This is a genomic window from Candidatus Vagococcus giribetii (assembly GCF_017316185.1).
Classification (GTDB): Bacteria; Bacillota; Bacilli; order Lactobacillales; family Vagococcaceae; genus Vagococcus; species Vagococcus giribetii.
In genome coordinates, this window is record NZ_JAFLVX010000018.1 from 115,343 (window position 1) to 173,013 (window position 57,671).

The 57,671-nt window shown below is 34.7% G+C and carries 52 protein-coding genes (2 of these 52 running past the window's edge); 46 read left to right on the plus strand and 6 right to left on the minus strand.

The window, feature by feature from the left end:
• The 16 genes from DOK76_RS07200 to DOK76_RS07275 form a co-directional block, all read left to right on the plus strand.
• A protein-coding gene (locus tag DOK76_RS07200) for an SGNH/GDSL hydrolase family protein (protein ID WP_206966270.1) crosses the window boundary here: on the plus strand, nucleotides 1-561 show its 3' portion. It extends 306 nt beyond the left edge of the window; only the last 561 of its 867 coding nucleotides appear in the window; its start codon lies beyond the left edge, outside the window; its stop codon occupies nucleotides 559-561.
• Between the two features lie 21 nt (nucleotides 562-582).
• Complete coding sequence (locus tag DOK76_RS07205) at nucleotides 583-1,266, plus strand: YpmS family protein (RefSeq protein ID WP_206966272.1); 684 nt, start codon at nucleotides 583-585, stop codon at nucleotides 1,264-1,266.
• An 8-nt stretch (nucleotides 1,267-1,274) separates the two neighbouring features.
• Nucleotides 1,275-1,790: a peptide-methionine (S)-S-oxide reductase MsrA gene (msrA, locus tag DOK76_RS07210; protein ID WP_206966274.1), complete on the plus strand. Its 516-nt coding sequence runs from the start codon at nucleotides 1,275-1,277 to the stop codon at nucleotides 1,788-1,790.
• Between the two features lie 3 nt (nucleotides 1,791-1,793).
• Nucleotides 1,794-2,012, plus strand: a complete 219-nt coding sequence (locus DOK76_RS07215; RefSeq protein ID WP_206966276.1) for a YozE family protein — start codon at nucleotides 1,794-1,796, stop codon at nucleotides 2,010-2,012.
• 16 nt (nucleotides 2,013-2,028) lie between these two features.
• The gene (locus DOK76_RS07220) at nucleotides 2,029-3,468 is read left to right on the plus strand and encodes a S41 family peptidase (protein ID WP_206966278.1); all 1,440 of its coding nucleotides are present in this window, start codon (nucleotides 2,029-2,031) and stop codon (nucleotides 3,466-3,468) included.
• 152 nt (nucleotides 3,469-3,620) lie between these two features.
• Nucleotides 3,621-4,142 (plus strand): signal peptidase I, encoded by a 522-nt coding sequence (gene lepB, locus DOK76_RS07225; protein ID WP_206966507.1) that lies wholly within the window; start codon nucleotides 3,621-3,623, stop codon nucleotides 4,140-4,142.
• Nucleotides 4,143-4,158: 16 nt separating this feature from the next.
• The gene (gene ylqF, locus DOK76_RS07230) at nucleotides 4,159-5,004 is read left to right on the plus strand and encodes a ribosome biogenesis GTPase YlqF (RefSeq protein WP_206966280.1); all 846 of its coding nucleotides are present in this window, start codon (nucleotides 4,159-4,161) and stop codon (nucleotides 5,002-5,004) included.
• Nucleotides 5,001-5,768 carry a ribonuclease HII gene (gene rnhB, locus DOK76_RS07235; RefSeq protein WP_206966281.1) on the plus strand — a complete coding sequence of 256 codons (768 nt, stop codon included), beginning with the start codon at nucleotides 5,001-5,003 and terminating at the stop codon, nucleotides 5,766-5,768. The genes ylqF and rnhB overlap by 4 nt, the downstream gene beginning before the upstream one ends.
• Before the next feature lie 60 nt (nucleotides 5,769-5,828).
• The gene (dprA, locus tag DOK76_RS07240; RefSeq protein WP_206966283.1) at nucleotides 5,829-6,704 is read left to right on the plus strand and encodes a DNA-processing protein DprA; all 876 of its coding nucleotides are present in this window, start codon (nucleotides 5,829-5,831) and stop codon (nucleotides 6,702-6,704) included.
• A 112-nt stretch (nucleotides 6,705-6,816) separates the two neighbouring features.
• Nucleotides 6,817-8,898 (plus strand): type I DNA topoisomerase, encoded by a 2,082-nt coding sequence (gene topA / locus DOK76_RS07245; protein WP_206966285.1) that lies wholly within the window; start codon nucleotides 6,817-6,819, stop codon nucleotides 8,896-8,898.
• Between the two features lie 117 nt (nucleotides 8,899-9,015).
• The gene (gene trmFO / locus DOK76_RS07250) at nucleotides 9,016-10,320 is read left to right on the plus strand and encodes a methylenetetrahydrofolate--tRNA-(uracil(54)-C(5))-methyltransferase (FADH(2)-oxidizing) TrmFO (protein ID WP_206966510.1); all 1,305 of its coding nucleotides are present in this window, start codon (nucleotides 9,016-9,018) and stop codon (nucleotides 10,318-10,320) included.
• Nucleotides 10,321-10,491: 171 nt separating this feature from the next.
• Nucleotides 10,492-11,382: a tyrosine recombinase XerC gene (xerC, locus tag DOK76_RS07255; protein WP_206966286.1), complete on the plus strand. Its 891-nt coding sequence runs from the start codon at nucleotides 10,492-10,494 to the stop codon at nucleotides 11,380-11,382.
• Nucleotides 11,383-11,399: 17 nt separating this feature from the next.
• The gene (gene hslV / locus DOK76_RS07260) at nucleotides 11,400-11,948 is read left to right on the plus strand and encodes an ATP-dependent protease subunit HslV (protein WP_206966288.1); all 549 of its coding nucleotides are present in this window, start codon (nucleotides 11,400-11,402) and stop codon (nucleotides 11,946-11,948) included.
• Nucleotides 11,949-11,961: 13 nt separating this feature from the next.
• The gene (gene hslU, locus DOK76_RS07265; RefSeq protein ID WP_206966291.1) at nucleotides 11,962-13,359 is read left to right on the plus strand and encodes an ATP-dependent protease ATPase subunit HslU; all 1,398 of its coding nucleotides are present in this window, start codon (nucleotides 11,962-11,964) and stop codon (nucleotides 13,357-13,359) included.
• 29 nt (nucleotides 13,360-13,388) lie between these two features.
• Nucleotides 13,389-14,189: a GTP-sensing pleiotropic transcriptional regulator CodY gene (codY, locus tag DOK76_RS07270; RefSeq protein WP_206966293.1), complete on the plus strand. Its 801-nt coding sequence runs from the start codon at nucleotides 13,389-13,391 to the stop codon at nucleotides 14,187-14,189.
• A 17-nt stretch (nucleotides 14,190-14,206) separates the two neighbouring features.
• Complete coding sequence (locus DOK76_RS07275) at nucleotides 14,207-15,079, plus strand: aldose 1-epimerase family protein (RefSeq protein WP_206966295.1); 873 nt, start codon at nucleotides 14,207-14,209, stop codon at nucleotides 15,077-15,079.
• Between the two features lie 34 nt (nucleotides 15,080-15,113).
• On the opposite strand, the gene DOK76_RS07280 is transcribed toward DOK76_RS07275, so the two are convergent.
• Nucleotides 15,114-15,944, minus strand: a complete 831-nt coding sequence (locus tag DOK76_RS07280; protein WP_206966297.1) for a pyruvate, water dikinase regulatory protein — start codon at nucleotides 15,942-15,944, stop codon at nucleotides 15,114-15,116.
• A gap of 86 nt (nucleotides 15,945-16,030) precedes the next feature.
• Between DOK76_RS07280 and DOK76_RS07285 the strand changes: the two genes are divergently transcribed.
• The 24 genes from DOK76_RS07285 to clpB all read left to right on the plus strand — a co-directional run bounded on the left by DOK76_RS07285 (nucleotide 16,031) and on the right by clpB (nucleotide 45,075).
• Nucleotides 16,031-16,483, plus strand: coding sequence for a Fur family transcriptional regulator (locus DOK76_RS07285; protein ID WP_206966299.1), 453 nt, complete (start codon nucleotides 16,031-16,033; stop codon nucleotides 16,481-16,483).
• 94 nt (nucleotides 16,484-16,577) lie between these two features.
• On the plus strand, nucleotides 16,578-16,754 hold the full coding sequence (gene rpsU / locus DOK76_RS07290) for a 30S ribosomal protein S21 (RefSeq protein WP_086343118.1): 177 nt from the start codon (nucleotides 16,578-16,580) through the stop codon (nucleotides 16,752-16,754).
• Between the two features lie 118 nt (nucleotides 16,755-16,872).
• Nucleotides 16,873-17,832 (plus strand): PhoH family protein, encoded by a 960-nt coding sequence (locus DOK76_RS07295; protein ID WP_206966301.1) that lies wholly within the window; start codon nucleotides 16,873-16,875, stop codon nucleotides 17,830-17,832.
• Between the two features lie 32 nt (nucleotides 17,833-17,864).
• Nucleotides 17,865-20,069 (plus strand): HD family phosphohydrolase, encoded by a 2,205-nt coding sequence (locus DOK76_RS07300; protein ID WP_206966305.1) that lies wholly within the window; start codon nucleotides 17,865-17,867, stop codon nucleotides 20,067-20,069.
• A gap of 2 nt (nucleotides 20,070-20,071) precedes the next feature.
• On the plus strand, nucleotides 20,072-20,548 hold the full coding sequence (gene ybeY, locus DOK76_RS07305; protein WP_206966306.1) for an rRNA maturation RNase YbeY: 477 nt from the start codon (nucleotides 20,072-20,074) through the stop codon (nucleotides 20,546-20,548).
• A 1-nt stretch (nucleotide 20,549) separates the two neighbouring features.
• Nucleotides 20,550-20,927 carry a diacylglycerol kinase family protein gene (locus tag DOK76_RS07310; RefSeq protein WP_206966308.1) on the plus strand — a complete coding sequence of 126 codons (378 nt, stop codon included), beginning with the start codon at nucleotides 20,550-20,552 and terminating at the stop codon, nucleotides 20,925-20,927.
• Nucleotides 20,928-20,942: 15 nt separating this feature from the next.
• Entirely contained in the window at nucleotides 20,943-21,848 is a 906-nt protein-coding gene (gene era, locus DOK76_RS07315) for a GTPase Era (RefSeq protein WP_206966310.1), read from the plus strand.
• A gap of 76 nt (nucleotides 21,849-21,924) precedes the next feature.
• On the plus strand, nucleotides 21,925-22,695 hold the full coding sequence (recO, locus tag DOK76_RS07320) for a DNA repair protein RecO (RefSeq protein ID WP_206966312.1): 771 nt from the start codon (nucleotides 21,925-21,927) through the stop codon (nucleotides 22,693-22,695).
• A 285-nt stretch (nucleotides 22,696-22,980) separates the two neighbouring features.
• Nucleotides 22,981-23,877, plus strand: a complete 897-nt coding sequence (gene glyQ / locus DOK76_RS07325; protein WP_206966314.1) for a glycine--tRNA ligase subunit alpha — start codon at nucleotides 22,981-22,983, stop codon at nucleotides 23,875-23,877.
• A 1-nt stretch (nucleotide 23,878) separates the two neighbouring features.
• The gene (gene glyS / locus DOK76_RS07330) at nucleotides 23,879-25,951 is read left to right on the plus strand and encodes a glycine--tRNA ligase subunit beta (protein WP_206966316.1); all 2,073 of its coding nucleotides are present in this window, start codon (nucleotides 23,879-23,881) and stop codon (nucleotides 25,949-25,951) included.
• Between the two features lie 121 nt (nucleotides 25,952-26,072).
• Complete coding sequence (locus DOK76_RS07335) at nucleotides 26,073-27,611, plus strand: ABC transporter permease (RefSeq protein ID WP_206966318.1); 1,539 nt, start codon at nucleotides 26,073-26,075, stop codon at nucleotides 27,609-27,611.
• Between the two features lie 13 nt (nucleotides 27,612-27,624).
• The gene (locus tag DOK76_RS07340; protein ID WP_206966320.1) at nucleotides 27,625-28,299 is read left to right on the plus strand and encodes an ABC transporter ATP-binding protein; all 675 of its coding nucleotides are present in this window, start codon (nucleotides 27,625-27,627) and stop codon (nucleotides 28,297-28,299) included.
• The gene (locus tag DOK76_RS07345; RefSeq protein ID WP_206966322.1) at nucleotides 28,292-29,794 is read left to right on the plus strand and encodes a PASTA domain-containing protein; all 1,503 of its coding nucleotides are present in this window, start codon (nucleotides 28,292-28,294) and stop codon (nucleotides 29,792-29,794) included. Before DOK76_RS07340 ends, DOK76_RS07345 begins: the two co-directional genes overlap by 8 nt.
• A 137-nt stretch (nucleotides 29,795-29,931) precedes the next feature.
• Nucleotides 29,932-32,247, plus strand: a complete 2,316-nt coding sequence (locus tag DOK76_RS07350; RefSeq protein WP_206966512.1) for a cation-translocating P-type ATPase — start codon at nucleotides 29,932-29,934, stop codon at nucleotides 32,245-32,247.
• Nucleotides 32,248-32,399: 152 nt separating this feature from the next.
• The gene (gene dnaG, locus DOK76_RS07355) at nucleotides 32,400-34,244 is read left to right on the plus strand and encodes a DNA primase (RefSeq protein ID WP_206966324.1); all 1,845 of its coding nucleotides are present in this window, start codon (nucleotides 32,400-32,402) and stop codon (nucleotides 34,242-34,244) included.
• Between the two features lie 20 nt (nucleotides 34,245-34,264).
• Nucleotides 34,265-35,371, plus strand: a complete 1,107-nt coding sequence (gene rpoD / locus DOK76_RS07360; RefSeq protein ID WP_206966326.1) for an RNA polymerase sigma factor RpoD — start codon at nucleotides 34,265-34,267, stop codon at nucleotides 35,369-35,371.
• A 115-nt stretch (nucleotides 35,372-35,486) separates the two neighbouring features.
• Nucleotides 35,487-36,188 carry a tRNA (adenine(22)-N(1))-methyltransferase gene (locus DOK76_RS07365; RefSeq protein WP_206966328.1) on the plus strand — a complete coding sequence of 234 codons (702 nt, stop codon included), beginning with the start codon at nucleotides 35,487-35,489 and terminating at the stop codon, nucleotides 36,186-36,188.
• Complete coding sequence (locus tag DOK76_RS07370) at nucleotides 36,185-37,306, plus strand: Nif3-like dinuclear metal center hexameric protein (RefSeq protein ID WP_206966330.1); 1,122 nt, start codon at nucleotides 36,185-36,187, stop codon at nucleotides 37,304-37,306. The genes DOK76_RS07365 and DOK76_RS07370 overlap by 4 nt, the downstream gene beginning before the upstream one ends.
• 15 nt (nucleotides 37,307-37,321) lie before the next feature.
• Nucleotides 37,322-38,554 carry a peptidase T gene (gene pepT, locus DOK76_RS07375; RefSeq protein WP_206966332.1) on the plus strand — a complete coding sequence of 411 codons (1,233 nt, stop codon included), beginning with the start codon at nucleotides 37,322-37,324 and terminating at the stop codon, nucleotides 38,552-38,554.
• A gap of 142 nt (nucleotides 38,555-38,696) precedes the next feature.
• The gene (locus DOK76_RS07380; protein WP_206966335.1) at nucleotides 38,697-39,500 is read left to right on the plus strand and encodes an ABC transporter permease; all 804 of its coding nucleotides are present in this window, start codon (nucleotides 38,697-38,699) and stop codon (nucleotides 39,498-39,500) included.
• A 4-nt stretch (nucleotides 39,501-39,504) separates the two neighbouring features.
• Nucleotides 39,505-40,296 carry an ABC transporter permease gene (locus DOK76_RS07385; protein ID WP_206966336.1) on the plus strand — a complete coding sequence of 264 codons (792 nt, stop codon included), beginning with the start codon at nucleotides 39,505-39,507 and terminating at the stop codon, nucleotides 40,294-40,296.
• Nucleotides 40,277-41,266 carry an ABC transporter ATP-binding protein gene (locus DOK76_RS07390; RefSeq protein WP_206966338.1) on the plus strand — a complete coding sequence of 330 codons (990 nt, stop codon included), beginning with the start codon at nucleotides 40,277-40,279 and terminating at the stop codon, nucleotides 41,264-41,266. The genes DOK76_RS07385 and DOK76_RS07390 overlap by 20 nt, the downstream gene beginning before the upstream one ends.
• A gap of 101 nt (nucleotides 41,267-41,367) precedes the next feature.
• Nucleotides 41,368-42,318: a glycosyltransferase family 2 protein gene (locus tag DOK76_RS07395; protein WP_206966340.1), complete on the plus strand. Its 951-nt coding sequence runs from the start codon at nucleotides 41,368-41,370 to the stop codon at nucleotides 42,316-42,318.
• Nucleotides 42,319-42,474: 156 nt separating this feature from the next.
• A complete protein-coding gene (gene clpB / locus DOK76_RS07400) occupies nucleotides 42,475-45,075 on the plus strand; it encodes an ATP-dependent chaperone ClpB (RefSeq protein ID WP_206966342.1) in 2,601 nt (866 codons plus the stop codon).
• A 36-nt stretch (nucleotides 45,076-45,111) separates the two neighbouring features.
• On the opposite strand, the gene DOK76_RS07405 is transcribed toward clpB, so the two are convergent.
• Nucleotides 45,112-46,335 carry a GNAT family N-acetyltransferase gene (locus tag DOK76_RS07405; protein WP_206966344.1) on the minus strand — a complete coding sequence of 408 codons (1,224 nt, stop codon included), beginning with the start codon at nucleotides 46,333-46,335 and terminating at the stop codon, nucleotides 45,112-45,114.
• Between the two features lie 122 nt (nucleotides 46,336-46,457).
• On the opposite strand from DOK76_RS07405, the gene lepA reads away from it, so the two are divergent.
• The gene (lepA, locus tag DOK76_RS07410; protein ID WP_206966346.1) at nucleotides 46,458-48,293 is read left to right on the plus strand and encodes a translation elongation factor 4; all 1,836 of its coding nucleotides are present in this window, start codon (nucleotides 46,458-46,460) and stop codon (nucleotides 48,291-48,293) included.
• A gap of 287 nt (nucleotides 48,294-48,580) precedes the next feature.
• On the opposite strand, the gene DOK76_RS07415 is transcribed toward lepA, so the two are convergent.
• From DOK76_RS07415 to DOK76_RS07430, 4 genes are all read right to left on the minus strand, one after another.
• Nucleotides 48,581-49,363 carry a hypothetical protein gene (locus DOK76_RS07415; RefSeq protein ID WP_206966348.1) on the minus strand — a complete coding sequence of 261 codons (783 nt, stop codon included), beginning with the start codon at nucleotides 49,361-49,363 and terminating at the stop codon, nucleotides 48,581-48,583.
• A gap of 197 nt (nucleotides 49,364-49,560) precedes the next feature.
• Nucleotides 49,561-49,761, minus strand: coding sequence for a CsbD family protein (locus tag DOK76_RS07420; RefSeq protein ID WP_206966350.1), 201 nt, complete (start codon nucleotides 49,759-49,761; stop codon nucleotides 49,561-49,563).
• A 185-nt stretch (nucleotides 49,762-49,946) separates the two neighbouring features.
• The gene (locus DOK76_RS07425) at nucleotides 49,947-50,090 is read right to left on the minus strand and encodes a glycine zipper domain-containing protein (protein ID WP_206966528.1); all 144 of its coding nucleotides are present in this window, start codon (nucleotides 50,088-50,090) and stop codon (nucleotides 49,947-49,949) included.
• A gap of 19 nt (nucleotides 50,091-50,109) precedes the next feature.
• Nucleotides 50,110-51,282, minus strand: coding sequence for a serine hydrolase (locus tag DOK76_RS07430; protein ID WP_206966353.1), 1,173 nt, complete (start codon nucleotides 51,280-51,282; stop codon nucleotides 50,110-50,112).
• Between the two features lie 210 nt (nucleotides 51,283-51,492).
• Here DOK76_RS07430 and DOK76_RS07435 point away from each other — a divergent pair, with 210 nt between their 5' ends.
• From DOK76_RS07435 to DOK76_RS07455, 5 genes are all read left to right on the plus strand, one after another.
• Nucleotides 51,493-52,677, plus strand: coding sequence for a glycoside hydrolase family 3 N-terminal domain-containing protein (locus tag DOK76_RS07435; protein WP_206966354.1), 1,185 nt, complete (start codon nucleotides 51,493-51,495; stop codon nucleotides 52,675-52,677).
• A gap of 349 nt (nucleotides 52,678-53,026) precedes the next feature.
• Nucleotides 53,027-54,541 (plus strand): UDP-N-acetylmuramoyl-L-alanyl-D-glutamate--L-lysine ligase, encoded by a 1,515-nt coding sequence (locus DOK76_RS07440; RefSeq protein WP_206966356.1) that lies wholly within the window; start codon nucleotides 53,027-53,029, stop codon nucleotides 54,539-54,541.
• A gap of 19 nt (nucleotides 54,542-54,560) precedes the next feature.
• Nucleotides 54,561-54,998, plus strand: a complete 438-nt coding sequence (locus tag DOK76_RS07445; protein WP_242542241.1) for a GNAT family N-acetyltransferase — start codon at nucleotides 54,561-54,563, stop codon at nucleotides 54,996-54,998.
• Between the two features lie 90 nt (nucleotides 54,999-55,088).
• Complete coding sequence (gene pbp4 / locus DOK76_RS07450; RefSeq protein ID WP_206966357.1) at nucleotides 55,089-57,110, plus strand: penicillin-binding protein PBP4(5); 2,022 nt, start codon at nucleotides 55,089-55,091, stop codon at nucleotides 57,108-57,110.
• 20 nt (nucleotides 57,111-57,130) lie between these two features.
• On the plus strand, nucleotides 57,131-57,671 hold the 5' portion of the coding sequence (locus DOK76_RS07455) for a DEAD/DEAH box helicase family protein (RefSeq protein ID WP_206966359.1). It continues 44 nt past the right edge of the window; 541 of the gene's 585 nt are visible here — the first part of the coding sequence; its start codon is at nucleotides 57,131-57,133; its stop codon lies off the right edge, out of view.

A 57,671-nucleotide genomic window follows, 5' to 3' on the forward strand; every position in this document is an offset into this window, starting at 1 on the left:
GACCAAATATTAAAACGAATCAAAAAAGATGAAGAGATGCAAAACTCGATTCGCAAAGCTGATGTTATTTTAGTAACAGTCGGCGGCAATGACTTAATGAAAGTCATCCAATCAAAAATATTTAACAAACTAACGTTAAAAACTTTTGTGAAGCCAAGAGAAAAATATCAAAAAGAATTAGAAAAGATGTATCAAGAAATAAGACAACTTAATCCAGATGCACCTATCTATCAACTAGGTATTTATAATCCTTTCTATAAGAGTTTTTCAGAAATAAAAGAAATGCAAGAAATTGTTGATTATTGGAATGAAGGTAGTAAAGAATTTATTGATGGATTAGATAATGCTTATTTTGTTCCTATCAATGATGAAATCTATAATGGCTTACCAGAAGTTCCTACAACATCAAGTTCAGATGCTACAAACAATTCAAAAGATGTAACAATTAATGATTTAATATCTGAAGAAGATAGTTTCCATCCTAATAATTTAGGGTATCAAATTATTGCCAATGCTTTTAGAGCAAAAATGGATTCAACAAAAGATGCATGGTTGAAGTAAACTTTATTGAAGGTGAAGAATATGTTAAAAAATAAATCAAATGAATCAACTACTGACAAAGAAACAAGACAAAAAGAGGATAAACCCCAAAAAAATTGGTTAAAAAGTTTGCTAAGAAATCCTTGGAGATTAGCTTTTATTACCCTTCTAGCCGTGGTTGTTGGCTTTATCGGCCTTATTATGTTTCGTGTAACAACTCCTAGAATGACTTATGACACGTCTCTACCTGTTAACCAAACAAGCGACAAACCAATTTTTGACATTAATATGAAAAAAGACCAAGTGAATACCACTATTAATTATTTCTTAGAAGATGCTATGAAAGAATCTGGCGTGGATTATTCTTTTGTTTTAGAAAATGAAGCTATGATTGATGGAACTTTTTCATTATTAGGTCATGAAACGCATTTTTATCTTTACTTTGAACCTTACGTACTAAATGATGGTAATGTGCAATTAAAAGCTAAGAGTTTGTCCGTAGGAGCTTTAAATGTCCCGATCCCTGCGATGATTAATTACATTTCATCAACGACAGACTTGCCTAGTTGGATTGAACTAGATGCTGATCAACAGCTAATTAATTTACATCTAAACCAATTTAAACTAGATAATGGGATGAGTATTAAAGCTAAAAAAATCAATTTAATTGATGATGACATTAGTTTTAGCTTATACTTACCAAAAGAAAAACCTAAAAAGAAATGAGTGAGCAAATGAAAGAAACTGCCATATTTGCAGGTGGATGTTTCTGGTGCATGGTGAAACCTTTTCGTGAATACCCAGGTGTTATATCGATTGTTTCAGGTTACACTGGTGGACACACCCTTAATCCAACCTATGAAGAAGTGTGCCAAGGTATTACGGGGCATACAGAAGCTGTTAAGATTGAATTTGATCCAGAAAGTTTATCCTACACAGATTTACTGACTATTTACTGGCAACAAACTGACCCAACGGATGCATTTGGTCAATTTGAAGACCGAGGAGATAGTTACAGACCAGTTATTTTTTATTCTTCAGAAAAACAAAAAGAATTAGCTCAAAAAAGCAAACAGGATCTGATAGATTCAAATCGTTACACAGATCCAATTGTCACAAAGATTGAACCGGCTAGTGAATTTTTTGAAGCCGAAACTTATCATCAAGATTTTTACTTAAAGAATCCAAGTCGCTATGAGCAATCTAGTCAACGACGAAAAGATTTTTTAGAAAACGTATGGGGAGAATAAAAAATGAAAAGAAGTTTTTTTCACTATGTTGAAACATATAGAGGAAAGATTCATCAAACAGAAGAGTCCTTATTAGCGGAACACATTTTTTCAGATTTACAATTCCCTAAACAATCAACTGATTACGATGAAATTTCTCACTACTTAGAAACAAATGCTTACTATATTCCTAATATGGATATTTTTGATACCTTATGGGAACATTATATTGAGAATAATTAATTAAGGATGTGTGTACATGCCACAAAAAAATTCAAAAAAAATATCCATTTTTCAATACGTTGTTACGATTGTTGTCGTTGGTATTTTAGCCTCAGGTCTAACTCTATTTATTTATGAATTAAATGGCCCCCGAACAAGCTCACATATGAGTAATGCTGTTAAAGACGATCTTGAAAATATTTCTTATTTATACGAGTTAATTGATAGCCAATACATTGAAGATGTTAGTGAAACTGATTTAGTCAATGGTGCTTTGAAAGGTATGACTGAAGCCATAGGAGACCCGCATAGTGTCTTTTTCCCAGAAGAGGCTGCGAAAGACTTTGATGATAGTGTCTCAGGTAGTTTTGAAGGAATCGGTGCTTCTATGATGCTTGAAAATGAATACCCCGTGATTGCAGAGCCTCCATTTGAAGATTCACCTGCTCAAAAGGCGAAATTAAAAAAAGGTGACATTATCACTAAAGTTGATGGAAAAGAAGTTAAAGGACAACCTTTAAACGAAGTGGTATCAAAAATTAAAGGTGAAAAAGGCACAAAAGTTACCTTAGAAATCATGCGTGGAAATGAATCATTTAGTGTTGATATTATTCGCGATACCATTCCTGTTAAGTCTGTCAAATCTAATATAGACAAAACAAACAAAGACGTAGGTTACATTCAAATTACAAGCTTCAATGAAACCACATCTGATGAGTTTGATGAGGCCGTTAGCAGCTTAAGAAAAGAAGGGGCTAAACGCTTTATTGTCGACGTCAGAGGAAATCCTGGTGGTGTGTTACAAAATGTTGAAAAGATGACGAGCCGTTTCTTAAATGATGGTGATGTTATCGTTGGCTTTGAAGATAAGAACAAAGAAACATTTGAAGAAGTAGCCGGTAAAAAGTTTGACAAAGGCGAAAAAATCAATGAGCCAACTGTCTTGTTAATGGATGAAAACAGTGCAAGTGCTTCAGAAATAATGGCTGGTGCTTTAAAAGCTCATGGATTTGATGTTATCGGGACAACTTCATATGGTAAAGGAACAGTTCAAACTCTTGTACCAATCGAAGGTCATGGTGAGGTTAAATTAACTATTAGTAAATGGTTAACTCCTGACGGTAAATGGATTCATGAAAAAGGGGTTGAGCCAACGATTAAAGTGGATTATCCTGACTATTTAAAACGTGTAGTAATTGACCGCTCTATGACTTATGAGGAAGGTGTGATTAGTAATCACGTTGAAACAATCAATACCTACTTAAATGAATTAGGCTATAATGTTGGGAAAGTCAGCAGTACTTATACAGCTGATACAACAAAAGCGATTAAAGAATTCCAAACAGCTTCTGGTATAGAGGCAACTGGTAAAGCAGATAAAGCAACAGTTGAAGCTTTAGAAACTGCTATTACGCAACACTGGAAAGAAAATGATATTCAATATGAAACAGCTCTAAAAACTGTTCTATCAAAATAATAATTAAAAACGTTTTGTCTCAAGTTAGGCAAGACGTTTTTCTTTATAGTTTAGATGAAAGTTTGGTGTTATGACTAGCAATTTAAGTTTTTTTTTTATATGATATAAAGTGGAAGAAAGACGGTGATAATGTGGAGAAAAAAATTGTCGACATGATTTGGCACTGGGTGAAAATGCTAGTCATCTGTATCCCTTTTGTGGTTATTTTAAAAGCATTTATTTTTATTCCCGTTGAAGTAACTGGAAAATCCATGTCACCTACGCTTAAGGAAAATGATTTTGTTATTATGGAAAATTTTAGTGAAATCGATCGTTTTGATATCATTGTTTTTACCGCACCTGACGGAAATACTTACATCAAGCGGGTAATTGGTTTACCTGGTGATCGTATTGAGTATGAGAAAGATCAGCTCTATGTTAACGGTAAGCCCGTTGAAGAGCCTTTTTTAAAAGATGTCAAAAAGAAAAAGAATGAATATGTTTTTACAACGGATTTAGATACAAAAGAGTTAATCGGACAGGAAAAAATTCCGAAAGACCAATATTTTGTATTGGGAGACAATCGCAGATTAAGTAAAGATAGTCGCTCCTTTGGTACTGTTAAAAGTACAGCTATTCAAGGCAAAGCGCAAATCGTTTATTATCCTATCTTTCATAGTAAGATTGTTAAATAATTAGGAGTGAGTATAAGTGACAATTCAATGGTTCCCAGGGCATATGGCAAAAGCCCGAAGAGAAGTAGCTGAAAAATTAAAATTAGTAGATGTGGTATTAGAAATCGTAGACGCAAGATTGCCTATGTCTAGTAGAAACCCCATGTTAGATCAATTGATTCAACAAAAGCCAAGAATTATTTTATTAAATAAAGCAGATTTAGCTGACCCAATTGAGACAGCTAGATGGCAACAATTTTTTGAAAGCCAAGGACATGCTTGTCTGACAATCAATGCCAATGAAGGCAAAGGCATCAAAAAAATCGTCCCAGCTGCTAATGAGTTATTAAAAGAAAAGATGGACCGTCAAAGAGAACGAGGAATTAAACCAAGAGCGATTCGTGCAATGTGTATTGGTATTCCTAACGTGGGTAAATCCACTCTCTTAAACCGTTTATCAAAAAGAAACATGGCTAAAACAGGAAATATGCCTGGCGTGACTAAAGGACAACAATGGTTAAAAACAGGTAAAGATTTAGAATTACTAGATACGCCAGGGATTTTGTGGCCAAAATTTGAAGACCAAGAAATTGGTAAAAAATTAGCCTTAACAGGTGCTATTAAAGATACCTTACTTCATATGGACGACTTAGTCTTATTTGGACTGGGCTACTTTAAAGAGAATTACTCAGAGCAACTACAAGCAAGATATAACTTGACCCTTGAAGAAATGGAAGGAACTCCAGTTGATATTCTACTAAGAATCACTGAAAAAAGAGGCTTTAAAGACGATTATAATCGCGCAAGCATTATGATTGTCCAAGAAATACGTGACGGACGTCTAGGACGTTATACCTTGGATAAGGTGGCAGATTTTAAATGAGCGACTTAACTGCTAAAGATATTAAAGCTCTTCTATTAGAAGTAACGTCTCTTGATGCACCGGAATTTCTTAGGTTTGAAGAGGATTCAAGAAAAAGTGTGCAACAGTTATTAGTAAGTACTAGAAAAAAAATTGAAAAGCAACAGGCCTTGCTTCAACATTTTGAGGAAATGAAGTATTATGAGAACCAAGCCAAAAGCAAAGGTTTTCAAGCAATCGCTGGAATTGATGAAGTCGGAAGAGGTCCGTTAGCAGGTCCAGTTGTAGCTGCAGCAGTGATTTTACCTGAATCATTTGATTTAATTGAAGTCAACGATTCTAAGCAACTATCTCATAAAAAAAGAGAAGAGCTTTATACAAAAATTTTAGACCAAGCTGTTGCTGTTGGAGTCGGTGTTATCGATGAAGCAACCATTGATCAAGTCAATATTTATGAAGCAACTAAATTAGCCATGAAAGAAGCAGTATCACAAATGAGTACACCTTGTGACTATTTGTTAATCGACGCTATGCAACTTGATTTAAACGTTCCTCAAGATAAAATAATTAAAGGGGACGCTAAAAGTATCTCTATTGCTTGTGCGAGTATTGTAGCAAAAGTAACGCGAGACCATTTGATGCTTAAGTATCATGAGTTGTATCCTGGTTATGGATTTGATAAAAATGCCGGCTATGGAACAAAAGAACATTTAGAAGGCCTAGATAAATTAGGTATTACACCAATCCATAGAAAGTCATTTGCCCCTGTAAAAGATATGATTTAAGTATCACCTCTTATTTTTTCGTACATTATGTTTGAGTACGGTAAAATAGGAGGTTTTTTTATGGATCAGCGTTTGTTTATTTTTAAATTAAAACACTTAAGAGGTATTGGAAATAAAGGGTTATTGAAGATTTTTCATTATTTTTTAAATCACCCAGAAGAAGAATTTTGTATTGAGACATGTTTATCATTGGGATGTATAAAAAAGAATTATCAGGAAACATTCACCGTTTCTTTTCAACAAGCAGAAAGAATTACTGAAAATGATTTTCATTATTTTTTAGAATCTTATTCGTTTCTTACTATTATGGATGAAGATTACCCCGATCGATTAAGAGAAATCTACAATCCACCAATTGCACTCTTTTACTTAGGCAATAAAGAATGGTTTCAGCATGACCATTCCCTTGCAATGATAGGCTCTAGAGAATCAACGCCTTTTGGTAAACAAATGATTGAATCCTTAGTGCCTTCATTCTGCCAACAAGACGTTACGATTGTAAGTGGACTAGCAAAAGGAAATGATACATTTTCTCATCAATCCGCCATACGTCATCAAGGTAAAACAATTGCTGTCATTGGTTGTGGTTTAAATACTTTTTATCCCAAAGAAAACCAGAGATTACAACAATTTATTGCTAAAGAACATCTGCTAGTTTCAGAATATATTCCAAATACCAAACCTTTAAGACATCATTTTCCAAGTCGTAATCGAATAATAGCAGGTTTAAGTAAAGGGACGTGTGTTATAGAATCTAAAAGAAAAAGTGGGACTTTTATAACAGCCCAACTAGCTCTTGAGGAAGGAAGAGATGTCTTCGCTGTCCCTGGGAATCCTTTCACAGACGCATCAGAGGGTTGTTTATCCTTGATTCAAGCGGGTGCAAAATGCATTTGGAAGGCGGAAGATATTCTGGAAGAATGGCAGGCACAATAATTTTTTTTAAAAGCTTTTCTTGACAAGCCTCTTCTAAATGGACTAAGATAGTTTACGATTGTTGAACAAAATAAAATAAAACATAAATTAAGTGACGGAAAGGGATTAGCATATGAGTTATAAATATTTAGTAATTGTAGAATCCCCTGCAAAAGCCAAGACAATCGAAAAATATCTTGGAAAAAATTATAAAGTAGTTGCAAGTGTGGGACATATTCGTGACTTGCCTAAAAGTAAAATGGGAATTGATATTGAAAATAATTATGAACCTGGTTATATCAATATTAGAGGAAAAGGTCCTGTTATTAAGGAATTAAAAAAATACGCGAAAAAGGCGGATAAAGTTTACCTCGCAGCCGATCCGGACAGGGAGGGAGAAGCCATTGCTTGGCACCTTGCCCACATTTTAGATTTGGATTTAGACGATAATAACCGCGTTGTCTTCAACGAGATTACCAAAGAAGCTGTTAAAGCAGCCTTTAAAGAACCAAGAAAAATTAACGTTGACCTAGTTGATGCTCAACAAGCTCGACGAATTTTAGACCGTTTAGTAGGTTACTCAATTAGTCCATTATTATGGAAGAAAGTTAAAAAAGGATTGAGTGCTGGTCGTGTGCAATCTATTGCTCTTAAAATGATTATCGACAGAGAAGAAGCGATTAGAAGTTTTGAACCTGAAGAATATTGGAGCATTACTGGAGATTTCGTTAAAGGAAAATCTAAATTCAAAGCAAACTTTTACGGTATTGATGGTAAAAAATTAAAACTAAGTAATCAAGAAGACGTCAAAGCAGTTACTGAAAAATTAACTGGTCGTGATTATGATGTGACAAAAGTAACCAAGAAAGAACGTAAAAGAAATCCAGCAGCGCCTTTTACAACTAGTAGTTTGCAACAGGAAGCTGCTCGTAAGTTGAACTTTAGAACGCGTAAAACTATGATGATTGCTCAACAACTTTACGAAGGTATCAAACTAGGTAAAGGTCAAGGAACAGTCGGTTTGATTACTTACATGCGTACAGATTCAACAAGACTTTCTGATACAGCAAAAACAGATGCTTTTAATTTTATCTCAGATAAATATGGTAAAGAGTATACAAATGGTGCTCCTAAGAATAAAAAGAACGCTCAAGGTGCTCAAGATGCCCATGAGGCGATTCGTCCATCAAGTGTTCTAAGAACACCTGAGTCACTTAAAGAATTTTTAGATAAAGATCAATTTAAGCTTTATTCACTTATCTGGTCACGTATGGTTGCTAGTCAAATGGCGCCAGCTGTCCTTGATACGATGCGAGTTGATTTAGAACAAAATGGCGTGAAGTTTGTGGCTAATGGTTCAAAAATCAAATTCCAAGGTTTTATGAAAGTATACGTGGAAGGTAAAGATGATGGCAAAGAAGATAAAGAAAACATCTTACCAGAATTGTTAGAAGGAGATGTTGTTAAGTCTGCTGATATTGAGCCAAAACAACATTTCACTCAACCACCTGCTAGATACAGTGAAGCTACTTTGATTAAAACTTTAGAAGAAAATGGTGTTGGGCGTCCTTCTACTTATGCACCAACACTAGAAACGATTCAAAGACGTTACTACGTTAAATTGAATGCCCGTCGTTTTGAACCAACTGAGCTTGGAGAAATCGTGAATACCTTAGTGGTTGAATTCTTCCCAGCAATTGTTGATGTGAACTTTACAGCTGAAATGGAAAAAGATTTAGATAAAATTGCCATTGCTCAAGAGAATTGGGTAGATGTAGTAGATAAATTCTACAAACCATTTGCTAAAGAACTTGAAAAAGCTGAAAAAGAAATTGAAAAAGTACAACTTAAAGATGAACCTGCTGGATTTGATTGCGAAGAGTGTGGTAACCCAATGTTAATCAAACTTGGTAAGTACGGAAAATTCTATGCGTGTAGTAATTTCCCTGATTGTCGTAATACAAAAGCGATTGTGAAGAAAATCGGTGTGACTTGTCCTGTTTGTAAACAAGGAGATGTTATCGAGAAGAAAACGAAGAAAAATCGTATTTTCTTTGGTTGTGATCGTTACCCTGAATGTGAGTTTACTTCTTGGGATCGTCCAATTGGTAGAGATTGTCCAAAATGTTCTCATTACTTAGTACAGAAAAAAGTACGCGGTGGGCAACAAATTATTTGTAGTGATTGTGATTACAAAGAAGACATTCAAAAATAAAGGTTGTCTATTTCTAAAAAAATTGTGTATAATACAAGCGTCGAGGGACTAAAACAATTGTTTTAAGTCCCTTACTTTATTTTTTATTTGAAGAAAGAAGGTTTAACCATGTCTAATATGAAAGTAACTGTGATTGGTGCTGGCTTAGCTGGAAGTGAAGCTGCTTTTCAAGTAGCAGAAGCTGGCGTAAAGGTTGATTTATATGAAATGCGTTCAATCAAAAAAACACCTGCTCACCACACAGATAAATTTGCCGAATTAGTTTGTACGAACTCGTTAAGAGCTAACAATATTACAAATGCTGCAGGACTTCTTAAAGAAGAAATGCGTACATTAAACTCAGTGATTATTGCCTCTGCTGATAAAAACCAAGTCCCTGCTGGAGGAGCTTTAGCAGTGGATAGAGAAACCTTTTCTAGTGATATCACAGAAAGAGTTACAAATCATCCAAATATTACTGTTCATCATGAAGAGATTTTGTCTATTCCTGATGAGGGAATTACAATCATTGCGACTGGTCCTTTAACCTCTGAACCTTTAGCAGAAAGCATCAAAGAGTTCACTGAATCAGAAGGTTTATACTTCTATGATGCTGCAGCTCCAATTATTGATAAAAATACGATTGATATGGATAAAGTCTATTTAAAATCTCGTTATGATAAAGGAGAAGCGGCTTATCTTAACTGTCCTATGACAAAAGATGAGTTCTACGCCTTTAGAGAAGCATTAGTAACAGCTGAAGTAGCTCCTTTAAAATCCTTTGAAAAAGAAAAATTCTTCGAAGGGTGTATGCCGATTGAAGTTATGGCTAACCGTGGAGAAAAAACAATGACATTTGGTCCATTAAAACCAGTTGGATTAGAAGATCCTAAAACTGGCAAAAGACCTTATGCAGTTGTGCAATTGCGTCAAGATGACGCTGCTGCTTCACTTTACAATATCGTTGGTTTCCAAACACATTTAAAATGGGGAGAGCAAAAGAGAATTATTCAAATGATTCCTGGTTTAGAAAATGCCGAAATCGTTAGATACGGTGTTATGCACCGAAATACCTTTATGAATTCTCCAGAGTTACTTAACCCAACTTACCAATCGAGAAAACGTCCAACTCTTTTCTTTGCTGGACAAATGACTGGGGTAGAAGGCTACATTGAAAGTGCCGCAAGTGGTTTAGTAGCTGGAATTAACGCTGCTCGTTTAGCTAAATCAGAAGAACCAATTATCTTCCCACAAACAACAGCAATGGGAAGTATGGCTCACTATATCACGCATACATCTGGTAAACATTTCCAACCAATGAATGTTAACTTTGGTATTTTCCCAGAACTACCAGAACGTATTCGTGACAAAAAGGAACGTTATCAAGCAATCGCTGATCGCGCTCTTACAGATATTAAAGAAGTGGTTGAACAAACAAAATAAATCTTTAGCTAGAGTGGACCTTCGTCTTACTCTAGTTTTTTTATCCTAAAAAAAGTATGAACAAATTGTGTCATTTTTTCGTTAAATTCATTAAATTCTGACAATTGATTTGTTTTACCTTTATGATTGTGTTACATTGTTCTTGTAATTTACTGGAAAGGATTTCAAAAGATGGATCATTTAACTGAATTTTTAAGGTACATTGTTATTGAAAGACAGTATTCGGATAAAACCAGGCAAGCTTACGAAGATGACATTTTAGATTATTTTGCTTTTTTAAAAGAATCAGGGGACGACGATTATTTGAATGTGACTATTCAGGATATTCGAATTTACTTATCTTTTTTACATGATAAGAACTATAGTCGAAATACTATTAGTCGCAAACTGTCTAGTCTCAGATCCTTTTATCAGTTCTTGATGAAAAACGGCATCATATCTGAAAATCCTTTTTCATATGTTCAAATGAAACGACAACAAGCTAAATTACCACGTTTTTTTTACGAAAAGGAATTGGATACATTGTTTGATTCTGCTTCAGGAGATAAGCCTCTAGACTATCGTAACGTTGCTATTTTAGAAGTTCTTTATGGAACAGGCATTCGGGTAACAGAATGTACTAACATAACTTTGCAAGATATTGATTTTGACTCTTCAGTTTGCTTAATCCATGGTAAAGGCGGAAAAGAACGTTATGTACCATTTGGCTCTTTTGCAGCAGATGCTATTCAAACTTATCTTCTAGAAGGAAGAGCGCCCTTAATGGCTAAAAATCAAGAAACACATGATTATTTATTCGTTAATAATCGCGGAGCTCCTATAACTGACGCCGGTATTCAATATATATTAAAAAAATTAATCGAATCAAGTAGTTTAACAACTGATATACACCCTCATATGTTTAGGCATACATTTGCGACTCATTTGTTAAACAATGGGGCTGATTTGAGGACTGTCCAAGAACTTCTTGGGCATTCAAGTTTATCCTCAACTCAAATTTATACACACGTCACTACAGACGCATTACAGAAAAGCTATCGACATTTTCATCCGAGAGCTTAGGGAAGGAAGAAATAAAAATGGGTTATACAACATTTCATTCAACAACAATTTGTGCAGTAGAAAAAAACGGTAAGTTCGCTATGGCTGGAGACGGACAGGTAACCATGGGCGAATCAGTCGTAATGAAGGGGACTGCAAGAAAAGTACGCCGTATCTATAACGGTGAAGTTGTAGTCGGTTTTGCAGGAAGCGTAGCCGATGCATTTAATTTAGAAGAAAAATTTGAAGGTAAATTAAATGAATACAAAGGTAACTTAATGCGTGCCGCTGTTGAGTTAGCTATGGAGTGGCGCAGTGACAAAATGATGCAAAAATTAGAAGCTATGCTAATTGTCATGAACGATAAAGAAATGCTAGTTGTATCTGGTACTGGAGAAGTGATTGCACCAGATGACGGTATTTTAGCAATTGGCTCAGGTGGTAATTACGCATTAGCTGCAGCTAGAGCTTTAAAACAAAATGGTAAAGACGAGCTAACAGCAGGTGAAATCGCTGAAGCGGCTTTACATGTAGCAGGAGATATCTGCGTTTACACTAACCATAATATTATTGTAGAAGAACTGTAAAGGAATGATAAGCATGACAACTAACCAAAAAACACCTAGAGAAATTGTAAATGAATTAGATAAATATATTATTGGCCAACAAACGGCTAAAAAATCAGTTTCTGTTGCTCTTAGAAATCGTTACAGAAGAATGCAACTAGATGAAGAGATGCAACAAGAAATCACACCAAAGAACTTATTGATGATTGGACCAACTGGTGTCGGAAAAACTGAAATTGCTAGACGTTTAGCAAAAATCGTTAATGCTCCTTTTGTAAAAGTAGAAGCAACTAAATTTACAGAAGTTGGTTATGTCGGTCGTGACGTTGAATCAATGGTAAGAGATTTAGTAGAAGCAAGTATTACGATTGTTCGCAAATCTCAGTATAGTCGCGTTTATAGCACAGCCCATAAAAAAGCTGAAGACCGTCTAGTGAAATTACTAGTTCCTGGTATCAAAAAAGAGAAAAAACAAAAAAATAACCAATTTGACATGATGATGCAAATGATGAACAACATGCAAAGTGGCGTAGAAGAAGAAACAGAAGAAGTGACAGACTCAATCCGTGTGAGCCGCGAGACAGTTCAGTCTCAATTAGAAAAGGGCTTGCTTGAAAATAGAGAGATTACAATTGAAGTAGAAGAAAAGAAAACAGCCCCTTCTATGAATAATGGATTAGAGCAAATGGGTATTGATTTATCAGATACCTTAAGCGCATTAAGTCCTAAGAAACGAATCAAACGTACTGTCTCTGTTTCTGAAGCAAGAGAAATCTTAATTCAAGAAGAGTCTGAAAAATTAGTCAATGATGCAGACATTAACAGTGAAGCTATCAAATTAGCTCAAAATCACGGCATTATTTTCATCGATGAGTTTGATAAAATCACATCTAAATCTGAAAACTCAGGTCAAGTTTCACGAGAAGGTGTTCAACGAGATATTTTACCAATTGTTGAAGGTTCTTTAGTTAATACAAAATACGGTACGGTTTCAACAGATCATATTTTATTCATCGCTTCTGGTGCTTTCCATTTAAGTAAACCAAGTGACTTAATTCCTGAATTACAAGGACGTTTCCCAATTAGAGTAGAACTAGATGATTTAACGGCAGAAGACTTTGTACGTATTTTAACTGAACCAGATAATGCCTTAATTAAACAATACATCGCTCTTTTAGGAACTGAAAATATTTCTGTGATTTTCACAAAAGAAGCAGTTGAACGCATCGCTCAAATTGCCTTTGACGTTAATAGTGAAACAGACAACATTGGGGCACGACGTTTACATACAATATTAGAAAAATTATTAGAAGATTTACTTTATGAATCTCCTGATATGCAAATGGGTGAGATTACTATTACTGAGAGCTATGTGAATGATAAGTTAGGTCACATTGCTAAAGATGAAGATTTAAGTCGCTACATTCTATAATTAGCTGTTAACTCAAGGAGGAGTTTGTCGTGGATACGTTGCTTCGAAAAACAAGAATGATTAATGAATTGTTACAAAGAGAAAATACCCTTAGTCTAGCGTCTGAATTACCTTATACGCAAATGGCTGATATTTTAGGGGATATTTTAAATTGCAATGCGTATATCCTAAACAAAGAAGGTGTTGTTTTGGGTTACGCTGTTAATCATGATCTTAATAATGAACGCGTTAAAAATATGTTAGCTAATCAAAAATTTCCCAAAAACTATATTAGACGCTTGTCTTTAGTAGATAAAACTTATGAAAATATTGGTATGAACGAAGAATTAACTATTTTCCCTGTTGAGTTGAGAGATCAAATGGAAGAACTAGCAACCTTCACTACCATTGTGCCCATATTTGGCGCAGGTGAGCGACTAGGGACTATTGTCCTTGGTCGTATCGAACCAGCGTTTGCTACAGAGGATCTTATTTTAGCAGAATATAGTGCGACTGTTGTTGGTATGCAGGTACTTTACCAACAATCACGTGAAATCGAAAAAAACATACGAAACAAATCAAATGTAAAAATGGCTATTGGTAGTTTATCTTATAGTGAGTTAAAAGCTGTTAAAGCTATTTTTGATGAACTAGGGGCAGATGAAGGACGCTTAACAGCATCAACTATTGCTGATAAAATTGGGATTACACGTTCTGTAATTGTTAATGCCCTTCGTAAACTAGAATCAGCAGGAATTATTGAAACTCGCTCTTTAGGCATGAAGGGAACCTATATTAAAATCATCAATCCCTTGTTTAAAGACGGCTTGAAAAAAGAGACATTGATTTAAAAGGAGGACTTTTTAAGATGAAAACGATTTTGGAGAATGAGTTGTGCCAAGTGAGCATTAATCACTTTGGAGCAGAAATTTCTAGCTTTATCCTAAAACAAGAAAAGTTAGAGTATATTTGGCAAGGGGACTCGACTTTTTGGGGACGACACGCTCCTGTGTTATTTCCTTTTGTTGGTAGATTAAAAGACGATACCTATAGCTATCAAGGACAAAGCTATCCAATGTCTCAGCATGGCTTTGCTCGAGACAAAGAGTTTACCTTAGAGTCTTATGACAAAGAATCAGCTGTATTTTTATTAGCAAGTAACGAAGAAACAAATCAAGTCTATCCTTTTGATTTTGAATTACGACTTAATTACCGTTTAATCGGTCAAGAATTGACTGTAGGTTATGACGTACGCACAGATTCTGAGGAGATGTATTTCAGTATTGGTGGTCATCCAGCATTTAATGTCCCTCTGACAAAAGAGACTTCTTTTGAAGATTACTACATTCATTTTGCTCCTTCTAAATCACGTTTCTTACTTCCTCTAAAGGGAGCTTACGTTGATTTAAAAGAAAAAACATTGGCTCAAACCAATACATCGATTCAATTGAATCGTCATTTATTTGAAAAAGATGCCATGATTTTAGAAACCATTGGAGAAAACAGCTTTTCTATTTTATGTGATAAAACAGAACATAGTGTTTCCTTGTCTTATAATGATTTCCCTTACGTAGGCATTTGGACAAAATACCCAGATGAGGCTCCTTTTATCTGTATTGAACCTTGGTTAGGTATCGCTGATACAACGGAAGCCTCTGGAAATATCGAAGATAAGCTAGGCATTAATCGTATTACACCTGGTGAGGTCTTTAGACAATCCTATACGATTAAGATAAATTAAAAGAAGAGTTGACCTAAACAGTCAACTCTTCTTTTTACCTGAAATAACTATGATCTTCTAAACCTAACTCACTCAGAATGATTGACGCTGTTTCTTCAATCGATTTTTGAGCGACATTAATAATCAAGCAGCCAATTTTTTTATACAAATCATCAGCAAATTTAAGCTCTTCCTTAATTTTGTCAATATCTGAATAGGCAGTGTTTGGTCGTAAGCCGTATGAACGCATTCTTTCTTCTCTGATGGCATTTAAAATTTTAGGATCATTAGTTAAGCCAACAATTTTCTTAGGATCAACTTCCCATATTTGAGGAGGAATATGAGCCTCAGGAATCAAAGGTAAGTTGGCTACTTTTAAGTTTTTATTAGCCAAGAACAAACTCAGAGGTGTTTTTGAGGTACGTGAAACACCTAAAAGAAGGATATCTGCTTCCAAAAAGCCTCTTGGATCTTTACCATCGTCATATTTTACGGCAAATTCCATTGCATTGATTCGCTCGAAATAATTTTCATTTAAAAAGTGTAAAGCACCTGGTACACGTGAAGGCTCAATATCAGTTCGTCTATTGACTTCATTAACAAGAGGAGAGAGGGCGTCAATAGTAAATAATTGATGTTTTTGACAAAACTCATTGGATATCTGAACCAGCTCAACTGAAATTAAGGTTTGGAGAACAATTGCTCCAAGAGATTTTGCCTCTTCTAAGGCATCCATTAAATCTTCTTTTTCATAAATAAATGTTCTTTTTATTAATTGGATCTCTAAATTCGATTGGTCATATTGCGCCATTGTTGCTTGGGCAATCTTTGAAGCGGTTTCACCAGCGGAATCAGAAAGAATATACATATAAATTTTTTGTCGCATTAACAGCTTCCTTTCTATATCTTTTTACTTATAGGCTATTATATCATATAATAAGGTTAGTGGAATCAGTAAGTGAGGTGAAGTCTGTGAAAAAACAATTACAAAGTGCTATAGCCATCATCAAAGAAAATGGTTATAAAAACACAAAAAAGAGGGAAGAAATTCTAACTTTTTTAATCGAAGAAAATAGATACATTGGTGCTATTGAAGTCTTCGATTTTATGAATGAAAAGTATCAAGGAATCAGTTATGACACGATTTATCGAAATTTAAGAGATTTCACATCAATGGGCTTACTTGAAGAAACTGAATTGATGGGTGAGAAAAAATTTAGATTCCATTGTGACGTAAATGAATGTCACCACCATCATCACCATCACTTTATTTGTACAGAATGCGGGGCTACACGAGAGATTAAAATGTGCCCAATGGACTTTTTTAAAGAACAGTTGCCTGATTTTGAAATTGAGAGTCATCGCTTCGAAATTTTAGGGAAATGCAATAAATGTTCAAAAAAAATGAAAGTCATAGTTGACTGAAAAAAAGTGTTTGGTTATAATATAGAACGAACGGTTTTTTGTTTATTCCTATATATGAAAAACGGTTACCAAAAGTTTGGAGGGAGGGAATTATATGTCAAAAACTGTTGTTCGTAAAAACGAATCATTAGATGACGCTCTTCGTCGCTTTAAACGTTCCGTTTCAAAAACTGGTACTTTACAAGAGTACCGTAAACGTGAGTATTACGAAAAACCAAGTGTGAAACGTAAGAAAAAGTCTGAAGCTGCAAGAAAGCGTAAAAAATTCTAATTACATGAAATAAGCAATGAGTGAGAACTCATTGCTTATTTTTTTACTTTTCTTTTTCATATTCAATATTTATGGTATTATTTATGGGTGATAGATAATAAAAGGAGCTGTAGTTTATTTGGCAACTGTAAATGATTATTCAATTGATATTAGATTAGATGAGCAAGTTGATATAAATGAAATATTTGGCGCTCATGACAAGCATCTAAAGCTATTAGAAGACTATTTAAACGTCAACATAACAAGTCGTGGCGAATTCATTCGAATTAACGGTGAAGAAGAATATGTGACTTATGCAAAAGAAATTTTGAAACACATTCAAAAATTAACTCAAAGAGGTCATAAGATTAGTTCAACTGATATCGTTACTGCGATTCAAATGGCCAAAAAAAATGAATTAGACTCTTTTTTAGCTTTATATGAGAAAACAATTATTAAAGACGCAAAAGGGAATCCGATTCGTGTTAAAAACACTGGACAAAAAACATATGTAGAAGCCATTAAAAAAAATGATGTGGTTTTTGGAATCGGACCTGCAGGAACAGGAAAAACTTTCTTAGCAGTCTGTCTAGCAGTCGCTGCTTTAAAAAATGGGGAAGTTGAAAAAATTATTTTAACAAGACCTGCTGTTGAAGCTGGGGAAAGCCTAGGCTTTTTACCAGGAGATCTTCAAGAAAAAGTTAACCCTTATTTAAGACCTATTTATGACGCGCTGTACACTATCTTAGGTATGGATCATACCAATCGTCTGATGGAAAGAGGCGTTATAGAAATTGCTCCTCTAGCTTATATGCGTGGTCGTACATTAGAAGAAGCTTTTGTTATTTTAGATGAGGCTCAAAATACGACTAAATCTCAAATGAAAATGTTTCTAACTCGTCTAGGTAACCGCTCAAAAATGGTTATCAATGGTGATAGAAGTCAAATTGATTTACCAAAAGGTGTGGAATCAGGTTTAGTTCACGCAGAAAACATTTTAAAGGACATTCAAAAAATCAAATTTGTCGAGTTCTCTGTTAGCGATGTTGTGAGACATCCTGTAGTTGCTGACATCATTAAAGCGTATGCCAATAACTAACGTATCATTCCTTATTGTAAAGGAGGATGAACATGAAATTTAAATTTAATATAAAAGAATTACCTGATCGTTTAGGAAAAAAGTACATTCCTATACTCTTGATCCTAATGTCGCTTTTACTTTTTTTAGTCATGCGAACAAGTGTGGCTCAAAAGCAAAAAGTTTATAAAGAAGGCCAATTAGCTGAAGAAACAGTCAGGGCCAATAAAACCATTGAAAATAAAACGGAAACCGAAGAAAAACAACGTTTAGCAATGGAAAGCGTCACACCAGAGTATAGTTATGACGCAACAAAAGCAGATACACAAGTTCAATTAGTTAAATCTCTTTTTGATATGGTTGATAAAGTTAATAAAGATGCTGACCGGATTTACAACGAAAAATTAAATTTAGCAAAGGATAAAAAAACAATCTCGCCAGTCACTGCAGAAGAACGTTTACCTATGTTAAAATCTCAATTTGAAAAGTTAAATCAAAATAGTTTAGCTTATTTCCAGTCTTATCCTGATTCTTTTTACGAATCACTTTTTAACTATAGCGCAGAAGAATTAGCAAATGTGAAAGAACAAAGTATCTCAGTTGTTGAAACCATTATGAGTAAAAAAATAAGAAACTCGAATCTCCAAATGGAAAAACAAGCTGCTAAGGAAGAGTTGCAATATGTCAATATTACAACTGGTATGAGAAGTACAGTTAATACGATTATTGATAAAACAGTTATCGTCAATGAAGTATTAAACGAAAAAGCAACTGAGCAATTGAAACAAAACGCCAAACAGAATGTGCAACCTGTGATGATCTACCAAGGTGAGATTATTGTACGTGAGGGAGAGCAGATTGAAAAAAAAGCTCTTGATAAAATCCAAATACTAGGATTAACTAATCAGGCTACCTCAGTCTTTCCAATCTTAGCATTAATTGTTACTATACTACTTCAACTTCTTTTAGTGGTTTATATTACTAAAACACAAGGAAAAGAATTTAGCGCTGTAAAAAGTATCACTTTTTATGCATTAACTATGATGACAAGTGTGGTATTCATGAAGCTACTCTATCTGTTCCAAAAAGATACCTTGGGTAATGTGGCACTTTTATTCCCAGCAGCTTTTATACCTGTTGTCCTAACCATGTTTATGAGTCGTAAGTGGGGACTGCTTTCAGCTATGTTCCAAGCGATCTTCTCTATTTTCATTTTTTATAACTTGGCAGGAACAACCAGTTTACTTGTTATAACTCTATTTTATGCTTTTAGTGGTTGTATCGCTACATTCTTGGTTAAGAAGCGGCTGGAATCTCAATTGAAATCAGCCTTTTTATTACTGATTATTGTACCTATCCTATTTATCTCTATTTTAACGGCCTATCAAGGTTTAGACTTTGGGGATAGTAAAACATTAACAAGTCTGTTTGTCGCTTCAGCAAGTGGTATTTTCTCGTTTATCCTATCAATCGGCTTATATCCTTATATTGAGTTGATGGTTAATGATGATAGTGTTATTGTCTTGAATGATTTAAGTAATCCTAATCAACCACTCTTAAAACGATTGCTAGAAGAAGCACCAGGTACTTATCACCATAGTATGATGGTTGCTAGTTTGAGTGCCAATGCCGTTGCTGCTATTGGAGGTCGTTCATTACTGACTCGTGTAGCTTGTTACTACCATGACATTGGAAAAATAAAACATGCAAACTTTTTCGTTGAAAACTTACCTGATGGGGCAGAAAACCCGCATAACTTTTTACTTCCTTCTGACAGTAAAGAAATTATCTTTAGCCACGTAACAGAAGGCGTTAAAATTTTAGAAGAAGCAGGTATGCCTCAATTTGTTATTGATGTATGTCAACAACATCATGGAACGACATTAATGAGATATTTCTATGTTAAAGAACAGGAACGTAATGGGGATACAACTGAAGAAACCTTTAGATATCCAGGACCAAAACCTCAAAGTAAAGAAGCTGGAGTCATTAATATTGCCGATAGCTGTGAAGCAGCTGTTCGTGCCATGGGACATCCGACAAATGAAAAAATCGCTGAATTTGTTCATAACTTAATCCGTTCAAGGCTTGAAGATGGACAATTAGTAGATACTGGATTAACCTTAAAAGAAATCTCAATTATTGAAAAATCAATTGTAGACGGTTTATGTAGCACATTCCATTCAAGGATCAAATATCCGAAAATGAAATCAGAAGCCGAAAAAATGAAACAAGAACAAGAAGGAAAGGAAATTTAAAGATGGATATCACTCTTTTAGATAAAACAAAGCTCTTAACACCAGAGCAATTAACACTAGCAACAGACATCATTGAATTTGCTTCTAAAGATTCTCACTTAGAACTACCAGATGACACAGAAATGTCAGTCACTTTTGTCAACAACGAAGAAATTCATGAAATCAATCGTGAGTATCGCGATAAAAATGCACCAACAGATGTGATTAGTTTCGCATTAGAGGATGAGGGTATGGACGAAACGCCTATCATTATGGAAGGTTTTGACATTCCAAGAAACCTTGGTGACATTATCGTTTCAGTTGAAAAAATTGAAGAACAAGCAAAAGAGTTTAATCATTCTTTTGAAAGAGAACTTGGTTTTCTTGTTGTCCATGGCTTTTTGCATTTAAATGGCTATGATCACATGAATGACTTAGATGAAAAAGAAATGTTTGATCTTCAACGTAAAATCTTAGATGACTATGGTCTAAAAAGATAACATGAAGACAAGAAAAAATAAAAATTTTTTTGAATCCTTCAAACACGCTTCTGAAGGAATTCGGACAGTGATGAAAGAAGAAAGAAACATGACTTATCATGTTTCTTTTGGTCTAATGGTTGTTCTATTAGGTTTTTTATTAAAAATCAGCGTGATTGAATGGTTATTTTTACTCTTTGCGATGTCATCTGTTCTTGTTACTGAGATCATTAATACTTCATTTGAAAATGTGATTGACTTAATCACTAATCACCAGTACCATGAAATAGCTAAAAAGGTCAAGGATATGGCAGCAGGCGCTGTTTTAGTTTCAGCAATCTTTGCTGCTATTATTGGTTGTCTTATATTTTTACCCAAACTATGGGATTTATTTGTCTAAGAAAGGACTAACTATATGTTTAAAGAAGGATTCAAATCTGGTTTTGTTGCGATTATCGGTCGCCCGAACGTAGGGAAATCGACGTTACTTAACCGAGTAGTGGCTCAAAAAATTGCCATTATGAGTGATAAAGCTCAAACAACTCGAAATAAAATTCAAGGTGTTCATACAACAGAAAACGAGCAAATTATTTTTATCGATACACCAGGTATTCATAAACCAAAAACAAAATTAGGGGACTTCATGGTTGAAACGGCCTACAGTGCTTTACGTGAAGTAGATGCTATTTTATTTATGGTAAGTGCTGATATGCCTCGTGGACGTGGAGATGATTTCATCATTGAACGTTTAAAAAATTCAGATGCACCTATTTACTTGATTATTAATAAAATTGATACGATTCATCCAGATGCATTATTACCAATCATCGAAGATTATCGTCAACAACTTGATTTTAAAGAAATTATTCCGATTTCAGCAACTGAGGGGAATAACGTTGATCGTTTACTTGAAACATTAACAAACGACTTGCCTGAAGGACCTCAATTTTATCCTGAGGATCAAGTAACAGACCATCCTGAGTATTTTATCGTATCTGAATTGATTCGTGAAAAAGCCCTTCACTTAACTGAACAAGAAGTGCCACACTCAATCGCGGTTATTACTGAGAGTATGAAACGTGATGAATTTGATAAAGTTCATATTCAGGCGACGATTATTGTTGAAAGAGATAGCCAAAAAGGGATTATCATTGGAAAAGGCGGTAAAATGCTTAAAAATATCGGTATCAAGAGCCGTAAAGACATTGAGAACCTATTAGGAAATAAAGTTTATTTAGAGTTATGGGTGAAAGTTCAAAAGAACTGGCGCGATAAACAAAAAGATTTACAAAACTTTGGCTATAAAGAAATGGATTATTAGTATACAAGGTATGACGATTAAGCTAATCCCTTAATGGTCTGCCTTTTTTCTTTGATGCTGATTGGGGGAGAGAGATGTGAGACATCAAGAAGAAGTAAGAGGTTTAGTCTTATTTGCTAGAAATTATCGGGAAAAAGACAAACTTGTCAAAATTTTTACAGAATCTTACGGGAAGAAAATGTTTTTTGTCAAAGGTGCTAACCGAAAAAACAATCCCTTAACAGCTGCTCTACAACCCTTTACAAATGCTCTTTATATTGCAGATATCAAAGAAGAAGGACTGTCCTTTTTAAATGGTGTGAAAGAAATTAAACCTTTTGAAGGAATTCAAACAGATATTTTTATTTCAGCTTATGCCACTTATTTGTTGAACTTAGTTGATGTTGCTATTGAAGATCATCTGTATGACCCAGCTCTATTTGGTTTTACTTTAGAGGCACTAACTTTACTGAATAAAGGATATGATCCTGAGATTATTACGAATATTTTTGAAGTGCAACTTCTCGAACGCTTTGGTATTAGTATTAATTGGAATCGTTGTGTTATTTGTGGCAACCAGCAAGGCAAATTTGATTATTCTTTTGCCAATCACGGCGTGTTGTGCCAAAACCATTGGCATGTAGATGAACATCGTTCCCACTTTGATCCAGTTGGGCTTCATTTTGTGAGATTGTTCTCTCATATTTCCTATAAGCAAATTAATGAGATTACCTTGAAAAAAGAAACCAAAGCCAACATTCGTTTTATTCTTGATGAGATTTATAATGAGTACGTCGGAATTTTTCTAAAAAGTAAAAAATTTATTGATGAAATGAAATCATGGGAAGATTTACTGAAAAAAGAATAAATGACGTTTAAATATTGACAAATCAAGGAACAAAGATTAAGATTAACCTAACAATTAGATACATACGTTGACGGAAAAAAAGAAAAATAAGTGAGATTAGTTAAGCGATTCTGGAAAGGTGAGAGCCAGAAATAATCTGTTTTTCAAAGGCGTTCCTGAGTATTGAAATGAAGCTGCCAGTTCTTTTTACTGGAAGTAGGGTGGAACCGCGATAATTATTCGTCCCTATGTTTGAGTCACATCAAGCATAGGGACTTTTTGTATACAAATAAGGAGGATGACAAGATGAGTCATAAGTTAACTGTACAAGAAATGATTTCAACATTACAAAAATATTGGTCTGACCAAGGTTGTATGTTAATGCAATCATACGATACTGAAAAAGGGGCAGGTACAATGAGCCCTTATACTTTTTTAAGAGCTATTGGACCAGAACCATGGAACGCAGCTTACGTGGAGCCTTCAAGAAGACCAGCAGACGGTCGTTACGGAGATAACCCAAACCGTTTATACCAACATCATCAATTCCAAGTTGTGATGAAACCATCGCCATTAAATATTCAAGAATTATATTTAGATAGTTTAAAATTATTAGGAATTGATCCATTACAACATGATATTCGTTTTGTTGAAGATAACTGGGAAAATCCTTCTATGGGTTGTGCTGGTTTAGGTTGGGAAGTTTGGTTAGATGGTATGGAAATTACTCAATTTACTTACTTTCAACAAGTAGGTGGTTTAGAATGTAAACCAGTAACATCAGAAATCACTTATGGTATTGAGCGTTTAGCTTCATATATCCAAGAAGTGGAAAGTGTCTATGATTTAGAATGGACAAATGGTGTTAAATACGGAGAAATCTTCGTTCAACCTGAATATGAACATTCTGTGTATTCTTTTGAAGTTAGTAACCAAGAGATGCTATTAGAATTATTCAATACCTATGAAAAAGAAGCTAAAATTTGTATTGAGAAAAAATTAGCCCATCCAGCCTATGATTATGTTTTAAAATGTAGCCATACATTTAACTTATTAGATGCTCGTGGTGCCGTTTCCGTGACTGAAAGAGCAGGCTATTTAGCTCGAATCCGTAACATGGCTCGTGAAATCGCGAAATCATTTGTAGAAGAGAGAGAAAAATTAGGTTTCCCTCTACTAAAACAATTAGAGGAGGAAAAATAACATGACAAAACAATTTTTAATGGAAATTGGTTTAGAAGAAGTCCCTGCTCATATTGTGACGCCAAGTATGAAGCAGCTCGTAGAAAAAGTGACTACTTTTTTAGCTGATAATCGTTTAAGTTACTCAACAATCGAATCATTTTCAACACCACGCCGTTTTGCTATTCGTATCAATGATTTAGCTGAAAAACAAGAAAACATTGAAGAAATCGCCAAAGGACCTGCAAAAAGAATCGCTCAAAATGACGCTGGGGAGTGGAGTAAAGCGGCTATTGGTTTTGCTCGTGGGCAACAAGCATCAGTTGAAGACTTATTCTTCCAAGAGTTTAATGGTGAAGACTATGTTTACGTCAACAAATTTATCGAGGGAAAACCTGTTGAAGATGTGTTAGTAGATTTAACTGACGTGGTTAAAAGTTTAACTTTCCCAGTGTCTATGCATTGGGCGAACTACTCATATAAATTTATTCGACCTGTTCATTGGTTAGTTGCATTATTAGATGAAGAAGTCATCCCAATGTCTTTATTCGATGTAACTAGTGGCCGAGTTAGCCGTGGTCATCGTTTCTTAGGTGAAGATACTGATATTCAATCATCAGCAAGTTACGAAACAGATTTAGCAGCTCAATGTGTCGTTGTAAATGCGGATACAAGAAAAGAAATGATCGTGTCTCAAATTAAAGAAATCGAAACTTCTAATGGATGGGTTATTCCTGTAGATGAAGACTTACTTGAAGAAGTTAACAACTTAGTTGAATACCCAACTGCTTTTGTTGGAGATTTTGAAGAACAATACTTGAGTGTTCCTTCTGAAATTTTAATTACATCAATGAAAGAGCATCAACGCTACTTTGAAGTTTTAACAAAAGAAAACCAATTGTTAAATCACTTCATCGGTGTGAGAAACGGAAACAAAGAGCATATCGAAAACGTGGCTAAAGGAAATGCTAAAGTGTTAAAAGCTCGTTTAGAAGATGCTGAGTTCTTCTACCAAGAAGATATTAAGGTTTCAATCGATACTTACGTTGAAAAATTAAAACATGTTACTTTCCATGAAAAAATCGGCTCAATTTATGAGAAAATGCAACGTGTTTCTGCTATTGCTCAAATCATCGCTAAAGAAGTTGGTCTTACAGAACAAGAACAACAAGAGTTAAAAGAAGCAAGTCACATCTACAAATTTGACTTAGTGACTTTAATGGTTGATGAGTTCCCAGAACTTCAAGGTGTGATTGGTGAAAAATATGCTTTATTACAAGGAAAAAGTGAAGCAGTTGCTAAAGCCATCAAAGAACATTACTTACCAAAATCAAGTGATGGAGATTTACCTGAAAGTAGTATAGGTGCTGTATTAGCTATTGCTGATAAATTAGACACATTAATGACCTTCTTCTCAGTTGGTTTAACGCCAAAAGGATCAAACGACCCATACGCCTTAAGACGTCAAGCATATGGTATTATCCGTATCATTGAAAATAAAGGTTGGGCATTCCCAATTAATCGTTTACACAATGAAATTGAAGCAATGATTAATACAAATGAGTCATTGTTTGGTATCCATCTTGAAGGTACTGAGCAACCAATTGATACTTTCTTAAAAGGTAGAATGAAACAATGGTTTAACGGTAAAGCCATTCGTCACGATATTATTGAAGCAGTTGTTGAGAGCGATCAATCAGATTTAAATCAAATGTTTGAAATTGCAACTATTTTAAGAGACAATGCAGCAACAGTTGAGTTTAAACCAACTGTTGAGTCACTAACTCGTGTCATTAACTTAGCTGAAAAATTAGAAAATAGTTCTAATGCTGTTGACCCTGATTTATTTGAAAACGAAGCTGAGAAAAACCTACATAAAGCCTTTAATGATATTAAAGCCTCAGCTAATGAGTTAACCTTAACGGAAAACTTCAATGCCTTGAAGGCTCTAAATCCATTAATTGAAGCATACTTTGAAAATACCATGGTTATGGTTGAAGATGAAAATGTGCGTAACAACCGTCTTAACCAATTAACAGAAATTGCTAAAATGGCGTTATCATTCGCAAGCTTAGACAAATTAATTGTAAAATAACCATTCTTAAGGAGGATAATTTTGGATTATCCTCCTTTTTTTCGATTTGTAATGCCTTCCAATAAAAAGAATGTTAAAATATGGTTAATAGTTAGGGAATTTTTTAAAGGAGTGGTGAAAAATGAATTTTATTAAACGTGGATTGGCAAGTATTACACGTCGTAAAGGGAAATCAATTATATTATTTGCCGTTATTTTGATTCTTGGAAACGTAATGGCTGGTGCCATTGCCATTGATCAAGGAACTAAAAGTGTTGAGTCTAGTATCAAGAAAAAGCTTGGTGCCGTGGCAACCATTACCCAAGACGTTGAACAAATTGAAAAAGATGCAAAAAATGATGATAGTGTTTACGAAAAAATCACGATGCCAAAGCAAGAGACATTATCAGAAATTGGCAAATTGGATGAAGTTAACTATTACGATTATTCATTAACAACGTACATTAATACAATGAAATTAAAGATGGCACAATCAAAAAATCAAGATTTCATTGTGGGTGATGGTGAAACTTCAAACTTTACCCTTAAAGGCGTTAACTTTAATGAAGTTTTAGATGTTAAAAATAATATTATTAAAGTAACTGATGGTCGTGTCTTTGAAAAAGATGAGATTGAGAAAAATAAAAATGTAGTAATGATTTCTGAAGATGTTGCTAAAGAGAACAACCTTAGAGTTGGAGATAAAATGGTAATCGATTACCACACAGCAATGGGAATGATGATGTCAGAAGATGGATCAGAAACTAAAATCGATCCAGTCAAAAAAGATTATCAAGTTGAAGTAATTGGGACTTTCTCTGTTTTACAAAGTGAAAAAAAATCATCTAAAAAGAATGATAACTCTGATATGCAAAATGAATCTAATTACATGGAACGAGTTAACTCTATCTATGCACCAAATGGCTTTGTTTCAAAAGTAGGTAAAGAAACTAGTTTACTAGAATTTGAAAAAAATCCTGATATGTATGGTGGAATTTCTAAGGAAGAATTTTTAAAACAACAAGAGGATATGGATTTTGCGACAGCGACTTATACACTAAAATCACCTGAAATGACTGAAGATTTTAGAATTAAAGCCCAAAAAATTCTTAAAGACAGCAAAAATAAATACGCTAAAGTTTTAATTAGCTCGGATCAGTTTGATTCAGTAGCAGGTCCTGTTAAAGGAATGTCTAAAATTTCAAAACTGGTATTAATTATTTCTGTTTTAGCTTCTATCCTTATTATTACTTTGGTAACAATTCTTTTCCTACGAGATAGAAAACATGAATTAGGTATCTATCTGTCTCTTGGTGAAAAACGATCAAAAGTAATTGGTCAAATTGTTTTTGAAGTTGTAGTAGTTGCTTTTGTAGCGATTACTATTTCAGTATTCACTGGTAATATGCTAGCAAAAGGCTTTTCTAAGTCATTGATTCAAACGCAAAAAACAGAAACTGTTGATAATGGCTATGGGTCTTTCAATATGGATGATTGGGAATACGCTCGATTATCAAATAATAATGTCACAGAAGATGATGTTATTGATGCTTATAACGTCTCATTAAATCCGACGTATATTATTCTGTTTTATGTAGTTGGAATTGGTGTTGTATTAGTATCTACAGTTGCTCCGTTGATTTATATCATGCGACTAAATCCGAAAAAAATAATGATGTAGGGGGGATGTTGGTATGTCCATTTTAAAAGCAAGAAAATTAGATTATTTCTATCAAGACGGAGACAAGCTCCGCTATATCTTAAAAAACACTAATGTTGATTTTGAACAGGGGACTTTCTATACAATTGTTGGTCAATCTGGTTCAGGAAAAACAACATTACTTTCTTTACTATCAGGTCTTGATAGTCCTAAAAAAGGAACGGTTTACTATAAAAACAAAAATATCAAACAAATCGGTTTAGAAAACTATCGTAGAAATGATATTAGTATTATTTTTCAGCATTACAATTTAATACCTTATCTAACAGGAGTTGAAAACGTCTTAGTACCTATGGCAATCACCGAAAATGAGTTGCCAGAAGACCAACATAAAGTAGCTTATAACTTATTAGACTATATTGGTTTAGGAAAAGACAAAGCAAATCGCATTGTTAATCAACTTTCTGGGGGAGAACAGCAACGTGTTGCCATTGCTCGAGCTTTAGCAACAAATGTTGATATTATTTTAGCTGATGAACCTACAGGGAACCTAGATGAAGAGATGGAACAAGAAATTGTTGATATCTTCAAATTACTTGCCCATGAGCACAATAAATGCGTCATTGTTGTTACTCACTCGCAAGAAATTGCCATGCAATCAGACAAGGCTTTTGTTCTTAAAAAAGGGGTTCTAAAAGAATATGAGTGATTTTTTATCCAACTTTTCAGGTGATGATTATAAAGAGAATCTCCCTAAAAAGAAGAAAAACACTGTAAAAAAAGACGCACCTAAAGAAAAAGAAACTACAGACACTCCAAAGAAAAAAAAACGTAGACGAAAACATACTTCGTCAGATCAAGCTAGAGAGTTATTCGACAATCCAAACTTGATTGAAGACAACGAAGAAATTGTTAAAGAGTCAAGGCCAAGAAAACTTGAGTCTGTTTCAGACGATTCAAATGAGCTACACGATATTGAAATTGACCCAGAGTATAGTAAAAAGCAAAAACGCAAAAAAATCGTAATAGGGGCCTCGATTATCATAGCTCTTGTTCTGAGTTATGTGGTTTATTATCAAATGACTCGTATTAAAATGCCAGATTTCCAAGATAAGTCTGTAACAGATGCCAGAAAATGGGCTGCCGAAAATCGAATGGAATTAGACATTAAAGAAGCTTACTCCCTTAAAAGTGAATCTAGTGATGTCATGAAGCAAGGTGTCGCTCCTGGTAAAAACGTGAAGAAGGGCTCAACAATTTCATTAACAGTCAGTGAAGGTCCTGACCCTGAAGAGATAATCAAACTACCTGACTTTAAAACAATGGGTGAAAAAGAAGCTTCAGAATTTGTGACAAAGAATAAAGCTGAGAATTTGAGTATCTTAACAGAGTATAGCGATAAGGTAGAAAAAGGAAAATTCATTCGTATGGATTTTAGTGATAAAGAAGTCACTTCTGAGAACTACCGTCGAAGAGATAGTCTAAATGTCTACTACTCAAAAGGAAAAGAAGTCTTTGAAAAAGATATTCCTGTTCCTGATTTTTCTGGCAAAATGAAAAATGATGTCGAAGATTGGGCTCAAAAAAATAGTATCGCAATGACTTATGAGGAAGTTGATTCTGATAAGATTGAAGAAGGTAAAATCATTTCCCAAAGTATTGAAAAGAACAAAAAAATTGCTAAAAAAGATAAAATGAGTGTCAAAATTTCTTTAGGAAAAGCAATTATTGTCCCTAACTATGGTTACTATTCAGCTGAGTCAAGCCTTACTGCTGTTGAAGGATTGGATTTATCCATTCAACAACTCTTCTCAGATGCCGTCCCTTATGGTCAATTGATTAGTCAATCTGTTGAAGCAGGGACAAAATTAACAGCTAAAAATAGTAAATCCGTAAAAGTCATTTATTCTTACGGACAACCTTATATCAAATCATACTTCGGTCAATTAGAAGGGGATATTCCTAAGTTCTTGTATGACGATTTTAACTCTAAAGGAGCTAACATTACATACGGAACATACTACGTAGATTCTGATGCTCAAAAAGGCGAAATCGTTAAAATGAGTGCTTATAATCAGTATATTGCTTCTGACTCTTATATTACTTTTGGTATCAGTAATGGTAAGTTTGCTGATTTACCTGGAAAAACGCCTGAAGGTGACTCAGGAGATATTAATAAAAAAGAAACAGATCTAGCAAATTAATCTAAAAAGCAATCCTTTTAGTGGGATTGCTTTTTAATTTGTAAATTTTTCTTATTTTGATTTCTTTTAGAACTCTAAATAGGTATAATGGTAAATACAGACTTTTTAAGAAAAATAAAGGAATGATTAATTTAAAGATGGCTAATAAACTTAATGGATTAACTTCTGAGGAAGTTCAATTACGCATTTCAAAGAATCAACAAAATAATTACAATGAGGATGTATCAAAATCAACAAAAGATATTATTAAAGACAATACATTTACCTTATTTAACTTTCTTAACTTAGTAATTGGTATATGTTTAGCACTTGTTGGAGCTTTTAGTAATTTATTTTTCATGGTGATTATCATCATGAACGTGACAATTGGTATTATCCAAGAAATTAGAGCAAAAAATTTAATTGCAAAATTATCAATTATCAATGAGGATCGCATTACTGTTGTTAGAAATAGCGAAGAAATCGAGATTAGCTCAACTGATATTGTCTTAGACGACATCGTTAAATTAATCGCTGGAGATCAAGTCCCGTCTGATATGGTTGTTGTTCAGGGATTTGTTGAAGCAAATGAAGCGTTATTAACAGGGGAATCTGATTTAATCAAAAAAGAATTGGACACTCAATTACTATCCGGAAGTTTTATTTCTAGTGGTCAATGTTACGCTAAGGTGACTCATGTAGGAAAAGACAACTATGCAACTAAAATTGCGAATGAAGCAAAAATTCATAAACCATTTAATTCTGAGTTAGTTTCTTCTATTAGAAAAGTAGCTAAATTTACAAGTTATGTCATCGTTCCTTTAGGCATTATTTTATTTGTAGAAGCATTTTTCTTTGGTGGTGGTAGTCTTAAAAATTCCGTTGTTGCTTCCGCAGCAGCCCTTTTAGGTATGTTACCTAAGGGAATGGTTTTACTTATTATGATTGCTCTAGCAACCGCTGTAGCCAAACTAGCTAAGAAACAAGTATTAGTCCAAGATATGTATTCTGTAGAAACATTAGCTCATGTTGATGTCATTTGTTTAGATAAAACAGGAACGATTACTGAAGGTAAAATGAAGGTCCTAGAAACTATTATTTTAGCTGATGAGCACAAAGATAATTTTAACCAAATCATGAGCAGTTACATGTACGCATCATCTGATAACAATATTACGATGCAAGCTATTAGAGACTACTTTAAAGAAGAAGAAATTTTTCAAGCCCAACAAGTCATTAGTTTCTCCTCTGAAAGAAAATGGGGAGCCATGGTTCTTGATTCTGTTGGAACCATTTGTCTAGGAGCACCAGAAAGACTATTTGATGAAGAATCACTACCCAGTCAAATCAACGAAGCTCAAGAAGAAGGTTATCGTGTGTTAATGCTTGGTATCAGCTCTGAAACAATGATTAATGAAAATCAGCTACCAAACTTAACACCTTTAGCAATTATCAAAATAGATGATCCTATTCGCCAAAATGCAAATGAAACTCTTGCGTATCTTAAAGAAGAAGGGGTAGATATTAAAGTTATCTCTGGTGATAACCCAGTTACAGTTTCAAACGTAGCGAGACGTGCTGGCTTAGAAGGTTATGAAAAATTCATTGACTTATCTGAATTAAAAACAGAAGAAGAAGTAAAAGCCGTTGTAAAAGACTACCGAGTTTTTGGTCGTGTGTCTCCGCAACAAAAGAAAATGCTTGTTCAAGAGTTAAAAGAACAAGGACATGTTGTTGCGATGACAGGGGATGGTGTGAATGACGTATTAGCCTTAAAAGAAGCTGATTGTAGTATCGCTATGGCCGAAGGAGATAACGCCACACGCCAAATCTCTAACTTAGTTTTACTAAATTCAGATTTCACTACCTTACCTGATGTCTTATTTGAAGGTCGTCGTGTTGTTAACAATGTGACGAAAGTATCTAGTATTTTCTTTATTAAAACAATCTATTCATTAATTTTATCTATTCTTTGTGCGTTGAGTGCTGTGACATTTCCCTTTATCCCAGTCCAAATTACATTACTTGATTTAGCAATTGAAGGTTACCCAGCTTTCTTCTTACAATTTGAAAATGACAAACGAAAAGTAACGGCTAAATTTTTACCCACTGCTTTACGTCGTGCTTTACCCAATGCCATTTTAGTTGTGTTAAATGTTGTCTTCATTTATCTGTTCGGTACGATGAACAACTGGTCTACAATCGATATGACAACCTTGATGTATTACATGTTAATTGCTGTTAGTTCAATGGCAGTTATCAAAGCATGTTTACCATTTAACTTACTACGTGCCTTTTTAGCAGTCACAACAACCATAGGAACATACGTAGCTGCTATGCTATTTAAAAACTTACTTGAAATCTCAGTGTTAACAAAAGAAACATTACCAGTTTTCGTTGTTTTAGTGCTTATCTCAATTGTCTTAAAACTAGTTTTAGACCGTGTAATTGTTAAAGAAAAACGCTTTGCTTAGATAAGTAAGAAAATTTTCTTGAAAACAAGAAGAAAAATTGGCATATTTTATAGGATATGTTATACTTTATGTTGTAGATTTGTGTCATATAGTCGCACTGAATTCAGTGCGACTTTTGTCACTTTTAAAATGATGAGGGGAGGCTAATTAAAATGGTGCAATTAATCCCTCAAGAAACGATTGAAATGGTCAGACAACAGACGAATATTGTTGATATCGTTGGACAATATGTTCAATTGAAAAAGTCTGGAAAGAACTATTTAGGTCTTTGTCCATTTCATAATGAAAAGTCGCCTTCATTCTCAGTAGCTGAAGACAAGCAAATTTATCATTGCTTTGGTTGTGGTAAAGGAGGAAATGTCTTCTCCTTTATTCAAGAAATCGAAGGTCTTACGTTTCCTGAATCTGTTGAGAAAGTCGCTGATTTAGCTAGTATTAATGTGACTATTAATGCGACTCATACACCTCAAACATTATCACCAAAAGCGCTTGAAGAATCTCAGTTGATAGACATTCATGAAAAAACTGCTGATTTATATCATCACATTTTACTCAACACGCAAGTCGGTGAACAAGCACTAGCTTATTTAAAAGAGCGAGGTTTGACAGAAGAAGTCATCAAAACGTTTAAAATCGGTTTTGCACCTCGTGATCGAAGACTATTGTTTAAAATACTAGAAAAAGATCACTATTCTGAAGATATCTTACGAAAAACAGGGTTATTATTTCAGCTAGATAATGGTGATTGGTTAGATCGTTTTTACCAACGTATCATGTTTCCCATTACAAATTTCCAAGGGAAGGTGATAGGTTTTTCAGGACGTTTGCTTCTAGATGAGTCCTTTGATGCCACCGACCAACCAAAGTATTTGAACAGTCCTGAAACAGAACTCTTCAATAAGCGGTTCATTCTTTATAATTTCCATCAAGCACGGTCTGAAATCAGAAAGAAAAATGAAGTCATTTTGTTTGAAGGTTTTATGGATGTTATTTCAGCTTGGATGTCTGGTACAAAAAACGGTGTTGCCTCAATGGGAACAAGTTTAACTGTGGAGCAAATTGCAACCCTTGAAAAGGTGAGTGAAGATGTTCTACTGGCATATGATGGAGATAACGCAGGAATAGAAGCCACCAATAGAGCCATAGATTTATTAAACAATCAAAGCTCCATGACGATTCAAATTATTGATATCCCTGATAAAATGGACCCCGATGATTACCGTAAAAAATTCGGTACTGATGGACTGCATCAATTGTTAAAGAACAATCGATCCACTATTTTTCAGTTTAAGAAAGAGTACTTAAAACGACAGAAAAACTTAGCTATTGAAGCTGACAAGTTACTTTACATCGACGAGATTTTAACTGAACTCGTCAAAGTCAATTCAATTGTTGAAGTCGATATGGCTTTAACAGGTCTAAGTAGTGAGTTTTCCGTCTCAAAGAATACCTTACAAAATGAACTACGGGATAAAAAACGTTCATACAAGCAAGATTCTTTTTCTGATTTTTCACCTGTTCAATCAAAAAAAGAACTTGTTATTCCCAAGCATTTTGAAACAAGAAAAGTAGATCAAATTGAAAAAGCCGAAATGACCTTGATTTACCGGTTGCTTAATGAGCGAAGTGCTTATCAGTTTTTATCTACCAAAGAATCAATTGCCTTTTACCACGATCACTATCAAGAGCTGTATTTACACTTAGTGAATTACCTTAGTTTAAATGGGGAAGTTGTCATTGCTGATTTTCTTGACTATCTCAAAGAAGATTACTTAAAAACAACTTTAATCAATGTCACTATGCAAAACCTAAGTGAAGAAAGTACAAAACAAGAGTTAGATGATTGTCTCCTCGTATTACAACGAGCCGGTGTCAAAAGACAAATTGAAGAGTTACTACAAGCACAACAAGAAGCAAAACGAGTTGGTAACAACGACTTAGAAGCTGAAACAACTCTTAATATAATTACGCTACAAAAACAACTTAAATCGATTTAATCTAAAGGGGGATTTTTTTTATGCTAGAAAATAATCAAGCAGCATATAAAAAAGAAGTAGATAAGTTTATCAAAGAAAATAAGGTAAAAGGACAAGTTGTTTTCGACGTATTAACAGACAAATTGGCAACACCTTTTGAACTGAACTCAGACGAAATGGATACCTTAATTCAAAAAATTGAAGATGCTGGAATCAGTGTTGTTGATGAAAACGGCGAACCAAGTGAACGCAGTCTAAAAGTAACGACTAAAAAAGAAGTAAAAGAAGAAGAGGAAGACTTAATCGCACCAGCTGGTGTTAAAATTAATGACCCTGTTCGTATGTACTTAAAAGAAATCGGACGTGTTTCCTTATTAACTGCTGATGAAGAAGTAGCTCTTGCCTTAAGAATTAAAGAAGGCGACCCTGAAGCTAAACAAGAATTAGCTGAAGCAAACCTTAGATTAGTTGTAAGTATTGCAAAACGTTATGTGGGACGTGGTATGCAGTTCTTAGACTTAATCCAAGAAGGTAACATGGGCTTAATGAAAGCCGTAGAAAAATTTGACCATGAAAAAGGATTCAAATTCTCTACTTATGCTACATGGTGGATTCGTCAAGCAATTACACGTGCTATTGCTGACCAAGCAAGAACGATTCGTATTCCAGTTCATATGGTGGAAACAATTAATAAATTAATCCGTATTCAACGTCAATTACTTCAAGATTTAGGACGCGAACCGACACCAGAAGAAATCGGTGCGGAAATGGAATTACCTGCAGAAAAAGTACGTGAGATTCTAAAAATCGCTCAGGAGCCAGTATCACTTGAAACACCAATTGGTGAGGAAGATGATTCACACTTAGGTGATTTTATTGAAGATCAAGACGCAACAAGTCCTGCTGAACACGCGGCTTACGAGTTATTAAAAGAGCAACTTGAAAGTGTACTAGATACATTAACTGACCGCGAAGAAAACGTACTACGTTTACGTTTTGGTTTAGATGATGGACGTACAAGAACATTAGAAGAAGTAGGTAAAGTCTTTGGTGTTACGCGTGAGCGTATTCGTCAGATTGAAGCAAAAGCTTTAAGAAAATTAAGACATCCTTCTCGTTCTAAACAATTAAAAGATTTCTTAGAATAATAAGTATAAAGAGTTATCTAAAAGGATAGCTCTTTTTTTATTACCTTTAGTTATTTAAAATTCACTGATTAGTGTTATAATCATTTTATGAGATTAAAATGAGGATGGTAGATACATGGATTACAAAAACTTATCAAAAAGATTACACCGAGCAGGAGAGTTTGTCCCGAAAGGCGCTATCCTTGCAGATATTGGTAGTGACCACGCTTACTTACCAGCCTATTTAGTAATGAATAAACAGATTTCTTCTGCGATTGCAGGTGAAGTTGTAGATGGACCTTATCTGTCTGCAAAAAATCTAGTAGCAGAACTTAACTTAAGCTCTATGATTGATGTTAGAAAAGGAGATGGCTTAGCCGTCTTAACACCTCTTGATGCGGTGACTGCTATTTCGATTTGTGGTATGGGTGGAGCTTTAATCAGAGATATTTTAGATAGAGGGTTTCATGGAGGTAATTTAACTGGAAAAGAAACGCTTATTCTACAACCAAATATCGGGGAACCAACTCTTCGTACATGGTTAGTTAATCATGCTTACGAGATTGTTAAAGAAGACATCATTCGCGAAAATGAAAAAACTTATGAAATTATAGTTGCTGAAAAAAGAGAGCAGATTGTGCCATTATCAGAGAAGGAGCTTCTTTTTGGTCCTAAACTATTAGAACAACAAGGAAGTGTATTCCTTAATAAATGGGAGCATGAATGCCATCAATTTGAGAACATTCTAAAACAATTAGAGAAATCTAACAAAGATGTTGCCAAAAAAATAGCTGAAGTTCAGACAAAAATTCAGTTAGTGAAAGAGGTGCTTGCATGAGTTTAATGGGTTATGAGTTTATCAAACGTTTGGAAAGCTATTGTCCTTTAGAGTTAGCTGAAAAAGGGGACCCAGTTGGTCTTCATATTGGTACACTAAACAAGCCTATTGAGAAAGTTATGATGACTTTAGACGTTCGTCCTGAGGTAGTTCAAGAAGCTATTGAAAAAAAGGTTGATTTGATTGTAGCAAAACATCCACCGATTTTTAGAGCCCTTAAACGCTTAACGACAGATGACTTTCAGACAAAGATGTATGCGGACTTACTGAAACATGATATCGCTGTTTATGCCGCTCATACCAACATGGATATTGTATCTCCTGGTCTTAATGATTGGTTTTTAGAATCTCTTGAAGTCGAGATAACTGATTTTTTAACCAAAACACATTCTTTTGAGTACAAAAAATTAGTGGTATTTATTCCCCGAAGCCATGCAGGTATATTACGTTCCAACCTAAGTAAACTTGGTGTAGGTCAGATAGGTGCTAATTACAGCGACTGCAGTTTTACAAGTACTGGGGTTGGTCGTTTCAAACCTATCAATGAAGCAACTCCCTATATTGGGACTTTAAATGACGTTGAGGCTGTTGAAGAAGACCGAGTAGAGTTTCTATTTTCTTCAATTATCCAATCTGAGGTCGTTGAAGCAGTGATTAAAAGTCATCCTTATGAGGAGCCAGCTTTTGATATTTTTACAGTGGATCATTTAACAGATGATTATGGTTTAGGACGCATCGGGACTCTAAAAGAACCTATGTCTCTAATGGCTTTCACCAACAAGGTCAAAGAAACCTTTAAACTTGATGGCTTAAGACTCATCACTGATACAAAGGATAAAGAAGTTCAAACAATCGCTATTTGCGGTGGCAGTGGTGAAAAATTTTATAAAGATGCCTTGAAAAAGAAAGCAGATGTCTACATTACCGGTGACGTTTACTATCACACGGCTCATGACATGATTGAAGAAGAGTTATCTGTCATTGACCCTGGGCACTATATTGAAGAGTTGTGCAAAGAAAAATTTGTGGACCTGTTCAACCAATGGAAAAAAGAGAATAATTGGGATGTTTCCTTTATTGTGAGCGAAACAAATACAAACCCATTTGAATTTATTTAAAAGGAGAGAATCATTATGTATAAAAATTTAGTCCCTCGATTTATCGAGTATGTTAAAACAGAAACACGTTCAGATGAAACTAGTACAACGACACCTTCTACTCAAACACAAGTAGAATTTGCGTTAACTTTGAAAAAAGAATTAGAATCAATTGGATTATCTGATGTCTTTTATAACACTGAAAATGGTTTCTTAATCGGGACGTTACCAAGTAACACAGATAAAGAAGTCAGAAGCATGGGATTCATTTCTCACCTTGACACAGCTGATTTTAACGCAACAAATGTTAACCCTCAATTTGTTGAAAACTACGATGGTATGTCAGATATTCCCTTAGATAAAGAAGGTAAATTTAAATTAACCACAACTGATTTTCCTAACTTAAAAAACTACAAAGGTCAAACATTGATTACAACTGATGGAAGTACACTTTTAGGAGCTGACGACAAATCAGGTATCGCTGAAATTGTAACAGCAATGGAATATTTAATTGCTCATCCAGAAATTAAACATGGAAAAATTATGGTTGCTTTTGGACCAGACGAAGAAATTGGCGTTGGAGCAGATAAATTCAACGTAGATGAATTTGACATTGATTTCGCTTATACAATGGACGGCGGACCTGTTGGAGAGCTTCAATTTGAAACCTTTAACGCAGCTGGTGCTGTTATCAACATTGAAGGAAAAAATGTCCATCCTGGGACTGCTAAAAATACAATGATCAATGCGATTCAAGTTGCGATTGATCTTCAAAATGCTCTTCCTCAAGATGAAGTACCTGAAAAAACAGATGGTACGCAAGGATTCTTCCATTTATTAGATTTAAGTGGTATCCCTGAAGAAGCTAAAATGGAATATATTATCCGTGACCATGATATGGATAAATTCAAAGCACGTAAAGCTCAATTACAAGCCATCGTTGATAAAATGAATGCTGACTTTGGACAAGACCGAATCACTCTTACAATGGAAGATTCATACTACAATATGGGTGAAATCATCCGTAAAGACATGAGTATCATTACTCTTGTTGAAGAAGCGATGAAGAACATTGATATTACTCCAGTTATCGAACCAGTACGTGGAGGAACTGATGGTTCTAAGATTTCTTACTTAGGTATTCCAACACCTAATATCTTTGCTGGTGGGGAAAACATGCACGGCCGCTTCGAATTTGTAGCCGTTGAATCAATGGAAAAAGCAACATCATTAATTATTGAAATTGCTCGTTTAAATGAAACAAAATAACTAACTTATTTTTTTAAACCACGTCTTTTATAAGATGTGGTTTTTTCTTTTAACCTGTTATCGGTAACATGTAGCAAGGAACCCTCTTTTTCTCTATAATTAAAACGCTATCAATTACTATCAACAAAAAGGAGGGGATTTGATGAGTAAAGGAATCGCTTATTATCGCTTTTTCTTGAAAGGAGAGGCCAAGTATCGGATTAATTTCATCTCCTATCTGTTATCTGGTTTTATCCAATTAATGGCGATTTTATTTATCTGGAAGTTAGTTTATGCTAATTCTGCAAGCGGTGTCATTGAAGGGCTTAATTACGAAGAAATTATTCTTTATACAATTATTTCAACAATAGCTACTCAATTTATGTTACTGGATAATGATTTTCAGGTAGCAGGAGACATTCAAGAGGGAAATTTATCCTACGAATTAGTAAGACCTGTTTCCTACATAACAAAATTGTTCTTTCAAGGATTGGCAAGATCAACTACTAGTATTTTACTAGTGGGAATACCAGCTATTATCGGCGTAGTAGCTTACATTAGTATCCATGAGAGTTTTGGAGTAGCTCTCAGTAGATGTTTATTATTTATTGTCATCATTTCTTTTAGTGTCGGGTTAATGTTTTGCGTGAATTTATTGTTTGGTTATTCAGCCTTTTATCTTAATTACTCGTGGGGATTTTTATTGTTTAAAGGAACCTTTATTCAGTTGCTTTCAGGAGCGTTGTTTCCTTTAGCTATGCTACCAAGTCCTCTTAGAGAAATTTTCTTAAAAACACCTTTTCAGTATATGACTTACTTTCCAACCATGGTTTTCCTTGGTAAACTCTCCACTCAAGAAATCATGACAAATTTAGTCATGGAAATTAGTTGGTTAATTGTTTTTATTTTGCTATGTCTGGCCTTCTGGCGACATGCGATTAAAAACATTACCATCAATGGAGGGTAATCAAATGAAACGTTATATGAGACTTTATCGTGTTTATTTAAACAACTCATTTAAAATTTTGAGAATGTCTACTGCTAACTTTGTGATTGGCTTTATTGCATTTTTAGCAATACAAATCTCATCCTTACTATTTTTACAAGTCACTTTTGGACGCATTCCATCAGTGAATGGTTACAGTTTTTACCAAGTTCTTTTTATCTATGGCTTCTCTCAAATTCCTCGTGGGCTTGATCATTTATATAGTGATTACTTGTGGATTTTTTCCATGAGGAGTGTAGTAAAAGGGGAGATGGACCGATACCTCGTTCGTCCTGTTAGTCCATACTTCCAAGTTATCTGCGAAAGGGTACAATTTGATGCCTTAGGTGAAATTGTGGTCGGAGTAGTCATCACCTTATATGCCATAACAGGAATTACGTTCCCTAATCCTGGCATATCACTATTTCTAGGATTTATCTATTTAATCACTGGTTGTATGATTTATACATCAATCAAAACAATTTGCGCGTCTCTTGCCTTTTGGCTTAAAAAGAGTATTTATATCTTACAATCAATCTACGGGCTAAGTGACTTAACAAAGTATCCCATGTCGATTTATCCACCCGTAGTTAGAAGTTTTTTAACTTACATCATTCCTTTTGGCGTTGTGGCCTTTTTACCTTCAGAGTTGATTTTCACCTCAACCCTGATTAGTCCAATATCACTAACAATTATTGGAATGGCCTGCTTGTTTACGTTATTAGCTTCAATTATTTGGAAAAAAGGAGTGAAGAGTTATGAAAGTGCAGGCAACTAAACCTGTTATTCACGTAGAAAATATATCAAAAACCTTTTATTTAAGGAAAAAAATTGGTTTTTTCAAAACGGAGAAAATACCTAAGCAAGCTGTCAAACAAGCTAATTTTGATATTTATCCAGGAGAGATTGTCGGTTTTATTGGAACAAATGGTGCTGGAAAATCAACAACAATTAAAATGATGACGGGTATTTTAACGCCATCAGAAGGTCACTGCACGGTCTCTGACATCATTCCTTATGAATCACGTATTGAAAATGCTAAAAACATCAGTGTTGTTTTTGGGCAACGAACTCAAATGAATTGGGATTTAACCGTTGAGGATAATTTCATTTTGCTAAAAGAAATCTATGATGTATCAGACGAAGACTTCAACAAACAACTAGATTTGTTAGAAAAACACATGACCATTAAAAAATTATGGCATCAACAAGTTCGTTCTCTTTCTCTAGGTCAACGGGTGTTAATTGATATTGCTGTAGCTTTAATTCATTCACCTAAAGTAATTTTTCTAGACGAGCCGACTATTGGACTAGATATTATGATTAAAGATAAGATCCTAAAAACATTGAAACTCATTAACCAACAAGAGAACGTGACAATTATCTTAACGACTCATGACCTTAGTGAGATTGAAATGCTATGTGACCGAATTATTATTATTGAAGAAGGTCAAATCATTTACGATGACAGTAAAGAGAATATGCTAACCAAATTCGCTACCAGTGCTAGTATTCAATTTGATGTTGAGTTAGAAGAGATTGAAGCCATTATAGCTTTTTTCACCACTAAAAACGTGACTTATGAGATTAGTGATAATCATCTAACCATTGCCATCGATCCCTCTAAACACGATGAGAAAGAAATTCTGAGTGAGCTTTATAAAGAATTTACTATCAACAACATGGGAATCAAAAGAACTAGCGTTCAAGATGTTGTGAGAAATATCTACAGTAAAGAAGAAGCATAGAGAGTCTCATCAACCATAAAATAAAGGAGAAGCGCCCTTTATTTTATGGTTTTTTTCCTGTATCATACATTTTAGGATACTTATAGAAAGGGGTCTTTTTTGTGGCTCACTTATTATCAATCGTTGTCCCTTGTTACAACGAAGAAAAAACAGTTGAAACCTTTTACTCAGAAGTCATGAAAGTAAAAAAACAGCTTGATCTTGTTGAATTTGAGTTTATTTTTATCAACGATGGCTCCACAGACAACACCTTAAAGAAATTAAAAGCCTTAGAACTAAAAGACCCAAAACAAGTAAAATTCTTATCTTTTTCAAGAAACTTCGGGAAAGAGGCTGCCCTTTATGCAGGTTTAAACTATGCTAAAGGTGACTACATCACAGTTATGGATGCTGATCTTCAAGACCCGCCAAGTTTATTACCTGAAATGTTTAGCTTAATTCAAGAAGGGACTTATGATTGCATCGGAACAAGACGTATTTCTCGTGAAGGCGAACCGAAAATTAGGTCTTTCTTTGCTAAAAAGTTTTATAAAATCATTAATAAAATATCTGATGTTAATATTGTTGATGGCGCACGGGACTTTAGACTCATGACTCGGCAAATGGTGGATGCTATATTAGAGTTAAAAGAATATAATCGTTTTTCAAAAGGCCTATTTAGTTGGGTCGGTTTTGAAACTTATTACCTAGAATACGAAAATATAGAAAGAAAAAGTGGGCAATCATCTTGGTCATTTTGGCAATTATTTGTCTATTCCCTTGATGGCATCATCGCTTTTTCAGAGTTTCCACTAGTCATCTCTGCCTTTATTGGCATTATTTCCTTTGTAGTCTCAATTATTGCCTTACTTTTCTTTTTTGTAAGAGCAGCAATATTTGGGGACCCTACAACAGGTTGGCCATCTCTTGTCTGTATTATTTTAGCTCTTGGCGGACTACAGCTGTTTTGTTTAGGAATCGTCGGTCAATACTTAGGTAAGACGTTTTTAGAAACAAAACGCCGACCAATCTATATCTTAAAAGATAAAAGTGATTCTTTTAATCAAGAATAGAACAACTGGAAAAGAGACATATCATTTACCTTAGTTTGAATAGAAACGATTAATAGACTTTTTTTACGAAAAAAAGGTCTATTTTTTTGACTTATTATTTGACCTAATTTGACCAAAGGAGTAAAATAATGTCATAAGGTTAAAGGAGGAATGACCATGAACATCGAAAAAATGACAACAACCTTACAACAAGCAATTGCAGAAGCACAACAAATTGCGATAACAAGACAACAACAAAACATTGATATTGTTCATCTTTGGAAGATTTTCTTACAACCAAACCACTTTGCTAGAAATTTTTATAGTAGCTTAGGGGTCAACATTGATTTATTTGACATTGAAGTCACAAAAGAAATAGATAAACTACCACAAGTTAGTGGTGGAAATGTACAATACGGACAAAATTTAAGTCAAAATTTATTTAACTTGCTACAAGAAGCAGATAAATTAAGAGAAGAATTCCAAGACGACTATCTTTCAACAGAAATCATTGTTTTGGCCTTAATGAAATTAAAAAATCATCCCTTAACAGTGTTTTTAAAAGAACAACAAGTCACTGAAAAAATTATTAAAGAAAAAATACTCGAAATGAGAGGAGGAGATCGTGTGACTTCACAAAACCAAGAAGAACAATACGAATCATTAGAAAAATATGCAGTGAACATGATAGAAGCCGTTAAAAGTGGCAAACAAGACCCTATCATTGGTCGAGATGAAGAAATACGAGATGTGATTCGAATTCTTTCAAGAAAAACTAAAAATAACCCAGTCTTAATTGGTGAACCTGGTGTTGGTAAAACTGCCATCATCGAAGGTTTAGCTCAACGAATTGTAAAAAAAGACGTGCCTGAAAACTTAAAAAATAAAGTCATCTACTCACTTGATATGGGAGCCTTAATTGCTGGAGCAAAATTCCGTGGAGAATTTGAAGAACGTCTTAAAGCTGTGTTAAAAGAAGTGAAGAAAAGCGAAGGGGATATCATCTTATTCATTGATGAAATCCATACCATTGTAGGTGCTGGTAAAACAGAAGGCAGTATGGACGCGGGTAATTTACTTAAACCAATGCTTGCTCGTGGCGAATTACATTGTATTGGGGCAACTACACTTGATGAATACCGTGAATACATGGAAAAAGACAAAGCTTTAGAACGTCGTTTCCAAAAAGTACTTGTTAAAGAACCAACTGTGGAAGACACAATCAGTATTTTAAGAGGGCTTAAAGAACGTTTTGAAATCCATCATGGGGTTAATATCCATGACAATGCTTTAGTAGCCGCAACAACTCTTTCAAATCGCTACATTACAGATCGTTTCTTACCAGATAAAGCTATTGATTTAGTCGATGAAGCTTGTGCGACAATTCGTGTTGAAATGAACTCAATGCCAACAGAACTTGACCAAGTTACAAGACGATTAATGCAATTAGAAATTGAAGAGGCTGCTTTAAAGAAAGAAGAAGACGACGCAAGTAAAAAACGTCTCAACTTACTTCAAGAAGAATTATCTGAATTACGAGAAGAAGCAAACACTTTAAAAATGCAGTGGGAAACTGAAAAAGAAGAAGTTGAAAAAGTTAATAAAAAACGCGCTGAAATTGACTCAGCTAAGACACAACTTGAAAATGCTGAAAATAACTACGACTTAGAAGAAGCAGCCGTTTTACGTCATGGTACCATTCCTAAACTACAACAAGAACTATCAGAACTTGAAGCAAAAGAAAGTTCTGATACTAAAATGGTTCAAGAAGTAGTTACTGAAAAAGAAATTGCCACTGTTGTTGGTCGTTTAACAGGCATTCCTGTTTCAAAACTAGAAGAAGGGGAAAGAGAAAAGATTCTCCGTCTTAACGAAACTCTTCATCGTCGTGTCATTGGACAAGATGAAGCTGTTGACGCTGTCTCTGACGCAGTTATTCGCTCTCGTGCCGGTCTTCAAGACCCAAATCGTCCGTTAGGTTCATTCCTATTCTTAGGGCCTACAGGCGTTGGTAAAACAGAATTAGCTAAATCCTTAGCAGAGAACTTATTTGATTCTGAAGAACACATGGTTCGAATAGACATGAGTGAATACATGGAAAAACATAGTGTATCTCGTCTAGTAGGAGCTCCTCCTGGCTATGTTGGCTACGAAGAAGGTGGACAATTAACTGAAGCTGTGAGAAGAAGTCCTTATACAATTGTCCTTTTAGACGAAATCGAAAAAGCCCATCCAGATGTTTTCAATATCTTACTTCAAGTATTAGATGATGGACGTCTAACAGATTCTAAAGGACGTGTTGTAGACTTTAAAAATACAGTCTTAATCATGACAAGTAACATTGGTTCTCAACTGCTTTTAGAAGGCGTATCAGAAGATGGACATATTTTGCCAGAAACGTCTGAAGCCGTTATGGCCATGTTGAAAGCTCACTTTAAACCTGAATTCTTAAACCGAATTGATGACACTATTCTATTTACACCATTAAGCCTAGAAAATGTTAAGTCTATTATTGTTAAAATGACTGAACAACTAACTAAACGTTTAGAACATCAAGAAATCTATCTAACCATTTCTGACGAAGCAAAATCTTGGATTGCCGAACAAGCCTATGACCCAATTTACGGGGCAAGACCAATCAAAAGATTCCTAACAAAAGAAGTTGAAACACCTCTTGCTAAAGAAATTGTAGGCGGACAAGTACCACCTAAGACAGAAGTATCAATCATTCTTGACAATGATCACTTAGTATTTGCAAAACGCCCAATGGAAGCCTAAAAAAGAGAAGCCTAGTGATGGCTTCTCTTTTTTGTTTTAGAAATAATCACTGAAATAAGCTTCTTGATCCGGAATAATTCTCTCTAAAGTTCTTAATGTTTCTTTATCTGTTTTTAGTCGTTCAATACGGTAAAGGTATGAAGGACGTTTGTAACTCATGAAAAGAGCTGACAAGGTTTGGATATTGATGTACACAGGATTTCCAATAGGTTCTTTGGTTATCGTCAAATCATCATTCTCATCCCAAATCAATCCAAAAATTCGATTATTCCACTCAGCAATTGTATCTTCTACCACAAAGTGGAATGGTTTGCCTGTTGTAATAAAAGGATACTCGGCAATAAATTTTTCCACATCAACAATCCTTGCCATAAAGTAAGGTTCGATGGTTTCTTTTATTTCACTGTCATCAAATAAAAAAGCTATTGGTTCACTATTAAATGTTTCACCTTGAACTAAATCAACCATTGAAAAGTGAGCAGAGACAAAATTCCATAAGCCTTGGCGTGCCTCCTGGTTTAAGTAAAACATTTCCTTGATATGGAAAACTTCCTCAGCAATCCAGTAGAAACATACGCCTTGAGCTTCTCCTTCACGGTTGTAGTAGATAGCAGCAGTTCTTTCTTCTTCGTTTTCCCAACGCCAATATTCTTCCCAGTTCAAATCTTGTCGAATCATCGCTCCGTGATTCACTAAAGCAAATTGATCATACACCTTATAAACATCTTCATGTTGAATATCTTCACGATTAACATAACCTGGTACATCAACTCGTTTTGGTAATTGGGTATCTTTAATGCTAAACGATAGTTTATCTGACATGATTTCCCACCCCTTATTTCGGTAGTAGGGGATACTATATGGATAAAGATAGGATATCCATTGTTCTCTTTCACGCATATTCTCTAGACCTTGACGAATTAACTCGCTCATAAGGCCTAAATCAGTGTATTCAGGGTAAGTCCCAACACCTGTTACTCCAGCCATTTTATAGACCTTATCATGTATATTAACCTCACAAGGATAAATGGCTAATTGAGAAATAAGTCGGTCGTCTTGAGTGAACCAACCATAGACATCTGCTTCTCTTAAAACAGGGCGCTTGGCACGAATGATTTCTGACTCATCCTCATAGCCGCCTTCTTCAATATCTGAATCAGTTACTTGGAACACATAACGCAATAATTCATTGAATTGTTTTAAATGTTTTAACTCTACTTTTTTTAAGACAAGTGATTGTTTTATCTGTTTTATATCCATTTTTTAACTCCTCACATTAGTTTCTCCCTTATTATATCAAAGTACTTATGAAAATACTTTAAAATCTAGCTAAAGCTTGGTATAATTAAAAATGCTGATTGAAAAGAAAGTAGGAGAGTTATATGAATTTTGAGGAAATGAAAAAAAGACAAGAATCCATTCGTAATTTCTCCATCATAGCACATATTGATCACGGAAAGTCCACATTAGCTGACCGTATCTTACAACAAACTGAAACAGTTTCAGACCGTGAGATGCAGGCACAGTTATTAGATTCAATGGATTTAGAAAGAGAACGAGGCATTACAATTAAATTGAATGCAGTCGAGCTAACGTATGACGCAAAAGATGGAAATGAATATATTTTTCACCTAATTGATACGCCAGGTCACGTAGACTTCACTTATGAGGTATCACGAAGTCTAGCCGCTTGTGAAGGGGCCATTCTAGTAGTTGATGCTGCTCAAGGGATTGAAGCACAAACACTAGCTAACGTTTATTTAGCAGTGGACAATGATTTAGAGATTATCCCAGTTATTAATAAAATTGACTTACCAGCCGCAGACCCTGAACGCGTGCGTGGTGAAATTGAAGAAGTAATTGGTATTGATGCCAGTGAAGCCGTTTTAGCAAGTGCCAAAGCTGGTATTGGTATTGAAGACATTTTAGAACAAATCGTTGAGTACGTCCCAGCACCAACTGGAGACGTTGAAGCACCGCTAAAAGCATTGATATTTGACTCAGTTTATGATGCTTATCGCGGGGTTGTGTTAAACATTCGTGTTGTTGATGGTGTCGTTAAACCAGGAGACGTCATCAAATTAATGCAAACAGAAAAAGAATACGAAGTAACTGATGTAGGTATTTTCTCTCCAAAAGCTGTCTCTCGTGACTGCTTAATGGTAGGAGATGTTGGTTACATCACTGCAAGTATCAAAAATATTGCAGATACACAAGTAGGGGATACTGTTACTTTAGCAAGTAACCCAGCTACTGAGCCATTAAAAGGCTACCGTAAAATGAATCCAATGGTTTATTGTGGGTTATATCCAATTGATAACTCAAAATACAACGATTTACGTGAATCATTAGAAAAATTACAATTAAATGACTCAGCCTTAGAGTTTGAACCAGAATCATCTCAAGCCTTAGGATTTGGATTCCGTTGTGGGTTCTTAGGACTCTTACACATGGACGTTATCCAAGAGCGTTTAGAACGTGAGTTTAATTTAGACCTAATTACAACGGCTCCATCCGTTATTTACAACGTTAAAAAAACAGATGGTACAACAGCTGTAGTAGATAACCCTGCTGAGTTTCCAGATCCAAGTACGATTGACACTGTAGAAGAGCCTTTTGTAAAAGCTCAGATTATGGTACCAAACGAGTACGTTGGTGCTGTTATGGAAATTGCTCAACGTAAACGTGGGGAATTTGTTACAATGGACTACTTAGACGCTTACCGAGTGAACGTTGTCTACAACATGCCTTTATCAGAAATCGTTTTTGACTTCTTTGATAAGTTAAAATCAGGAACTAAAGGCTATGCGTCACTTGATTACGACTTAATTGGCTACCGACCAAGTAACTTGGTTAAGATGGATATCCTACTTAACGGTGAAACAGTAGATGCTTTAAGCTTTATCGTCCATAAAGATTTCTCATATGAACGTGGTAAAGCAATCGTTGATAAACTAAGAAAACTGATTCCAAGACAACAATTTGAAGTACCTGTCCAAGCAGCAATTGGTACTAAAATCGTGTCTCGTGCTGACATAAAAGCTTTACGTAAAAACGTATTAGCTAAATGTTACGGAGGAGATGTGTCTCGTAAACGTAAATTACTTGAAAAACAAAAAGATGGTAAAAAACGTATGAAGCAGATTGGTTCAGTTGAAGTACCTCAGGAGGCATTCATGGCGGTTCTTAAGATGGACGAGGACGAACCTAAGAAGTAGTAAGCTTTCATTGATTTTCAAAATGTAAATAAAACGAAACTTCCGACATTTTTCCCCCACAAGCTAAAAAGCTGGGAAAATGTCGGAAGTTTTTTTCTGAGTGACAAACTTTTTTCATTGTTTATATAGTTCAGTTAGACGATCTCCAATTTCTAATAAAGTAACAATAACGTATATAGTTTTTATTGACACATTATCCCGAGTATAAAATAATAATCGAATACGATGTGTAAATATTAACAAAATTAAAAGCCATCTCTTGATTGAGACAGGCTTATTAGTTAGTTCTATTGGTTAAATAAATGCTTATGTAATCTTAACGAAAGTTCTTTTTCTATCAATTCTTCAAAACTAGGTAATCCATCAGTTGAGTCTACATCTATACCAACATTAGGTTGAAAACTACTTAATGAATGGTTGTATATTGTTACTTTCCTGCTCATAACATCCTCATCAGTAAAGTGATTATCTGCACACCATTGTGAATAACCTTCTGAAGTATACATCTGCATGTGAGATATTCCAGATTTTGAGAATTTACCATAAACATATCTCATGTGACTGTATATTTTATAACAATCTATTTTTATGGATTCTACTTCTTGGAGCTCACCGGCATGAAATAGCTTATTCCTATGAGATGCGACTTCTTGTGGTAGTGGATAAGGAAAAGTTTTATCTTCAGGATTTTTTCCAAAAATCATTAAAAAAGCTGCAGAGTAGGCTCCATAAATTCTTTCCGAACTTTTAAAAACTTTATCATAAGTATTATCAAGAATTGATGGTTTAATGTCATGGTTTATATTTAACACTGTTTTCACAAATTCTTTTCTAAAAATTTCTAGTGAAGTATAAATCCATCCAAAAGCTTCATAATAATTTTCATCAATAAATGATGATATTCCTTTATCGAAGTAAAGTGCATATCTAGGTGCCGCATTAAAAGCAGTCGTTTCATGACCATTGGGACATTTCAGATTTATGGTATCACTATTATCTAGAAAACCTTGAGCCGACATAAAAGTACCTTGAGAACATTGCTCGCAATTTGCTCGTATATTGAAGTCCATTTTTAACATCCTCTCATTTGTATTTATTAAGTAAACTTAATAATTCTATTTTAAAAATCATACAATATGTATTGAATAAAGTAAAATAGCGAAAAATACTTTAATTAATCACGTTTATCGGTATAGATGGTATTGCCATTTAAATAGGCAAAAAGAAGAACTCCTTAAACTAGGAAGTTCTTCTTTTTGCTTTCATTCTATTTATCATTATCTAATTGTTCTTTTACTTTGTCTTTAATTTCTTCGGCAGCATCTTTAATGTCTCCAGCAGCTTTTTTTAATTTCCCTTTGCCTTGATCAACCAAACCTTCTGCTTTAAGTTCTTGATTATTAGTAATATCACCGGTGACTTCCTTAACTTTCCCTTTAACTGAATCCGTAAATCCTTTGTCTGTCATAGAAAAACCTCCTAATAATTTTTTACTACACAGTTAGTTTAACACGAATCCAAATAACTCTCAAAAGATAGATTTGTCTATTAGTGAGCAAGTGAAACACTATTCACACTCGTAGAATAGAGGGGATAGGTATAAAAAACTGGTTTCAAGTTATAGATTCTCGAAACCAGCCATATTACTTATGTTTATTTATCTAGTCTACTAGCATAAGCGATACCTAGGACAACACCTAAGGATAAACCAATTGCCAGATTCTTCATTAAAAGCCCCAGGACAACTCCTACAGCTAATGAGCCTACGTAAACAGTTACTTTATTTTTCTTCATCAAGATACAACTCCTTTTTTTATTAACGTTGATCCATCTCTAACATCACTTCATCAATAAGCCATGCTAAGTCTGAAATTGATTTTTCACTATAACTCTCGTCATAGCCAACCGTCATAATCGTCAGATAGTAGGGGGTATGCTCATCTTTAACAAGGGAGATATCATTACTCACTGTGTACATCGGCATCCAACCGGTTTTATGAACCACATCGACACCAGGAAGTCCCACATCAACGCCGTCATCAAAGGTACTATCTTGCATCCAATTATATAGCTTATTAATATTTTCACTAGAGTCTTTGTTCTCATTAACGAGTTTCATTGCTTTTGTCAAAATCTTAGCAGTTGAGAATACTCGATTATTAGGCGAAGTAGGGTCTAGTTCATGTAAATACTGGACAAAGGCCGGTTCACCAACATAATTTAACAGCATTAGATAAGCCACGTTGTCGCTATATCTAATAACGAGTTCAGCTAATTCTTCAATGGTATATTGAGTTCCAATTGGTTCAAATTGAATAATCCCTGTACCATCAATTTTAAAGCCCGCTGTATAGGTCAATTTAGTATTTAAATCAATTTTTTGTTGATCTGCTAATGTCATAACATAAGTAATGAAGGGCAACTTAATGCTACTTGCTGTTCTCTTTACTTCATCTCCGTAAAAACTATACGAGTACTTACTATCAACGGTCTCAAGATAGATACTTAAATCACCGCCATGCTCTGCGATAAACTTTTTAATCTCACTATCAAGGGTCTTCGTTAATTCGTCTGCTGATAGCTTATTTTTTCTTTTAGCGTTTCTTTCATCAATATGTAGCTGTCTAGACTCTAAATAGCTTACTTCTATAAATCCTTTTGCAGGATCGCTATCAATTTCAACCCAATCTTCTTTATTTGGAACAGGTTTGACAGTAACAACTGTTCCTTTAGGTAAGACGTCTTCACTAATTTCTTCACCAGTCATCGTTTTTTTAGGGTAGATATCTTTTGTTACGACTTGCTCTTCATCAAAGATTGATTTTTCTTCAGTTTCTTTCTCTGATTGAGAAGTAGCTGTCTTTTCAACAGCAGCCACTTGAGTCGCATGTCGCATTTTCGCACTACTTTTTACTTTTTTAATAGAAATCACCGAAACTAACATTAATAAAACAACCAATCCTAATAACACACTAACTTTCTTTTTCATCAAATCCAACTCACAACTTTCTACTTTTTTTACACACTTATTATATTATAAGATGAAAACGATTGTTATTTCAACAACACACCTCTTTTTTCTCACTTTGTCTTTTAATAACTAATGAATTTCTAACCTTTATTTATTCCAACTATTAATTATGTTACTATAAAACTCGTCTTAAAGACTTCAATAAACAAAAGGAGGTACTAGTATCTCATGTTTTTTACAACCAAAAAAGCAATTCTCGCTAGTATTCTGTTACTACTCGCAGTAGCTGCGGCAATCGGTTTGTACTTTTGGGAAATACCGACTACAAAAAATACAACAAGTAGTACATCTTCTAAGGAAACTGCAATGATAGAAGAAAGTAAGCCAGCTAAACCAACTGTTGAAGAGCAATTAAAAACCATCATCTCAGACATGACTTTGGACCAAAAAATTGGCCAACTCTTTCTAGCTAGGGTTCCTGAAACCAATCAAATCGAAGATATTAAAACCTACCATTTAGGTGGTTACTTACTTTTTGGACGAGATGTTCAGAATGAAACGACTGAAAGTCTAACAAAAAAAATAGCTTCTTATCAAGAGGCCGCAGATTTCCCACTTTTAATCGGCATGGATGAAGAGGGCGGGACAGTATCAAGACTTAGTCAAAACGAAAACATCCTAAAAGAACCCTTTAAATCGCCTCAAGCTATTTATCAAGCTGATGGTCTAGAAGGGATTAAAACAGATATTGACCAAAAAGCTACTTTATTTAAACAATTAGGGATTCATATTGGCTTGTTTCCAGTTGCTGATATTTCAACTGATACCAACAGTTTTATATACAATCGAACCATTGGCTTAGACGTAGAGGGGACAAGTCAATACGTGGTTGAAGTTGTAAAAGAGCTCAACAAAAATCACATTGGCTCCACTCTAAAGCATTTTCCTGGTTCTGGAGAAACTCAAGACACTCATACTGAAATCGTTCGAGATACTCGCTCATTAGAAGAACTCAAGAAGAATTCGATTCCACCATTTCAAGCAGGTATTGAAGCAGGTGCTGACAGTGTCTTAGTGTCTCATAATATTGTAGAAGCTATAGATAAACATGTACCGGCGTCAATTTCACCAAAAATTCACGAGATACTTCGTGATGAGTTAAAATTTAATGGTGTGACCATGACAGATGACATGGATATGAACGGTCTATCCGATTTTATTTCTCAAGAACAAGCGGCATTATCTGCACTAAAAGCAGGAAATGACATGATTCTTTCCTCATCGTATCAAAAACAAATTCCTGTGATAAAGTCTGCCGTTCAATCAGGTGATTACCCTGAAGCACAACTAGACGAGTCTGTCTTAAGAATCCTCACATGGAAACATAAATTAGGACTAATCAGCCTAAATTAAAAGAGATGTCCTTAAAAGCATCTCTTTTTGTTATTCCTTCTCTAATTCAACTGTCATGGTCCCAATTGTTTTATCACTACTTGAACCATCTTTTTTTCTAGTCAAGACAATTTTGTTTTTACAGATTGAACAAGATATATAGTAAATTTCTATGATACTAATTGGCTTGATTGTTTGATTAACAACATTTAGTTGCTTCTCAACAATGTATATTAGTATACAAAACTAACGTTATGTATATACTTATTCGTTTTTTTAATTAAATCCCGTGAGTTTAATCGCAAGTATTCAAATGATTTATGGTAAAATAGCTTTAATCATTAAAAAGATAAAGATTAAGGTGTTGACCATGACAATAAAATTAAAAGAAATAGAAGCTTTATTAAAAAAAGAAAACTTATTAAAAGAATTTGTTACTAGTAACGGTTGGTTTTATAACCTACCCGTTTCAGATAAAGAATTAACTCATATTTCCTATGATTCAAGACAGGTAAACTCAGAGACATTATTCTTTTGTAAAGGATTGACCTTTAAAGAAGAGTACCTAGCCTCAGCAATTGAATTAGGTTTAGATTTTTACGTGTCAGAGACGCCTTACGAAGTGGAGTGCCAATTAGGGATTATTGTGACTGACATTAGAAAAGCCATGGCTTTGATTAGCATGCATTTTTATGATTTACCGCAAACCAATTTAACTTTAATTGGTTTTACAGGAACAAAAGGAAAAACAACAGCAGCTTACTTTACTAAGTTTATCTTAGATAAACATACCAATCATAAGACAGCTATGTTTTCGACTATGAATACTACATTAGATGGAGAAACTTATTTCAAATCTGCTTTAACCACGCCAGAATCACTAGATCTATATCGCATGATGGCTAAGGCAGTTAGTAACGGCATGACTCATCTAATTATGGAAGTTTCATCACAAGCCTATAAACTTCAACGAGTGTATGGCCTAACTTTTGATGTAGGGATTTTCTTAAATATTTCGCCAGATCATATTAGTCCTATAGAGCATCCTACTTTTGATGACTATTATTACTGTAAACGTCAATTGATCGAAAATTCTCGTTACATGATTTTAAATGGAGATACGACTGACTATCCTTTATTAAAAGAGATGACGGAAAGTCTTGAAGTGCCATATCTTTCATATAGTAGTAACAGAGAAGACTCCGACTATACATGGAGTAAACAACATGATGAGTTACTCACTTTTACTGTTGAATCTAACAAAGATCCTTTAAATATTAAAGATACTTACACGATTCAGTTAATGGGTGACTTTAATAAAGATAATGCGCTAGCTAGTATGATGACTGCAACTGTTGCTGGAGCAAGTCAAGAAGACTGTAAAGAAGGTTTAGCCGAAACTTTAGTCCCCGGAAGAATGGAGCATTTAACTCATCCAACAGGAGCTAATGTCTTTATTGATTACGCTCATAATTATTTGAGTTTAAAAAACTTATTGAGTTTTGCTAAAGAAACTCATCCAAACGGAAAAATCATTACTGTAATTGGTAGTACTGGTGACAAAGCGATTTCTAGACGAGCAGATTTTGGTAAAGTCTTAACTGAATTAACTGACATTGCTATTTTAACTGCTGACGACCCTGCTTCTGAGGATCCTCGTAAAATAGCTGAAGAAATTAGTCAGGCTATAACAAAGGATGAAGTAGAGCAACTTATCATCATTGACCGACAAGAAGCGATTCAACAGGCCTTAAGTCTAGCCACTGCTAATGATTCGGTTGTTCTGGCAGGAAAAGGTCAAGATAAATACCAAAAAATAGAGGGTGTTGATACACCATACCAAGGTGATTTTGAGATTGCTAAAGAGTGGATTGAGAGTCACTAAGAATAAAGGAGAATAAAAAATGATGTTACAAAACCGTGTGGCTAATGAAGTAGAACATCCACTAATCATTGATTTATGGGAACGTTCTGTTAGCCAAACACATTCCTTTTTAACACAAGAGGATCAAGCTTTTTTTAAAGAACATTTACCGAACTACTTGAATCAAGTAGAAGTCTTACTTTGGAAAGACGGCAAAGATATTATCGGATTCAGCGGGGTCACAAATGACAATTTGGATATGCTTTTTTTAGATCCTAATTTTATCGGTAAACAATACGGGAGTCATATTCTTAATTGGTTAGTAGCTAATAAAGGTGTGACACGACTAGATGTTAACGAGCAAAATGAAAAAGCAAAAGAGTTTTATCTTCAACATGGCTTTGTTGTTGCTTCTAGAAGCGACACAGATGGATTTGGAAAAAACTATCCTATTCTACACTTAGTTAAACAAGATTAAATAGAAGGTCTATTATGGCCTTCTATTTTTATACCCAACTAATACATGTGTTATAATATAAAAAAAAGAAAAAAGAGAGTGTGTTTAATAATGGAGAGAAAAAGGGCACGAAAACAACAAAAAAAGAATAAAAAAATAGTCTTTACCGTAGTTGGTATCTTAGGCGTGGGTGTTATTGCTGGAGGCAGTTACTTTGGCTATCAACACGTTCAAAAGAAAAAGAAAGAAGAGGCACTTAACTTATTTGTTGATAATCTTGAAAAAAGAGAATTTAACAAATTAGTGACAGCTTTTTCTAATGATAGTTTTAAGCAAGTGGGGATGACCAAAGAAGAGGTAATCGATAAATACAGCGCGATTTTTAATAGCATTGGATTATCTAAAATAGATGGAACGATTGATTCACCACTTAATAAGGATGATTTTTCCGTCAATGTTAAAATGGATACGCCTTTTGGTTCCTTAAAAGACCTTCATTATAAGGGAGAATTTGTTAAAGAGGGAAGTGACTACAAACTCTCTTGGAATTATTCTTTTATTTTCCCTGATATGGAAGAGGGGGACAAGGTGTTTATGAGCCATGAGATGCCTAAAAGGGGAACTATCTATGACATTAACAACAATCCCTTAGCAACGGAAACACAATACCCACAATACGGTATCGTTCCTAAAGAGTTAGGAGAAGGGGATACAAAGACAGAGAACCTAAAAAAAATCAGTGACGAACTAGATATATCTGTAGATGACATTAATCAATCACTGAGTCAAGGTTGGGTGAAAGAGGATTCTTTTGTGCCATTAAAAGTATTGTCTGGTGAGAAGAGTACAGCTGAAACCACCATTAACGGTTTACAAGTTCAAGGCATTAATAAGAGATATTACCCACTAAAAGAAGCTGCTGCCCATTTGATTGGCTATACAGGTAGTGTGACGGCTGAAGAAATTGAAAAAGACAGTTCCTTAAGTGGCTTTGATTCTGTTGGAAAAACAGGCTTGGAAGCGCAACTAGATAAAGAATTACGTGGTAGCCTTGGTGGAAAAATAGAAATCGTTGATAAAGAAGGGGCTCACAAGAAAACCTTGATTCAAAGTAAAGTTAAAGACGGCGAGGACGTTTACCTAACCATTGACGGTAATGTACAAACAGAGGCCTTTAAAGCCCTTAATAATTTACCCGGTTCAACTGTTGTCACTGAGCCTAAAAAAGGAGCCCTAAAAGCAGTTGTCAGCTCGCCTTCATATGATCCAAATGCCTTTGTTTTAGGTATGTCTGGAAAAGAATACGATGCCATCTCAAAAGATCCAAGCAATCCACTTTTAGCACGCTATTCAGTTGGCTATGCACCTGGTTCAACCTTTAAAACAATTACCGCAGCTATTGGTATTGATGAAAAAGTGACTACACCTGATAAACAACATACAATCGACGGTCTAAAATGGCAAAAAGATACTAGTTGGGGTGATTATTTCGTTACACGTGTTTCTGATGTGTCTCCTGTAACAATGGAAGATGCTTTAGTGTACTCGGATAATATCTATTTCTCTATGGAAGCTTTAGAAATGGGTGCTAAAAATTATTTAACTGGTTTGAAAAAATTTCCTTTTGGTGAAAAAATGAATGTCGGCATTCCAATGACTCCTGCTCAGATCAGTAATGATGATAACAAGATTGACTCTGATATCTTACTAGCAGATACGTCTTATGGACAGGGACAACTACTCATTAATCCAATCCAACAAGCAGTGATGTACTCAGCATTCCCTAATCAAGGGTCAGTCGTCATGCCTGTTATTAAGAAAGATGACAAAGCCAAAGTTATGAAAGACGTTGTGTCCAATCATGCTGCTCAATTAGTCACACAAGCACTAATTCAAACAGTTGAAAATCCTAATGGAACAGCTCACATATTAGCAACAGGGAGTAATAACATTGCAGCAAAAACAGGGACTGCAGAAATCAAAGAAAAACAAGATACCAAAGGACAAGAAAATAGTTTCATTTTAGCTTATGACAGTGTAGAAGGAAACTATCTAGTTGTTAGCATGTTAGAGAATGCTAAAGATACATCAGCAGTTTCTCAAAACAAAGAGTTTATTCAATCACTTCATTAAATCAACAAGGAGAAAAGACTATGAGTCTTATTGTACTAATGGGACCACAAGCAGTTGGTAAAATGACTGTGGGACGTGCTCTTGAAAAAAAGATAGATGGTAAGCTACTATTCAACCATCAGACAATTGATTTATTTGCTAATTTTTTAGGGTACACACCTGAAGCGTTTCGTTTATCAGATGAGACTCGGCTAGAGTTATTTAAAAGTTTTGTTAAGGGTAAAGAAACTAATAAGGTTAAAGATATTATTTTTACTGTATTAGTTGATTTTGATAGTCAGTCAGACATTGACTTTCTACAAAGTATGACTGATATTTTTCAAAACGCGGGAGAACCTGCCTATTTCATTGCGTTATCAGCAGATTTAGCTGTACGATTAGAGCGAAATGAACACGAGGAACGGCTCCTAGCTAAACCCTCAAAACGAGATTTAGACTTTTCAAAGAACGAGTTGATAACAAGCGTGACAAAGCATCGCTTAAACACGTCTCAAGAAGAGCTAAAACAGTTGTTTCCTGATGTCCAGTCTCTACTTATTGATAATACTCAGCTATCTCCTG

Coding starts and splice junctions, on each gene's coding strand:
- DOK76_RS07205 (WP_206966272.1), top strand. CDS start 583: ATGTTAAAAAATAAATCAAATGAATCAACTACTGACAAAGAAACAAGA.
- msrA (WP_206966274.1), top strand. CDS start 1,275: ATGAAAGAAACTGCCATATTTGCAGGTGGATGTTTCTGGTGCATGGTG.
- DOK76_RS07215 (WP_206966276.1), top strand. CDS start 1,794: ATGAAAAGAAGTTTTTTTCACTATGTTGAAACATATAGAGGAAAGATT.
- DOK76_RS07220 (WP_206966278.1), top strand. CDS start 2,029: ATGCCACAAAAAAATTCAAAAAAAATATCCATTTTTCAATACGTTGTT.
- lepB (WP_206966507.1), top strand. CDS start 3,621: ATGATTTGGCACTGGGTGAAAATGCTAGTCATCTGTATCCCTTTTGTG.
- rnhB (WP_206966281.1), top strand. CDS start 5,001: ATGAGCGACTTAACTGCTAAAGATATTAAAGCTCTTCTATTAGAAGTA.
- dprA (WP_206966283.1), top strand. CDS start 5,829: ATGGATCAGCGTTTGTTTATTTTTAAATTAAAACACTTAAGAGGTATT.
- topA (WP_206966285.1), top strand. CDS start 6,817: ATGAGTTATAAATATTTAGTAATTGTAGAATCCCCTGCAAAAGCCAAG.
- trmFO (WP_206966510.1), top strand. CDS start 9,016: ATGAAAGTAACTGTGATTGGTGCTGGCTTAGCTGGAAGTGAAGCTGCT.
- xerC (WP_206966286.1), top strand. CDS start 10,492: ATGGATCATTTAACTGAATTTTTAAGGTACATTGTTATTGAAAGACAG.
- hslV (WP_206966288.1), top strand. CDS start 11,400: ATGGGTTATACAACATTTCATTCAACAACAATTTGTGCAGTAGAAAAA.
- hslU (WP_206966291.1), top strand. CDS start 11,962: ATGACAACTAACCAAAAAACACCTAGAGAAATTGTAAATGAATTAGAT.
- DOK76_RS07275 (WP_206966295.1), top strand. CDS start 14,207: ATGAAAACGATTTTGGAGAATGAGTTGTGCCAAGTGAGCATTAATCAC.
- DOK76_RS07280 (WP_206966297.1), bottom strand. CDS start 15,944: ATGCGACAAAAAATTTATATGTATATTCTTTCTGATTCCGCTGGTGAA.
- rpsU (WP_086343118.1), top strand. CDS start 16,578: ATGTCAAAAACTGTTGTTCGTAAAAACGAATCATTAGATGACGCTCTT.
- DOK76_RS07300 (WP_206966305.1), top strand. CDS start 17,865: ATGAAATTTAAATTTAATATAAAAGAATTACCTGATCGTTTAGGAAAA.
- ybeY (WP_206966306.1), top strand. CDS start 20,072: ATGGATATCACTCTTTTAGATAAAACAAAGCTCTTAACACCAGAGCAA.
- DOK76_RS07310 (WP_206966308.1), top strand. CDS start 20,550: ATGAAGACAAGAAAAAATAAAAATTTTTTTGAATCCTTCAAACACGCT.
- era (WP_206966310.1), top strand. CDS start 20,943: ATGTTTAAAGAAGGATTCAAATCTGGTTTTGTTGCGATTATCGGTCGC.
- glyQ (WP_206966314.1), top strand. CDS start 22,981: ATGAGTCATAAGTTAACTGTACAAGAAATGATTTCAACATTACAAAAA.
- glyS (WP_206966316.1), top strand. CDS start 23,879: ATGACAAAACAATTTTTAATGGAAATTGGTTTAGAAGAAGTCCCTGCT.
- DOK76_RS07335 (WP_206966318.1), top strand. CDS start 26,073: ATGAATTTTATTAAACGTGGATTGGCAAGTATTACACGTCGTAAAGGG.
- DOK76_RS07340 (WP_206966320.1), top strand. CDS start 27,625: ATGTCCATTTTAAAAGCAAGAAAATTAGATTATTTCTATCAAGACGGA.
- DOK76_RS07345 (WP_206966322.1), top strand. CDS start 28,292: ATGAGTGATTTTTTATCCAACTTTTCAGGTGATGATTATAAAGAGAAT.
- DOK76_RS07350 (WP_206966512.1), top strand. CDS start 29,932: ATGGCTAATAAACTTAATGGATTAACTTCTGAGGAAGTTCAATTACGC.
- dnaG (WP_206966324.1), top strand. CDS start 32,400: ATGGTGCAATTAATCCCTCAAGAAACGATTGAAATGGTCAGACAACAG.
- rpoD (WP_206966326.1), top strand. CDS start 34,265: ATGCTAGAAAATAATCAAGCAGCATATAAAAAAGAAGTAGATAAGTTT.
- DOK76_RS07365 (WP_206966328.1), top strand. CDS start 35,487: ATGGATTACAAAAACTTATCAAAAAGATTACACCGAGCAGGAGAGTTT.
- DOK76_RS07370 (WP_206966330.1), top strand. CDS start 36,185: ATGAGTTTAATGGGTTATGAGTTTATCAAACGTTTGGAAAGCTATTGT.
- pepT (WP_206966332.1), top strand. CDS start 37,322: ATGTATAAAAATTTAGTCCCTCGATTTATCGAGTATGTTAAAACAGAA.
- DOK76_RS07380 (WP_206966335.1), top strand. CDS start 38,697: ATGAGTAAAGGAATCGCTTATTATCGCTTTTTCTTGAAAGGAGAGGCC.
- DOK76_RS07385 (WP_206966336.1), top strand. CDS start 39,505: ATGAAACGTTATATGAGACTTTATCGTGTTTATTTAAACAACTCATTT.
- DOK76_RS07390 (WP_206966338.1), top strand. CDS start 40,277: ATGAAAGTGCAGGCAACTAAACCTGTTATTCACGTAGAAAATATATCA.
- clpB (WP_206966342.1), top strand. CDS start 42,475: ATGAACATCGAAAAAATGACAACAACCTTACAACAAGCAATTGCAGAA.
- DOK76_RS07405 (WP_206966344.1), bottom strand. CDS start 46,335: ATGGATATAAAACAGATAAAACAATCACTTGTCTTAAAAAAAGTAGAG.
- lepA (WP_206966346.1), top strand. CDS start 46,458: ATGAATTTTGAGGAAATGAAAAAAAGACAAGAATCCATTCGTAATTTC.
- DOK76_RS07415 (WP_206966348.1), bottom strand. CDS start 49,363: ATGGACTTCAATATACGAGCAAATTGCGAGCAATGTTCTCAAGGTACT.
- DOK76_RS07420 (WP_206966350.1), bottom strand. CDS start 49,761: ATGACAGACAAAGGATTTACGGATTCAGTTAAAGGGAAAGTTAAGGAA.
- DOK76_RS07430 (WP_206966353.1), bottom strand. CDS start 51,282: ATGAAAAAGAAAGTTAGTGTGTTATTAGGATTGGTTGTTTTATTAATG.
- DOK76_RS07435 (WP_206966354.1), top strand. CDS start 51,493: ATGTTTTTTACAACCAAAAAAGCAATTCTCGCTAGTATTCTGTTACTA.
- DOK76_RS07440 (WP_206966356.1), top strand. CDS start 53,027: ATGACAATAAAATTAAAAGAAATAGAAGCTTTATTAAAAAAAGAAAAC.
- DOK76_RS07445 (WP_242542241.1), top strand. CDS start 54,561: ATGATGTTACAAAACCGTGTGGCTAATGAAGTAGAACATCCACTAATC.
- pbp4 (WP_206966357.1), top strand. CDS start 55,089: ATGGAGAGAAAAAGGGCACGAAAACAACAAAAAAAGAATAAAAAAATA.